The organism is Shewanella sp. HN-41, from assembly GCF_000217915.1.
Taxonomy (GTDB): Bacteria; Pseudomonadota; Gammaproteobacteria; order Enterobacterales; family Shewanellaceae; genus Shewanella.
In genome coordinates, this window is sequence record NZ_AFOZ01000044.1 from 1 (window position 1) to 57,671 (window position 57,671).

The window sequence follows — 57,671 nt, forward strand, 5'->3', positions numbered from 1 at the left end:
TACCCCAGCGGCCAACTACTTTGGCCCCGTGCCCGTCATTACCTACACCTTGACCGACGGCTCAGGTGCCAATGACACCTCGACCTTGACCCTCGATGTCACTCCGGTCAACGATGCGCCCGTGATTATTTCGGCCGATAATGCTGTTGTATCTGAAGAAGGACTAACTGGCGGAATTCAAGATACTGTTGGCGATAGTGATACCACCAATTTGAGTTCCATGACTGGCACAATCAATATCACTGACGTTGATAATGACTCGTTAACGGTTTCGCTTTCTGGCCCAACGGGTCTGACCTCGGGAGGAGAAGATATTGCTTGGTCTTGGAGTGGCAATACTCTCACTGGCTATGTTGTGGGTACAAACGTTCCGATCATAACAATAACCCTAACTGCGCCTATCGGTAATTCATCTGGTGCTTGGGGATATGAAGTAACACTATTAGGGCCTATTGATCATGCCGACACTGCAGGGGAAGATGATCTCCCCATTACAATTGGCATTTCTGTTGATGATGGAAGCCAAATAACGACTGGTAGTTTTGAGATAAACATTGAAGACGACTCTCCGGTCGATCAAGTCGATGAAGATCTCATTCAACACATACTTAACGGCAGCGGAACAATCAGTGGCGATTTACTCGCTCCTGGTGCAGACGGTCTAGGTGATATCGAATTTAACATAGTTACTACAGGCTTATTATTTGATGGAATTCCACTGCAGACATCAATGTCAGGTAATACATTAACTGCATGGGCTGATATTAATGACGATGGTGTTTTCAATGCTGGCGAGGAGGTATTTACCTTAACAGCAGTTACGGACATCAATGGTAACTATGATTATCAGCTTGAATTATTAAAGGAAATACAACTAGATAAGTCCACCACTGCATCCTTTGTTGGGATAACAGCTGGCGCCAGCGACTCCTATTACGTGTTAACAGATGGATCGCTTGATACTCATGGTAATGCTAGCGTAGAGGATACGCTCATCACCATAACTGGCATCGGTAGTGGTAATCACAAAGTAAACTCAAACAGTTTTGGTATTGGTGTAGGCGATCCATCAATATCTACTGGCGAATCAATTAATTTTGCTTATGGTGCCGCAGGTACAAGTGCTGCAACTATCAATTTAGGTACTGGCTCAAATGGCTCCCATGATAGTGTATCTACCGCTTATGTATTAATTACATATGCCGATGGCTCGACCAATGGTGGCCAACTGATCGAAATCAATGGAACTTTAGAATTCGAAGCCTTTGCTCAGAATGGCTCTAACATAACTTCGATCACTATTAGTTATCAAAGCGGTAGTGATTTCCAAGTCATAGATGTTTCAGCTAACACAATAGTGACTGAAGATCCTATCGATATTGAGTTTTCTTACAACGCTACCGATAACGATGGGGATCCTGTGCAATTTGGTGATTCTACTGGAAATGGTCACTTTACTGTCACCATTGACCCAGCAGCACAGCCTATTGCCACTACACCTAACGCCCAAGTGTATTTGTATGAAGACGTATTACCAACTGATGGTAACGATACAACAGTACAAACTCTGAGCTTTAAATCTGGTAGCAACTCAATTGACAGTTTCCAATTTGGTAACTTAACAAATATTTCAGTCGTAGGTATTAACGCCCAAATCCATTGGGCACTCAATAGTGTCGGTCAATTAATAGGTACCGTCTATGGTAGAGAGGCGCTTCGCTTAACCTTAGATTGGGATCGTATCAATGCGGGGGAACAAGGCGATGTCACAGTTACTGCTGAATTGCTGACCAATCTCCCCCATAGCGTAAATGCCAACAGCTTAACCGTTAATGGCATTCAAGTGGTGGCGGTTGATGCTGCAGGTCATACAGCACATTCGACAGTCACAGTCACAGTTGCCGATGATGTGGATATTGCCCAAAATGATACGGCGCAACTAGATGTTGTTACCGATTCGTTTAGCTTCTCAGGCATTGTTGCCAACTGGGGTGACACCACTGGTGGTTGGTATGTTCGCAAGTTCGATGGCCCAGACAACGATAGCGGTAACGACCAACTCCGTTGGGGCTCTACCGATGGTAGCCAATCAGGTTATGGTTTTGTCGATAATGATGCGGCGCTGAATGGCACATTAGCGTTAAACCAAGATATAGTGTTAGGAACTTTCACGCACTATAACTACCCTATTGATTCAGGCTCGTCTATCACAGCTGCAACAATGCAAATAACGTTTAATGTGACAGATGCTTATGGCGTAGTAACACCTGTAACCTTGACACTGAATTTTAGTCATAATGAAACGCCCAATGACGGTTCCGACCCGAGGGATATAGTGACAGTTGGTCAAACGAGTGTGACTTTCAACTATGAAGGTCAAATGTACACAATGCAAGTCATTGGTTTTAAAGATAGTAATGGCAATATTGTCAGCTCAATTTATACTGATGAGGATGCAGCAACCAGCTATCAACTAGTCGTTCGCATGGTTGCAGGGGATGGTTATACTCTGCCTCATTCCGATGGTAATGTGCTCACCAATGACACTATTGGCGCCGATAATGCACTTGAAATTATTGGGGTTGCTAGTGGTGATCACACGAGTTCTGGCGTCTCTGGCCACGTAGGTTCAACCATTAATGGTGTGTATGGCACGCTCGTGCTCAATGCTGATGGAACCTACCATTATCAATTGACTGCAAGCGCAAACCTGCTTCCTGCCTCAGGTGCGGTAGAGACCTTTACTTATACTATTCAGGATGGCGACGGAGATACTTCAAGCGCAACCTTAAAGATCAATGTCAACCCAGTAAATGCAGACGGTATCAATATTGCTGACGCCAATGCACTCACGACTCAAGGATCTAGCTTAAATGACACTATGGTGGTTAGCGATGGTGAACGAGCAACTAACCACAATATATTAAATGTGACTTTTGGCGGTGGTCAGAATGGCATCATCACAAATAGTAACGGTGATGAAATTATAACATCGGGATCTAATAAGAAGAGTTATAGCACTACTGATGCACAGGTTGTTAGTGGCGGCGACGGTAACGATCATATTGAAACCGGTAGAGGTAACGATGTGATCTATGCTGGCAAAACCGGCACAACCAATTATGGTTCTGATGATTACTTGGAATTGTCCGTCAATGACCTTTTAAATCACCACATCATGACCGGTACCCTAACTGGTTCAAATAAGATTGTTGATAATGACGGTCTATTGTTAGCCAATGATGTGTCATCTAAGCAGGCCGATATAGTCAACGGCGGTAGCGGTGATGACCGAATTTATGGTCAATCAGGCTCCGATATCCTCTATGGACACACTGGAAATGATTATATTGATGGCGGAAGCCACAATGATGCCCTCCGTGGTGGCACAGGCAATGACACTCTGATAGGCGGTCTCGGTGATGATGTATTGCGGGGCGATGACGGGGCCGATAAGTTCGTCTGGAGATATGCGGATGCTGATAACGGCACCGACCATATAATGGACTTTAATGCCAACCAAGATAAGTTAGATCTGAGTGATTTACTCCAAGGTGAAACTGCCAATACTTTGGAAAACTATCTCAACTTTAGCTTAGACAATGGGTCAACCGTGATTGATATCGACGCCAATAAAGATGGAGTCTTTGAGCAACACATCATTCTCGATGGGGTTGATCTCTACAGCCAATATGGTGCAATTGATAATGCTGGCATAATCAATGGCTTATTAGGCTCTAATGGCAATGGTCCTCTGATTATAGATACAGCACCAGTCATACCAGATGCACCACAGGGACTGACTCAACCTCTAGACCCCAATAATCATAATGGCACCATAATTCCTTAATAAATCAGTTCAAATGGCCTATAGAAATATAGGCCATCTTGGACCATACTTCTGATAATCAAATGGAAATCAAAGGATAGATAACTCGGTGCCTGCTACTGCGTCAGAAAGAGTTGAGCAGTGGACTATTTCCGCTTCTCAGCGAGTGATAGTCGATCCATTGCTAGATTGTTTAGTGCTCCTCACTGAGCACTTTGGAAACCCGTGCTCAAGCGATTCGCTTGCGGCAGGGCTGCCTTTGTCTGGTTCAGTATTAACGCCAGATCTGGTTCCACAAGCGGCGTCGCGTGCGGGTTTAGCGGCGAAATTATCTCGTAAGGGGCTGAATGAAATATCGCCTATACTGCTCCCCTGCATTTTATTATTAAAAGATAAGAAAGCCTGCATACTACGTGAATTTAGCCTTGAATCTGATCGAGCTGTAATTCAACTGCCTGAGACTGGCGGTGAAGAAATTCTGAATATTGAGTCCCTTGAAGCCCTATATGTTGGATATTTATTCTTGGTTAAACAAGAATACCGTGGCGATATGGGTTTCGATGTTTACTTACACGATAACAAAACTCACTGGCTCGTCCAAACACTAAGGGATTCAGCACCTATTTATCGCGATGCCTTAATTGCATCCATATTAGTCAATATATTCGCATTAGTTTCGCCGCTTTTTATCATGAATGTGTATGACAAAGTGGTCCCAAACCTCGCCTTTGAATCTCTCTGGGTTTTGGCTATAGGGGCATCTATTGCCTATTTATTTGATCTTGTAATGCGACAATTAAGAAGCTATCTCATTGATGTTGCAGGCAAAAAAGTAGACATCATAGTTTCATCTCGGCTATTTGCGAAAGCGATCGGCATTCCTTTGGAAAAGCGTTCCCCCAGTATTGGTGGTATGGCAAAGCAGCTTGGTGAATTTGACAATATTCGTGAAATCTTAACCTCGGCAACCATAACCACGTTAGTCGACCTGCCCTTCGCGCTTTTCTTTATCATTATTATTTATATCGTTGCGGGCGATCTGGCCGCGATTCCTGTGATTGGTGGTTTAATCATTATCGGTTTTACACTCTACACTCAGCCCAAATTGAAAGCTGCAATTGAAGAAGGTAATAAATTCTCGAGTCTTAAGCATGGGCATTTAATTGAAAGTCTTTCTGCACTTGAGTCCATTAAGGCAAATGGCGCTGAAGGTATAGTTCAAAGAAGCTGGCAACAGATGATAGGGCACAGTGCAAACTGGCAATTAAGGTCGAAAAAAACTCTCTAATTCAGTATCAAACCTTGCCAATTTTATCGTCCAATTTACTGTTGTCTGTGTCGTGATTTTGGGGGTCTATCGCGTTGCCGATAACGTGATTTCAATGGGCGGCATCATCGCAGCTGTGATGCTATCGAGTCGTGCTATTGCGCCTATGGCGCAATTAGCGGGCCTTATGACCCGAGCAAATCATACCGCCAGTGCATTACGTCAACTTAATGAGTTAATGGTGCAAGAGGATGAGTTTGAAAACAAAGGACATTTAGTTAGCAAATTAAGACTATTGGGTAAGATTAACGCTGATAATGTTGGCTTTAGTTATCCTGGCTCAGAAAAACCTGTACTGCATCCAATGTCGCTGACAATCAATCCAGGTGAACGCATCGCCATTATCGGCCGCAATGGTTCGGGAAAAAGCACTCTCGCCAAACTGTTAGTCGGGCTGTTCCAACCCACAATGGGAAGCCTACGTTATGACGGTGTCGATTCAGCTCAAATTCACCCAAGTGATTTACGCCGTAACTTTGGTTATTTACCCCAAGACGTCACACTATTCCATGGCACTATTAGGGACAATATCCTCTTTGGCACTCGCCAAGTCACAGAACATCAGTTGATACGAGCAGTGCAACTATCAGGGGTAAGTCAATTTACCCATCTCGAGGCCGAAGGACTAGATCAACAAGTTGGTGAAGGTGGAATGTCACTTAGCCGTGGACAAAGGCAAACTGTAGCGTTAGCTAGAGCGACACTCAATGACCCACCAGTCCTGTTAATGGATGAGCCAACAGCAAGCTTAGATGCTCGTGCAGAGCAACAGTTTATTCGTTCAATGCAAAATGTGAGTAAAGACAGAACCTTAATACTTATTACGCACAAAATGCACCTATTACAACTCGTGGATCGCATTATCGTGCTCGAACGCGGTCATGTTGTGGCCGATGGTCCCAAGTCAGAAGTATTAGAGAAGCTCAATTTTGGCCTCGTGAGTGGGGGCGTTAAAAAATGAGTAAACACCTAACGGCAAACGATCTTGATATGGTCGATGATGTCTATGGCGCCATGATGACCGATGCCCCCAGTGGGCATAGGTTAATCATTTGGGCTCTCGCTGCCATGGTCGTTTGTTTCTTGTTTTGGGCTGGTTTAGCCCAATTAGATAAAGTCACCACAGGTTCAGGCAAAGTAATTCCCTCTTCACAGGTGCAAGTCATTCAAAGTTTGGATGGCGGCATCATGCAAGAACTTTATGTGCAAGAGGGTGAAATAGTCACTAAAGGGCAGCCCTTAGTGCGCATTGATGATACTCGCTTCCGCTCTGATTTTGCCCAACAAGAACAAGAGGTTTTTGGTTTAAAAACCAATGCCATTCGCATGCGGGCAGAACTCGATAGCATACTGATTTCAGATATGACTTCAGATTGGCGAGAACAAGTCAAAATTACCAAAGAGGCGTTGATTTTCCCCGAGAATATAGTCACCGCCGAGCCCGCATTAGTCAAACGGCAGCAAGAAGAATACAACGGCCGCTTAGATAACCTAAGTAACCAACTCGAAATTCTTGTGCGTCAAATTCAGCAACGCCAACAAGAGATCGATGATCTTGCCTCTAAAACAACGACGCTAACAACGAGTATGCAACTGATTTCTCGCGAGTTGGAGCTCACCCGTCCATTAGCAAAAAAAGGCATTGTACCTGAAGTTGAGCTGCTAAAATTAGAACGGGCGGTTAACGACGCACAAGGGGAACTTAATTCATTACGATTGCTCAGGCCAAAACTGAAAGCCGCGTTAGATGAAGCGATCCTAAAACGTCGTGAAGCAGTATTTGTATATGCGGCAGACCTTAGAGCACAACTAAACGAAACTCAAACGCGACTATCACGCATGAATGAGGCCCAAGTTGGTGCACAGGACAAAGTCAGTAAAGCTATTATTACATCTCCTGTTAATGGCACTATTAAAACAACGCATATCAATACATTAGGTGGTGTTGTTCAACCTGGTGTAGATATTATTGAGATCGTTCCCTCCGAGGATCAGTTGCTTATAGAAACGAAGATCCTGCCGAAGGACATCGCATTTTTACATCCAGGTTTACCAGCAGTAGTTAAAGTAACCGCCTACGATTTTACTCGCTACGGCGGCCTTAAGGGAACGGTAGAACATATCAGCGCTGATACTTCACAGGATGAAGAAGGAAATAGTTTCTATCTTATTCGGGTTAGAACAGAAGAATCGAGTTTAATCAAAGACGATGGCACGGAGATGCCAATTATCCCAGGGATGTTAACCTCGGTTGATGTCATCACAGGGCAAAGATCCATTCTTGAGTACATTTTAAATCCAATTTTAAGGGCTAAGGACACTGCGCTCAGAGAGCGTTAAGCCTGTTATAAACCGGGAGGTTTGCAATGAATACTTCAGTAAGACGACAATTTCGATGTTCAAAGATAGCCATAGTGCTGTCATTTATTCTATTACCATTATCGGCGCAGAGCCAGACGCTAGAGCAAGCGGTCGCGCATACACTCGATACCAATCCGGATCTACGTGTTGCGTTCAATCGCTTCAAGGCTAGAGAAGAGCAAGTTAATCAAGCGATTGCAGGCTACATGCCTACAGTTGATATTACTGGCGGTTATGGTTATGAACAAACTGATAGTGTATCAACACGTAGACGAAAAAATGTAGGCGATGTCGATAGTAACGGTGTGGCAGAGCTAAACCGCGGAGAATTTGGCGTTAGTTTAAAGCAAATGCTATTCGATGGTTTTTACACAAGCAGTGAAGTTGATCGTTATAGCTTTGAAGCCAGTGCAGACCAGTGGGCCTTGCTCGCAGCTGCTGAAGATATGGCGCTCGATGTCAGTAAAGTTTACCTTAATTACTTGCGCACCGATGAAGTGTTAAAACTTGCGGAGAAGAACCTAAATAGCCATAAAGAAATTTACGATCAAATCAAGCAACGTACTGACTCTGGTCTAGGTTCGACCGCAGATTTATCCCAAATTACCGGTCGTCTTGCACGTGCTAATGCGAATGTCATTTCGGCACGCAATAATTTCCTCGACGCTAAGGCCCAATTCATCCGAGTGGTTGAAGCTGAACCTGTTGATTTAATTCAACCCGTTCCCGATGCCGATATGCTACCTAAGGATCTCAATTCTGGTTTAGCGGTCGCACAGGAAAATCACCCCATTCTTAAGTCCGCTGCGAATGATATTCGTGCGGCAGAAAATGAACGTTCATCGGTACAAGCTAACTATTACCCTCAGGTTTCATTAGAACTGAATGGTAACTGGAATAACGATATCGGCGGTGAAGATGGTGTCAGTGTTATACCTAGCCAGAATGTGGGCGGTTATAGCAACGACATAGTGGCCATGGTACGAGTAAGATACAACTTATTTGCTGGCGGTAAAGATCTTGCCCGTGAAAAAGAAACGGCATATAAACTCGGCGAAGCAAAAGAAATACGTCAACGCGCTCAGCGTGAAGTAGTCGAAGGCGTAAACCTAGCTTGGAACGCGTTTGAAATGCTTGTTCCACAAAAGCAATATATTCGTGACCATGTTATGGCAGCAAAAGACACTCAATCTGCTTATGCACAACAGTTTAACCTAGGCCAACGCAGCTTACTCGACTTACTTGATACTGAAAATGAACTCTTCGAAGCCCGTAAAGACTACCTACAGGCTGAATACGATGAAATTACGGCAAAGTATCGCGTACTCAACTCCACAGGACGTTTACTCGACTCACTCAGAGTCACTCGCCCTGAAGCATGGCGTGGAGAGCGTAACTATGAAGGAGGCGCCAACCAATGAAAACTACAATCCTATTCATCAGTATCGCTCTTTTAACTGGCTGTTCGGTACGAGATACAGTTAATATTGAGGAAATGACAACTACTCAAGCCAATGATCTATCTGATAAAGATGGAGATGGGGTCATCGAAGCCCGTGAACGTTGTAACGACACGGCAAAGGGTGCCAGTATCGATAACTATGGCTGCGGCAACATTAAGACGATTAATGAGCGAAAGGAAATAAATATTTTATTCCCTAATAACTCCGCCTATATTGCGCCTGATTATTATCCTCAGATCGAGGATATTGCGGTCTTCTTGCGCCAGTATCCAACGACTAAAGTCACTATCGAAGGTCACACAAGTCGCACTGGAACCGATGAACGTAATGCTGTGTTATCGCAGGAACGCGCCGATGCGGTTACCGCTGTACTTGCGGAACGTTTCAGTATTGATAGAAGTAGATTAACCGCTATTGGATATGGGCCTAGCCGTCCTATTATTATAGAACGTACGCCTGAAGCTGAGATCCGTAACCGCCGTGTTGTTGCGGAAGTCACGGGGGATGATACGACGGCCGATATGAAATGGACGATTTATTCCGTCGATGAACCTACAAAATAAGGGTTAGCAGAATAGGCTATGAATGGCAGACTTGGTTATAAAGCTTCATTTTTGCGAGTCTGCCGCTTAAGCCTCATAGCGTCGGCATTAGGCATTTGCTGCCTCTATGCCGCACCAACTCAAACCCTAGATGAAGCGAGGATTACCTCCACACTGGAAAAGCGTTACGGTGAACGCGCGGGTATGCGTGCTAGGGCTTGGTTCAAGGTATTGTCGGAATCGGTCTCTGTGAGCGAGCAAGACAAACTATTTAAAGTAAACAATTTTTTTAATTTGTTTCGTTTTGTTGATGACATTAAGTTATGGGGAGAGTCGAATTATTGGGCCACACCGATGGAATTTATTGGTGTGAATGGTGGGGATTGCGAAGATTTTTCGATAGCGAAGTACTTTACGTTACTCCAACTAGGGGTTCCAGAAGATAAGATGCGAATTACTATGGTTAAAGCAACCAGTGTTAATCAGTATCATATGGTATTAGCCTACTATGAGACCCCTTCATCAATTCCCCTCGTCCTCGATAATCTCGATCACGTTATAAAACCGGCGACTCAACGCACAGACTTATTACCTGTGTACAGCTTCAACGGTAAACAGTTATGGCTTAACAAAGAACAAGGACGAGGCGTTTTAGCTGGTTCGTCAACACGACTTGAAAAATGGAATGACCTTAATCATAGGTTAGGGGTAGACCGACTCAGGCAACCCAAATTGAAACTGGAGTAGCATCAAAGATGACACTGTTTAGACAGATTTATTCGCTGCTTTTTAGCCTTTTCTTGCTAGTGGTTGCAAGCCTTGGTTATGTGCAATTCACTGAAACTCAAAGCTTTTTAACCAAGCAAATGGAGTCAGATCTAAACAACGTCAGCACTTCGCTTGGCCTTATGCTCACCCCAGCGCTTCAGGCCGGGGATACAGTGGCTGCAGAAACCCTAGTTAATGTGATTTTTGAAGGCGGTTATTACCAAAATGTCAAATTGACATGGATGGTCGACGGCAAGCAACAAGAGTGGAATAATCCCCTTAAAATTGAAGATGTTCCTCAATGGTTTATCAATTTAAACCTCTTTAAAACGATCAAAAAACAAAGCACTATTACCTCTGGTTGGCTGCAACTGGCACAACTTGAGATTACTGCGCACCCTGGATTTGGCTACCATGAGTTATGGCGGATTATGTCAAATACCATTATCGCCTTCTCTCTATTATTTTTAGTCGCTATTTTTACCGCCAGACTAGGGCTGACTTGGATTCTAAAACCTTTACATGATTTATCGGATCACGCCAAAAGTATTGCCGACCGCCAATTTGGCCCTGATATGCCCCTACCCAAAACCACAGAGTTAAAGGACCTTGTCACCGCCTTTAACAGCATGTCTGCCCAACTTAAGCAGGTCTTCCAATCCTTGGATGAAGAAGTAGGCGCATTACGTAAGAAAAACCTAGTAGACCCTGCGTCAGGCTTACCGAATCGACAATATGTGGTGAGTAGACTCAACGGCTGGTTAAGTGAACCTAGTAGTGGAGCACTCTTTCTCGCTAAGCTCGATTGGCTTGAAGAAGTTCATAGCAAATATGGTTATCAGGTAAGGGATGAAACCATTCGCATTCTAGCCGAAAAATTCCAACAGCAATTAAATGAAATCACGCCTTCGGTCATCGCACGTATTGCCGCTTTTGAATTTGCTTTCCTCGTAACTGAGGTTGAGCATGAACAGATAAGTAAATATCTTCAAACCTTAATTCGCACCATCAATCAGGAAATATCGAAGGCAGGCTGCAAGCCAAATGAAAACTTTGCCATCGGCGTGGCCGAACGGATTGGACAAATGAAAGTCTCCGATATTCTGGCACAAGCGGATAATGCGCTGCAAAAAGCCCTCAAGGAGAACAAAACCTTCCATTGGTTTGAAACGACCGAGCAACAGCTATTTACTCGCGAACAATGGCGAGACAACCTAAGCCATGCAATCAGCAATAAGAAGTTTAAATTTAGATGGCAACCCATTCAATTTTGCGATGGCAATGGCATAGCTCAACGAGAGTTATATTGCCAGTTAGAACTTGGAGATAAACTGGCTCATGCAGGACAGTTTATGCCCTATATCGAACTATTATCGCTCGGTGCGTTGCTCGATAAATGCCTTATTGAAACCGTCTACGAGCAAAAACTACTCGAACGTAGTTACGAGCCTGTAGCGATAAACTTAACACACCAAAGTATTAGTGATCTCCAATTCCATGAATGGTTAAATCACTTCCTACGTAACGCCCCTAATGTTGAACGTATTTGTTTCGAAATTCCAGAAGCGGGTGTCTATAGCGATTTAGATTCCTGTTTACTGTTGTGCAAAATTATTCGCGACAATGGCGCTAAATTTGGTATCGACCACTTTGGTCGTCAGTTCGGTTCTATGACGTATCTTCAGGAACTGAGACCCAGTTATGTGAAGCTAGATCAGTCCTTCTCCTACTACGATGAAGCGCAACATAATGGTGAATTGTGCCGTGCAATCATCAATGTAGCTAAGGGCTTACATATTCAGGTCATAGTGACAGGTATTCAGGAAAAGGCGCAGCTTGAACGCTTTAATGAATTAAGAACGGATGCTTATCAAGGCTTTATTGCACCGCCAGAAAACCTAGACTAGGGAAGTCAATCGTGCAAATAGTAAAGCTCCTTCGAGAGCTTTACTATTTGGTTTTCAGCCAAAGCACACGTATTACGATCTCACCCTCAATATCGAGGGCCTGTTAGCTGGAAATATAAAAGACTGAATGCAAAAAAGCCCCAGCATTGAATGCTGAGGCTTTTTCACTATTTGGTCGGTGATAGAGGATTCGAACCTCTGACCCTCTGGTCCCAAACCAGATGCGCTACCGGACTGCGCTAATCACCGAATGTTAAACTGTTAACTATTTACTCGAAAAATCAAGCGCGCTAGTCAAGCGAATAATGTGGTCGGTGATAGAGGATTCGAACCTCTGACCCTCTGGTCCCAAACCAGATGCGCTACCGGACTGCGCTAATCACCGAATGTCAAACTGTTATCTAAGGGTCACACCCTCTGGTCCGCTCTTATCCAAAAATCCTGGATGCGCTATCGGACTGCGCTAATCACCGAATATTAAAATCTTTACATCACAGTAAATGAATGGGGTGACTGATGGGGCTCGAACCCACGACAACCGGAATCACAATCCGGGACTCTACCAACTGAGCTACAATCACCATTGATTTTCACTTACTTCACCAACCATAAAGCTCACAACGCTGTGCGGAAGTGGTGCGCCCAAAAGGATTCGAACCTTCGGCCTCACCCTCCGGAGGGGTGCGCTCTATCCAGCTGAGCTATGGGCGCTCGCCTTGGTTAGCGCCGCATATAGTATGGACAAATAGCCCTTGAGTCTATAGCTGTTTTGCACTTTTTTTACTGACTGCTCAAGTTTTGATGCATTAGTATACTTTTTCATCGGAAACACCACTTAAATATGACTTGGATGTTACGGTATTTCATGTTAATTATAATGTTTGGCAACAACATAGATAGATCTAACCAGTGAGTATCATGTTTAAGGATGAAGATGAACCCGCTCAACCTCGCATTAAAGAGATTGAACGCTTAGAAAAACGACTTATTCGCTTAAAATATCTAGCGCATAAGTATAAGCGTGCCGAAATCATTCAAAACACCTTACTAGAATTATCCAATATCGCGACACAAGTCTCCTCGTTAGAAGAATTCTATCTGGGTGTACATCAACATCTCAAACAACTGATCTCTGCCGATAACTTCTTTATTGCTACTCTCGATGCCACAACTGGCGGGTTAACGGTACCTTTCTTTGCCGATGAGAAAGATGCTCACCCATCCCAACTCTATCCAGAACAATCACTCTCAACTTTATTACAACAAGGGCTAACTGGTTACGTATTTAGAACAGGCAAAACACTCCTGTGTGATGACACTCTAGTTGATGAACTCGTCGCCGCAGGACAAATAGTGAACTTAGGCTCCCCTTGTCATTTATGGTTAGGCGTCCCTATTAGGCATGAAGATATTGTCACTGGTGTACTGGTGGTACAAACCTACGATACCAATGTCCATTATGGCGATATTGAAGTCGAGCTAATGACCTTTATTTGTCACCATATCTCCGGGGTTATGGAAAGGCTTAAACACCAAGAACAATTAGAACAAGCCATACAACAACGCACCAAAGAGCTCAGCCAAGCCTACGATAAACTTAAACAAGAAGTCTATGAGAGACGTAGGGCTGAGCGTCTGCAAAAGTCTCTGTTTGAGATAGCAGAACTTGCTAACTCAAGCACAGATAACCCCGATTTTTACGCTCAGTTACACAATGTTATCCGCCATTTAATTCCGGCGAACAACTGCTATATCGCCTTGCTTAATGAGGAAGAAACCCACTTAACCTTCCCTTTCTACGTATCCCAACAGGGTAACGGGCACCCAGGAACTCGCCCACTGCAAGATGGGCTCACCGAATACGTGCTTAAGCACAAACGTCCGCTGTTACTGGATCAGAGTGATATCAGTGCCCTGATTGCCTCTGGTGAACTCTATACGAAAGCGCCCTCGTTAAACCACACACAGACTATGCATCAATGGATAGGCATTCCACTCTTTATCCATGATCAAGTGCGTGGTGCCTTAACTATTTATAGCTTTAGCATGACGCAAAATTATCAGATTAAAGACTTAGAGCTATTGACCTTTGTGTCACAGCATATTGGTACCGCTATTGAGAAAAAACTGTCCGCCGAGTCGCTACAACGCAGCTATGAAGAACTCGAAGAGAAAGTGATCGCCCGTACAAGAGCCTTAGCCGAATTAAATAAAGATCTTGAAAAAGAGATCCGCCAACGTCGCAATATGGAGGCCAAATTAGTCCATGATGCAAAGCACGATGCACTCACAGGCCTCCCCAATCGCGCCATGTTTATGGAACGTTTAAGTCAAGCAATCAAACATGTCCGCCGCCACAGTTTGGACCAATTTGCCTTGCTCTTTATCGATCTAGACCGCTTTAAACAAATTAACGACACTCTAGGCCACATCGAAGGCGACAGGTTTTTAATTGAAACGGCTAGCCGCCTCAGATCTTGCATTCGAAGTAATGATACTTTAGCCAGACTCGGTGGCGATGAGTTTGTCATTCTACTCGATAGTGTCAACAGCATTAATGATGCAAAAGATGTCTCAGAGCGAGTGATCCAAAAAATTTCCCAACCCTACAAGTCAGGCACGAGCGAATTCAATTCAGGCGCCAGTATAGGCATAACCATTAGCGGCAATCATAGGCTAGACACGAGTGAGTCAATGCTGCGCAATGCCGATACAGCAATGTATCAGGCGAAAGCGAATGGTAAGGGTTGTTATGTAATTTTTGACGACAGTTCGTCCGAGCAAGCGATGCAAGATGCCGCATTTGAAAACGACTTTAGGCTGGCGCTGCAAGCTCATGAGTTACAACTGAGTTATTCACCTATAGTGGATCTACAGACCCAGCAAACCTATGCATTAGAGTGCCGTTTATTTTGGGAGCATCCCCACCGGGGCACTATACAGCAGGAGCAACTCTGTGTGTTGGCAGAGCAAGTCAACCTCATGGTTGAATTAGATAAGTACGCTATTACCGCCTTAGATAACGCCTATATTGAGTTACTCAGGTGTCATGGCGACCAGCTCGACCTGCATTTATTGCTATCGAGTCAACATCTTAAACATAAGCATGTATTGCGTAGTCTCAAAAACACTCTAAAACAAACTCGGCTTAACCTGAATCGCTTATGGTTATTCTTTAATGAAAAAGCCTTAGTTCAAGAAACTGAAAATCATATTAATGGCTTTGGTTTGTTACAAAAGCTCGGAGTTAACCTAGGGATAAGTCACTATGGTATTGGTCATAGTTCATTGAATAGTTTGTTATTTTTACCCATAAAGGCCCTAAAACTCGACACGAATATCGCCAGACAACTGCAGGACGAGCAGCATATTAAACTGATATCTGCTTATCAAAAAACCGCATCCACGTTAGATCTACTAATTTTTGCCAGCGGACTCACAAACCAAGAGCAAATACATATATTTAGCTCACTTGGTTACCAATTTGGCCAAGGAGGTGCCTTAACCGACACTTTTACGATACTGGAAAGTCCGCAGCTAGTCTGCGCTTGATTTTGCTCTTGGATAAATAAAAATTTAGCGAAGCCTTTATTTTTTAAACATATCTCTTAAGTTAGAAATATTGGCTCGCCCAGTCTGCATCCGCTCCTGCTCCGTTTGCTGGGGTTTACGGTTTTCCCAGACGACATCATCCTGTGGTAACTCCAGTAGGAAGCGACTTGGCTCACAGCGCATGGTTTCTCCAAACTGACGCCTTTCTCGGCATAGGGTAAACCAGAGTTCTCGTTGGGCACGGGTGATCCCCACATAGGCTAAACGGCGCTCTTCATCGACGTTTTCCTCATCTATGCTGGTTTGATGGGGTAAAATCCGCTCCTCAACACCGACCATAAACACATAGGGGAATTCCAGCCCCTTTGAGGCGTGCAAGGTCATTAGCTGCACCTGATCGCCGCCTTCGTCCTCACTATTACGCTCCATCATATCCCGCAGCGTGAGCCGATTGACGACTTCAGGCAAGGTCATAGGCTCATCCAACTCATCGCCAGCAAGCATCTCCGTCACCCAACGGTAAAGCTCTGAGATATTTTTCATCCGCATTTCGGCGGCCTTAGCACTGGTACTGGTTTCGTATAGATAGTCTTCGTAATTGATTTGGCGGATAAGCTGCTTTACCGCTTCAACGCCTTCGCCACGTTGCGCATGGTCTCCGGTTTCCACAATAAAGCGACCAAATTGATACAAGGACGACATAGCCGCCGGTGGCAAATGGTGATTTAGCTCGGGCTCAAAGATCGCGGCAAACATAGAGATGTGCTTTTCATTGGCAAAATTACCTAGGCGCTCAAGGGTCGATGGACCAATACCACGCTTAGGTAAGTTAACGATACGCAAAAACGCATTATCATCATCGGGGTTCACCACCAACCTCAAATACCCCATGATGTCTTTAATTTCTGCTCGGGCAAAAAATGATGTACCACCACTGAGCTTGTAGGGAATACGGTTTGTCATCAATGCGCGCTCGAGTAAACGGGACTGATGATTGCCCCGATACAGAATCGCATAATCACCAAATTGAGTACGCCCAACAAACTTATGACGCACTATCTCGGCAACCACGCGCTCGGCTTCCTGTTCCTCATTGGCGGCAAATAGCACCCGCAGCGGCTCACCATAGGCAAGCTCGCTGAAAAGCGCCTTATCGTAAACGTGAGGATTATTCGCAATGAGTATATTGGCGGCGCGCAAAATTCGCTGGCTGGAACGATAATTTTGCTCCAGCTTGATCAACTTAAGTTTAGGGAAATCTTTACCTAATAAAACGAGGTTTTGCGGTTTAGCGCCACGCCATGAATAGATGGATTGATCATCATCCCCCACCACGGTAAAACGAGCCCGTTCACCCACCAGCAATTTCACCATTTCATATTGACTGGTATTGGTATCTTGGTATTCGTCCACCAGCAAATATTGGATTTTGGTTTGCCAACGAGTTCTCACCTCTTCGTGGTGTCGGAGTAACAGCGTAGGCAAAAGGATCAGATCATCAAAGTCCAATGCGTTATAGGCTTTCATATGTTGGGCATAACGCTGATACAGCATAGCAAATAACTGCTGTTGTTCATCCTTAGCCAACTTACGCGCTTGATCGGGGATAACTAGCCCGCCTTTCCAATTCGAAATAGCACTTGCTAGCGCCTTGAGTAAATCTTTATCTTCATCTAACTCTTTTTGGGTGAGTTCCTTAAGGAGCGCCAAAGTATCTTGATCATCAAACAGCGAAAAACCAGGCTTTAACCCTAAGACCTTATGCTCGCGTTTAATGATCTCGAGCCCTAAAGTATGGAAAGTCGAAATCCACAGCCCTCTGGCTTCCTTACGTCCCATGGATTGCGCCACCCGCTCCTTCATCTCACGGGCAGCTTTGTTGGTGAAAGTCACCGCGGCAATATGACGGGCCTTATAGCCACATTTTTCAACTAAGTAGGCGATTTTATTGATAATAACGCGGGTTTTACCACTGCCCGCCCCCGCCAACACTAGGCAAGGGCCTGAAACGTAATGAACAGCATCGTTTTGGGCGGGATTGAGTTTCATCTTTGCGTTATATCCAAACAAGTAGCAGAAGGGGGCAGAGATCATAGCAGAATCGACGCTTTTAAGGCTAACAAATCCCCTTCCAATCGTCATCACTGCACCGTGATGGACAGCTCAATCGTACACCTGGGCACTGCCCAAGCCTCGGCTTTACTTTTGAAAGCTAACGTACTGAGTTACAATTCATCCATTCAGTAAAAAGGCGGACAAGATCATGATCAATCCAAAGAAAATCGAAGAGATGGCAAAACAACTCAGTGACAGTTTGCCCAGCGGGCTGAAGCAATTTGCCGGTGAATTTGAAGAGCGCAGCAAGCAAGTATTGCAAAATCAATTGCTCAAGTTAGATATGGTTTCCCGTGAAGAATTTGATGTGCAGCAACATGTATTGCTGAAAACCCGCGAAAAATTAGAAGCGCTGCAGGCGCAAGTTAACGAGCTTGAGAAAAAACTTAACGCCGCGGATTAATCCCTCCTCATGGATTAACACTCGCCACGAGTTAATTGTCGACATAGTTCAACAGCTAGTGGTGACGCGGAATACAAAAGCACAGCGACTCAAAGCTGTGCTTTTTGCTATCAATGACAGTCGTTTTAGACTCTATTGCCTTAAACCTAATACACCGAGTTTTGTATGCAGTCACTCGCCAGCTATATCCTCGCCATTCAAGGCTATCCTAGCCCGATTTCGGTGGTGAGCCACACCCAAGAGCAGCACAGTTATCGGGACGACAATGCACAGATTTGCGAATCACTGACCCTGTATCACTTCGACAACGGAGTAGTAGTTAGCCTCCTAAGCGAGCAAGATAAACAGGCCGATGAGTCAGACACGGTTTGTGGAGATTATTGGCTGAGTTACCGAGTCGTAACCGCCGATATCGCGATTTCGCCGCAGCAAAAATCCTTTAGCAATCTGTGCCAGCAAAGCTTTTGGCTTAAGATGCAGCAAGGGCTTAACGAGTGAGAATAGTTGTGGGCGCCTAGACCTAAGCACTCGAGTTCGAATCGTAGGGAATAAGACAATGGATACCGCAAGCACCTCATTTTATCAGGACAATCTCCTTTGGGGGTTGTTGCTCCTTGGCGGCCTGCCACTACTCAGTTATCCCTTTGTGGTCCTCGCCAGCTTGATGGGGCTTGCCAGCCCAAGCACGATTAAAGTGCACTGGTTTTATCGGCTGATGAATAAAAGCTTTCTATGGGGAACCATGGCTTATCCCTTGGTTTACATCCCTTGCTACTGGTTAGCGAGGGGCGACAATGGATCATTATCCTTGTGCTATGCCGCCCTGCCGCTGCTATATCTGGCAGTACTCTATCTTTGTTTTCGCTGGATGGATGCACCGATTAAGCACAAGAGCACGGATAAAGGTAAAGCTCCCGATTAAAGCTTTTGCTGGCGCGCATATTTTTGTTTAAATGCCTTGTGGTTAGCCTTCATTAATTTCCAACGGCTACAGCCATTAAAGCGCGCATACTCAGTCACTGCCACCTCAAATGCCGCACAAAAGTCCTCATCCATGCCATCAAATCCCTCTTCCAGCGTCAACTGTTGTAATAACAGTAAACCACTTTGCCGCTCGGCTTTGACATCCACTCGGCCAACGAAGCAGTCACGCCACAGAATAGCGAGGGAGTAATAGCCATATTGGCGTTTTTCGGCAGGCACATAGACTTCAATTTGATAGTCAAAATCAAACCATTGCTTTAAGCGTTGCCGCTGGATTAACAGATTATCGAAGGGGTTGAGTAACCAGACTCGATTAGGCATAACAGAAGTTAATTGCAACTCGGGGCGATAAAAATACCACTGCCCCTCAGCCTTAAAGCTTGCCAACTCGCCTTGGGACTGCATTACGGCTAATTGCTCGGACACGTGCGCTTTTATGCCCTTACGTAGATACGCCATTTGCGCCGCCGAACCAAAGGCATGGGCATCGAGGTAACGCTCAATTAAGTGGCGGGCAAATTCGGCCTCACTCGGCGCTTGGGTATCGATATAACTTGGGAGCACACGCTCGGTGAGATCATAGCATTTTTGGAATTTCTCCCGCCGAACTACCATTAACTCGCCACGCATAAAGAGTTGCTCTAGGGCCTTTTTCGCTGGTTTCCAGTCCCACCATGCGCCGTTTTTGCCTTCGGCATGTTCAAAGTCACTGGCCTTGAGAGGCCCTTCGGCGCGAATCCGAGCGCGCACCTCCAGCATCACCTTATCGTCTGGCTCAAACCAATGTTTGCCGCCATTTTGCAACTGCTGTTTACGTTGCAAACTGAAACGATAATCGGCCATAGGTAAATACGCCGCGGCATGGGACCAATATTCGAAGATGTCCCCCTGAGCCAAGGCGATATCTAGCATACCGCTCTGGTATTGCGGCATCCGGCTATGCAGTACATGGTGATGCGCCCTCTCGACCACATTAATGGAATCGATTTGTACATAGCCGAGGCGCGAGATCAGCGCGGGAACAGATTCCTGCGGTTGCAACAATCCTTGCTGTTGCATATTAAGCTGTAACCATTCACGGGGGGAAAAGGGACTAGACATCGACGCTCCAAACTCACCAGATACAAAGTTTCACACCGGACTAATACATTAAAAATCAGTACCATTTACGATTTATCAGACTTGCACTTACTAAAATATGCGCGTTAACCTACTCACTCAACGCCAGATTTGGATAACATAAGGCATTTACCCCCTAAGGGCTATGCTTTACTAGCCATAGAGTTTAATGCCTCGAAATTGAGTCAATTTAAGCTCTGACCGTCATTAAGGACTGATGAATGAATATCTATTACCGCGAAGCACAGCTCTGCGGCCGTAAAACTGGCAATGGCACTAAACTGCCATTTTTGATGAATATGTTGTACTCACTCGGTGAAAAGAACCGCGACCTGCAACCTTTCTCCATGGAGGATATTAAGTCTGTCCTTTTTAACAAGCATCAATCCATTGGCTGCTCCATCGAGGCGCCATTGCCCATAGTCTCTTGGCGCAGTGAAGCCATATGGTACGACTTATTCAAGGGCGAAGAGTCAGTGTATCTGCCCCAATGCATTACGTTTACCAATGGCGCCATCGATTATGTCATTGTGGTGATAGGCGATGAGTATGAACTACGTATTTGGCCCGACAGCAATAATCGTGAGCGTGAAAAACACCATTGGTTTTCGCATCATGCACCCGTCTATTCAGAACAGATCGACGTCTTTAAACAAAGTTTTGAGGCTCTACTCAAACATATTCGCAAGGAAGATGACTATGAGGCCAAACACCCCAAATTTGGTAAAAAGCGCACCAGTTCCAAATAGGTTTTAGTGCACATAAGGCAATTGCCATAATTTTGCCACTATTGATCAGTAACTTGCCCGCAACTCCCGCGAGCAAATCTGTTTTAATACCCGCCATGATATCGAGTTAACCCAGCAAATTGCTGTTGATGCTCGAGCGTATTTCATAGGGAATGAAATTCAATGTTCAACATTATTATTGGGGTACTCATCCTACTTAGTCTGGCGCTATTTGGTGGCGCAACCTATTTAGTGGTGCGTGCACTGCTGAAAAAATTCAATCGAGATCAAGGAATAGATATGGATTCAGCACAGAAACAACCTGCCACGGCAAAGGGCGTAGCATTGAAAAACACCACGCTATTAAAAGCCTTAACCATTGGCACACTGTCGATTATGGCCTTGATCCCACTCGGGATCATTATGGACATGACGTCCGATCGCGAGACGCTTTACCACAGTGTGGTCGATGAAATTGGCCGTTCATGGGGCGAGCAGCAGACCCTCTCTGGGCCAGTGCTAGTCATCCCCTATAGCTATTTTGTGATGCAGGAAGAAGTCAGTAACGATGGTAAAACTCGCCATGAGGTTAAGCGAACCTATCAGGATGAGTTAGTGATCCTGCCGAAAAAGCTCACCCTCGATTTAGACTTAAAACACGATTTCCGTACCCGTGGCATTTACCAATCTCTCGTGTATAACGCGGCGCTTAAGGGGCAGGCCGACTTTCGCTTAAACCGTTATGATATTCCAAACCTTATCGCCTTCGATAATAAAAACGCCCGTTTAGTCTTTGGGGTATCATCGAATCAAGCAATTGATAAAGTGGAAAAAATTGAAGTTAAAGGCGACTCAGTTTTACTCTCAGGCTCGCTCATGTCGGGCACAGGTTTAGGCACCACAGGCGGCCTAGAAAAAGGCTTTAACCAAGGCGTACAAGTCGGTGAGTCGAGTGACTTTAGTGTGGACTTTGCGATGACACTGCGCGGCTCACAGTCGATTAGCGCTCTGCCATTAGGCGAACAAACCTTAATCAATATCCAGGCGGATTGGCCTCACCCCAGTTTTAAGGGATTATTACCCGCCGAGCGGGAGATTACCCCAAATGGCTTTAATGCTAGCTGGAATATCAGCCACTTAACCCGTAATTACCCGCAGGAATTTATTAAGAGTAACCAATCAACCCTGACTGAAGTATCAGCCAATGCGATTCTGTTCGAACCCGTGACCCACTACGGCAAGATTGAGCGTTCGGTAAAATACGGTCTGCTGTTCATCGTACTGACTTTTATCATGTTATTTATCTTTGAACTGGGCCAAAAGACCAGCCTCAGCACAGTGCAATATATGCTGGTTGGTAGCGCCATGGCCCTGTTCTACCTCTTGCTACTGTCACTCTCGGAGCACCTTGCCTTCCTACAGGCCTATCTGATCGCCGCCTGTATTCCTGTGCTGTCGGTGTCCGCCTATGTGGGCAGTGCCACCGCAAGCCTTAAACGTGGCGCGATTGTCGGGACTATGTTGGTGAGCTTGTACGCGGTGCTGTACTCGATACTGCAATTAGAAGATTACGCCCTGCTGATGGGCACCGGATTACTGTTAGTGGTACTGCTGATTTTGATGTTTGTAACAAGGCATCAACCTAAGAACACGGCGCAATAACGCCCAACTGTTCCACCCTTGAAGACCCCCGACAGCGACCACTTTGGCTGTCGGGATTTTTTTATTGGCAAAGCCAATCCCATGTTATAGCCTGTGGTGTTTTATGAAGAGGCCCTATTTTGACTCTTAATACTCTACTTTTTAGACGCTTAGGCCTAGTTTGGTTATTACTTGCATCCATTCCTACTCTGCTCTTAGTAACACAGAATCAACTATTTCCATTGATCGATCTGCAATCGTCCTTAGCCAAGGCCCTCTATTGGATCACGTTCACCGGCACTGCACCCTACGGGGTTGCCACCGTTTTATGTGTGTTGGCTATTGCCTATCGCTATCTACCCAGAACATTTTTTATCAGTTTATTTATGGCGATAAGTCTCAGCCAAGTCATTAGCTTGAGCCTGAATCATTCGCTTAAATCCTATTTTAAGGAACCTAGGCCCAATCTAGTTTTTTTAGCTGAGCAACAGATGCCTAGGACCAGGGAAGATGTTTTCTCCCTCGACACTTTTTATCAACTAGATAAACAGGCTCGTTCACAGGCAATGTCCAATGCATTGGAACAATTGAAGATATCCGCCCCACAGATGCAATTGGACTCGCATATCCATCAGCATTGGGAAGATGAAATTGGCTACTCCTTCCCCTCTGGACACACTATTTTTGCTGTGACTCTGGTGCTTACCGCAAGCTACTACTTGCTGTTGGCTGGGTTACCCCTATTCACCACAGTGCTATTAGGTTGGGGGATATCGATGGGATTGAGTCGAATGTTATTGGGTATGCATTGGCCACAGGATGTGCTTTTTTCCACCTTTTTGGCGGCCATTATCAGCGGCTCTAGCGTACTCTTGGTCGGTAAGATCTATCCATTAAAACAAGCTGTGGCACAAGAATAAGAACCACTGCGTATACCCCTTAGCGTTGTTCCAACAATCCGTTAAGTAGGTGACAAAGAATGAAGATGAGTTAGGCACTCCCTAAGTATTGAGCCACTAATGCCTCGTAAATGCCATTGGCCTTAATTTTAGCGAGCCCTTGGTTGAAAATATCCCTCGCCACAGAGTTATGAAAGACCATTCGATAAGGTGTACGAGGAAAGACTAAGTGATAGCTCACAGCTTGCTGAGAGTCTAGATTCTTCTCAACGAAATTATTGAGATAATTGAACACATAACGATCGGCCACTACAGTATCAACACGCCCTAAATACAACATGTTATTTTGGCTCAGTTGATTATCCACTTCATTGTAGGTGGCCTTTTCTGCCACTGCCGCAAACTCGGGACCAAGCAATATATGGGCATTTTCAAAGGCGATTATGCTGTAGTTTTGCAACTCCGCGATTGAGTTAATCTTTAACTGCCGACTCGCTAAACTGATAGCCACATTTGTGTATTCAATATAACTATCAGACCAATAGCCTCTGACACCATTGAGTGTACTCATGGTCATTACAGCATCGACTCGTTCTTTATTGAAGTATAAAAGCTGGCGCTTACGGGAATAGAACTTAAAGTTCACAGGCAATCCCATTTCCCTAAATGCGGCCTTGATGATATCGATTTCGAGCCCAGATCCAGTATCTTCGAGAATATAGGGAGGACGATTTAAGGCACTACCAATAGTTAAAGATACCGATACCGCATAGGTCGGCAGGATCAGCAAACTGATTAACAATAATCTCAAGCGCATACAGTGCCCCATTCCGATGAGTATCATAACTATAGCGGTAAATGGCAGGAGTTCCAGAACGGTTAATTCAACCAACACTCTCCTGCCGCCACCCGTCGAATACCTTTCAACGGCTGATATATTAGGGATTTTTGCCAAAGCCGAAGAAGGCTGGCATATCTTTGTTATTTGCCAATAGAGCCAAATATTGACTGTGGAGCTAGGGGATACAGAGAGGGGAATGAAGAGAGCAGCCTCAAGGAGTTAAGGCTGCTTTTAAAACGGGCTGATTACTGCTGGATACCGACGATTAACCAAGGTGAATTGGCTTGCGTTAGGTTACGCTCTAAATGCCATACTTCCTTAATGTCCTCTTCTATGCCTTCAACGGTATCGCGATAGCGGCCGCTAAACTTAACACTCACTTCCGCAAGAGTAGCATTGTGCGTGGCGCGGACCAGTTCAGCATCTAAAAACATGACTTCTGTGTGCTGATCGCCCACTAATTCGCGGCGTTGGTTGCTGAGTTCATTGAATAGTTCAATGGAAACGTACTCTTGGATTTTGCTTAAGTCGTTTTCATTCCACGCCAGTTGCAGGGTTTTGTAATGGCTACGAGCACCTTCCAAAAAGCCAGGCAAATCAAAACCGGCTGGTAAATTGAAGGGAACATCACTGGTCGCTTGACCAAAACCATTGCTGCCACCTGTGGCAAAACCCGTTGCTTCAGTTGCTTGGCGCTGCAGATTCGGATTGGGTTGGCCAGCCCCAGCGTAAGCGGGTCTTGGCTGCGTCCCCGCTTTTGAGGCCATCAGAGTACGGGCAATTTTGAACAGTACAAATGCCACTAAACCTATAATCAAAATATCCATAAATTGAATATTTTCAAAACCTTCGCCCATAAACAATGCCGCCAATAGGCCACCCGCTAACAATCCGCCTAACATACCACCCATCATCCCTTTTTTGCCCGTCGCTCCCGCAGGTGTAGGGGCAGTGGTGGCAGTGTTGGTCGCCGTAGGTTGAGCCTGCGCGGTTTGCTGACTCTTGCCGATAGATTTGCTACCGCCGAATTTTTTCGCTTCAACGACTGGACTAGCAACCAAGCTAACCGCAAAAATCATCGCCAACATAATAAATAACTTTTTCATTTATAAGATCTTTGTTTGTATAACCAGAGGTGCTGGCATCATAGCCGTGTGACATTATATGTCAACTGGCAAAAGAGGAGGCCAAGCTTACAAACTTCGTTTGTTCTTCGAAATCAAAATCAAAGTCGTGGGGCTTCGTCCCTGATTGTTCAACATGACTCAACTAAGAATGTGTCAAAAGATATGACCATTAGACTCTGTGACATGAGAAGGGATTAAGCGCTATCATTCCAGTAACACGCCAACTTGGATTTAAAAATACGTCATCCCTGAGGACTCGACGGCGGCATCTGCTGCACACGGAAGTGCGAATGCCGCGATCACAGGACGTGAAAGAGCGGCCATGCCGCTAACGGCCACTTACACGCCAGTGCTTAATCCCGTTAACTTTCGTGCATCCTGCTCGATAGAACGACCCAAAGCACAATGTAAAGATCAAAGTAAACATCTAAACTGGTATATCTTTTGATGAGTTATTAACACAGTCTCCATAGTAAAAAGATATGTATGGTCTATCCTTTATGATTGGTAATCACTTGTTTTATCATTATTTAGGGCTCAACTTTGACTGATTAATGACTTTAATTGACAACATTCCGGCCCCACATTCAGGCTGACACTCGTACCACATCCCCTCTTCGGATTAAACCCATAAGACAGAAATCAGGCCATGTTTGACACTCCCAGTGAGTCAAGGCAATAGTTCTCTCACCGAAGGCTTTGGCTATATTTACAGTGATTACATTGAGCACGGCTTAACGCAGTTATCCTAGCCAAACAGCGATCTCAGCCACCGTCTATCTTGGCAGGTCAATTTAGCCAAGATGTAATTCATCTGATGCTTACAACAAACCATCGAAACCCTCATATCTTTGCCAGAGTATCCATAACAACTACAAAAGAGGATGCTACTCACGTTAACAGTAACAACACTTTGTGTTGATTTTAATTCACTTGATTGTTATAAAAACAACTGAAGGACTTGTGAAGTAGCTGTAGGACAGGGGCTTCTGACTTAAACACTTACTTTGAAAATCAAAAGGAATTAACAATATGACCAGCAATAAAAAACTTTTCGCTTTTAAACTGGCAGAGAAAAAAGCAACAGACTCATGTTTCCTCACAAAAGCATGCTCAATTTAAAGCGCGTGAAGGCGTTTCAATCGCTGGGTGCACAGATCCTACAGGTAGAGGATTGGTCCGATTCAGCGACACAGGCATGTACTGCTAATAAACAGTAAGAAAAGACCTCTCCTTTCAGCTGAGGTCTTTTCCTCGCGGCTCTTTTTCTACTGCCACTTAAAAATTAAAAGGAATTAACTGCATGAACAGCAATAAAAAACTTTTCGCTTTCAAACTTGCTGAAAAAAAAGCAACAGGCTCACGTTTCTCAACAACAGAATGTGCAATTTAAAGCGCGTGACGGCGTGGCAATCGCCGGATGTACTTTGGCGCCTGCGGGTAATGGACATGCTCCACGTTACAGCGACACCGGCATGTATTGCTAATTAAGCCGTAAGAAAGTCCCCGGTTTCAGGCCGGGGTAATTTTTTCCCACACTTCGATTTTTCTACTCCCTCATTTAAGTGGTCTATGAATAGCAAACGGATTTTAATCGTCAGTAACAGCGATGATCTTCATGTCGAGGTGCTCACTCCCATATTGACAGCCAAAGGCCATCAGCCTTTTCGCCTCGACCTGAATACATTTCCACGTGATTATCAGTTTCATCAACACATCAGCCAGGATGGGTGCGAGGGTTTTATTGAACATCTGCCCACGGGGGACAGGCTCGCGATCGAAGATATAGGATCCGTGTGGCTGCGTAAGAAAGGGGAATTTGCGTTTCTCAGTCCGGATTTGGGGCCGCAGGAAAATGCCTACGCGATTGAAGAAACCGACCACACACTGTTTGGCTTACTGTACGGCCTCGACTGCTATTGGATGAGCCACCCCTTGGCGATGCGCGGGGCAAGCTTCAAGGGGGAGCAGATGAAAAGGGCCGTCAGACTGGGCTTCGCCATCCCGCCGTCGATCATCAGCAACACGCCGCAAGCCGTCAAGTCGTTCAAGCAGGCGCTGGAGGGAGACATGGTGTTCAAGGCGATGTCGTCATCCTTCTTAGCCGCAGATAAAGTATCGCAAGCAGAGCGGGAGTCCGATGGCATTCCGACCACTGTGATTAGCGATCTGGACATGGACGAGCTGGATGCGATCGCCCATGTGCCCTGTCATTTTCAGGGACACATAGAAAAAGCCTATGAGCTGAGAGTGACTGTGATAGGTGAGCGGGTGTTTGCGGCGAAAATAGATTCACAGCTGGACGAGCGCACGAAAACAGATTTCAGAGATTTCAGTGTGGAGATCCCCTACAGCGCCATCCTGCTTCCACTGGATGTTGAGCGGCGTTGCCGCGAGTTTGTCAAAAGTTACGGCCTCAATTATGGCGCTCTGGACTTAATAGTGACGCCGAAGGATGAATATATCTTCTTGGAAAACAATCCAGGTGGGCAGTTTTGGTTTGTTGAGCAACTGGTGCCCGAATTGACCATGATGAACACATTAGCCGATTGCTTGATAGAGGGGGCTCAATGTTGAATTCGGATGACATTAAGAGGTTGGAAAGTCAGCGAGACAGCAAAGTATTGGTGCTCGCTGCCAGTCAACTCGATATTGAGTTATTGCCGGCGCTCTATAACAGCTTGCAGCAACTCGGGCATGTTAGGCGACTGGATGTCGTGCTCTACGGCCGCGGTGGCATAGTGAATGCTGTCAGACGTATTGCGCTTTTATTGAGAGAATTTTGCGATACCCTTTGCTTTATTGTACCGCATCATTGCGAATCTGCCGCAACCTTGTTGTGTCTGTCCGGGCATGAAATTATTGCCGGGCCTTTGGCTATCTTTTCGCCGATAGATCCCGCCTTGCAGGCGGGCGCCTCAAACCATGAGGAGGTTCCGTCGAGCCTGTCATCTCAGGATGTGCGCTTGTTTTCACAAATGATGCGGGACTGGTTTAAGCTCGACGACGATGAAGTGAAGGCTCAGTCGGCATCCCATCTGTGTAACAGCATTTTCCCGACGACCTTGACGTCCTTTTACCGCTCTACGCTGGAGTTGCAACAGATAGGTGAGCAGTTGCTGGCATTTCAGCTGCCGGAACAGGAACAAGGCATACGCAGCAAGCTAGTTGAACAGCTCCAGTACGGTTACCACTCGCACACTTATGCCATTACCCGGGAAGAACTGGCCCAGTTGGGGCTGAAGATGAAGCAGGCTCCTCTGGTCGATGCGACGGCTTGGAAAATAGCTGAACAGATCCGCGCCAAGTTGGGCCCGGGCGCATGTGAGTCATTGGACGCAGGTTGGTGTGATGCCATCATAGCCACTGCCAATGAAACCCGCGGGCGCTGGTGCCACCCGGAAAGGCCTTCTCCTTGCTGGAAAATAGTGAGGTAAGTCTTGATTTATTTAGCCGAATTTTGTCGTTTGTTTATCTTTATCGTACTTGTGCTTGCCGCCTGGGGGAAGACAAACTCATTCGCCAGGTTTAGAGACAGTCTGGCGGATACCTTAAATGTGCCTGTGCAATGGCGTTTGCTCTCGGCACTTGGCCTGGTGGCTACAGAATGGATGTTGGCGGCCATGTTGCTCATTGATGGGTCCTGGCGAGCTTTGGCCATGCAGGCTGCACTGCTTTTATTTGTCTCCTTCGCCCTCTACATAGCGTCAATTTTGATCAAGCACCGCTTGGTCAGCTGTCATTGTTTTGGCTGGGAAAACCGCCATGTCAACGCGTATGACTTTTATCGCGCTTTGATCTTGATAGCGGCTTGTTTCATCATGCTCACGTTTACATCGAGTGCCTTGACTCTGGTCCCTGCCTCCCAATGGCTGCTATTTGGCTGTGCATTCATGCTTGCTCAGATAACGATACATTTGCCAGATGTCGCCGCGTTATTGCGCCATGACGCCTAAGGATTTTATATGACGGACATAGGGTTAATACATTGGGTCCTGGCTTGCCTTATCTTTGCGGTTTCAATTAACTTGGTGCTCACCTTCCGGCTGTTCGACATGATGCGGACTATGCATGTCCTAGGTGTCAATGCCGTCCCCTTAACCTTGCCCGTTGGGGAGCCGGTTCCTGATTTTTCAGGTACAACCTTAGTGGGTAAGACGCCTGTAGGCTCGGTAAATAAACCGACGGTTCTGGTGTTCTTATCCTCCAAATGTAAGGAGTGCCATGGCAAGCTTGCGGAACTTAGCCGCATACAAGCAGCCTTGAATAGTGCGGAGCTGGTGATGTGGTTGGTTGCATCTGAGCACCCGAATAAGCTGCAAGCGTTTTTGGCCGACACCGACCTGTTAAGCCTTGCGGTGGCTATGGACAGCGAAGTACGCAAAAGTTTGAACCCCCGCAGCGCTTCCCCGTTTTATTTGTTTTTGGATGAAAACCGGGTGTTACAGGCCAGTGGAATTATCGGTGACGATGACTGGCTCAGCTTTATTTCGCAGATGGATGACATCTTATCGGAAGCGGAGCCTGCATTATGAACCTGGAAACCAGGAAATTGCACCGCCTCAGGCTGCAGCTGATCAAGCCTTATATTTATCGGCTCTTGCTGGGCTTCATTGTCATGTTGGTCACGGTGGTCATCCAGCTCAGTTTTCCCAAGGCAGTCGCCTACTTTATCGATAACTCGGTGAAGGCACAGCAAAGTGACTGGCTCACCTGGGTTGGACTGGTCATGATACTGGTATTTTTGATCCACGCAGCTGCGACCTCACTGCGCTACTACCTCTTTGAGTCGGCGGGGACCTTAATAGTGACTCGACTCAAACAGCAGCTCTATGGCGCCATCATTGGCCAAGGAATAGGTTTTTTTGATCGCAATAATGTCGGCAACTTGAGTAATAGGCTTTCTGCCGATGTCGAAGTGCTGAAAGACACCCTGACCATGGCATTGGCGATCGCGCTGCGCTCCTTGTTGACCTGCATCGGCGGTGCCGTCTTGCTGCTTATGCTTTCTCCCAAACTTAGTTTATTGATGTTGGTGGTCGTGCCTTTATCCATATTGGCTGCGCGTCGAGCGGGCAAAATGGTGAGCAGCAGATCTAAGCTGGTTCAGGACAATCTGGCCGACTGTAACCATATAGCCCAGGAAAGCTTTGCCAATATTCGCCTGATGCATGCCTTTGGTCAGCAAAATGGGGCGAAGCGACGCTACCGAGCGGCAACGGATAAAACCCAGGATTTATCTCTAGGCAACACCCGTATTTTCGCCGGATTTCAGGGCGTCACCAGCTTTATCCAGTACATGGCCTTGTTGGTTACTCTGTGGTTCGGCGGTCAGATGGTGCTTGAAGGCCAGCTGAGTATCGGAGAGTTAACCAGTTTCATTCTGTATGCCGCCATGGTGGCAATGTCGGCATCCGGGGTGAGTTGGTTTTGGGGGGAGTGGATGAAAGCCGTAGGGGCAACGGAAAGAGTCTTCGAATTGCTTTCCCTTCAGCCACAGATCCCGGAAGGGCCAAGCGAAGCGGAATTACCCCAATTCAGGGGCGAGATAGCCTTTGAAAATGTTGAATTTTCCTATCCCACTCGCCCCGAAAACAAGGCATTGAGAAGGTTTAATTTATCCGTAGCTGCGGGAGAAAAAATAGCCTTGGTCGGTTCATCCGGTGCAGGAAAATCGACCATTGCCAGTCTGATACTGGGTTTTTACACACCCGACTCGGGTAAACTCAGGTTCGATGGTGTAGATGCCGACACATTGAGCCTGCATGCCATAAGGCGGAATATTGCCATTGTGGAACAGGAGCCCAGTCTCTTTTCCGGCAGCATACTGGAAAATATTCAATACGCACTTTCAGATCGCCTGGCGACGGAGGAAGAAGTGATCCAAGCGGCCAAGCACGCCAATGCCCATGAGTTTATCTGTAAGCTTCCCTGTGGTTATGACACCCAATTGGGCGATCGCGGGGTGCAGCTTTCCGGTGGGCAAAAACAGCGGATCGCCATTGCCCGGGCTATCTTAAGGGATGCCAATATTCTGATCCTCGATGAAGCGACCAGCGCTCTGGACGCGCACAATGAATATCTGGTGCAGCAGGGCCTTGAGCACCTGATGAAGGGGAGGACAACGATAATGATCACCCATCGCTTCTCAACAATTAGCCGAGCCCAACGAATCGTCGTGATGGACAAGGGGGAGATCAGTCAAATAGGCTCCCATGATTCACTCATACTGAACAAAAATGGGATATATTGCGGACTAATCCAAAAACAAATCAATTACTTAGAAAGTGCTGCATCCATTCCAGCCTAATTAATATCAGCGAATACAGCTGCCTTCATAAATAACAGAAGTTAATCGAGCCGCCCGTTGTTAATTCTCGAAATGCATAATTGCAAATAACAGACTATCAGGCATACCACTGGTTGAACGGAATTAAGCACTGTCGTGGAAGTGACCGTTGGCGGCATGGTCGCTCATTCACATCAATGTGATCGCGACATTCTATTCTTGTTATAAATCTAGCCATATACAGCAGATACCGCCGTCGAGCCCTCAGGGACAACTTATTTTTAAACCAAAGTTGGCGTGTCACTGGAATGACAGTGCTTAATCAATATCACCTGCTGCCAAAAGTGACTTTATTAACAAAATTAAAAAATCCCCGCATTGCGGGGATTTGTTAACACTCAAAGATAACCCACAGCGTTACACGCACTTTCCATCCGATGACTTATCGGAAGAAAGTGCTCGGCTGATACCGCCGAAGATGACATTCAAGAAGCCGATACCGACATCTTTTTGTCGTTCATCGGCGCTGCCCGTATCTTGGCCGCTCGCCTCACGCATACTTTGGTTATTGTTGGTTCCGCGCACAAAATCGCAGGACGCATTGCTGGTATTGTTCACCGAGCAGGCACTGAGCAAAGCGATCATTAGGCCACAAAGGACAAGGCGTAATCTTGGCATATTAGCTTAAGACCTCTTCTAATGCCTTGAGGCATAAGGCGACATTCTCGCGGCGGGCACCGAAGCCCATTAGACCTATGCGCCATGCTTTACCCGCAAGGGCACCTAAGCCTGCACCGATTTCGAGGTTGTAATCCTTCAGCAAACGAGTGCGCACAGCGGCATCCTCGACACCTGCGGGGATATAAACTGCGTTAAGCTGTGGCAGACGTGAATCTTCGGCCACCACAAAGTTAAGCCCTAACTTTTCCAGCCCAGCACGTAGCACTAAGTGCATTTCGTGATGGCGTTGCCACGCATTTTCCAAACCTTCGGCCGCTAGGACACGCAGGGACTCATGCAGTGCATACAGCGCATTCACTGGTGCAGTGTGATGGTAACTGCGCTTACCGCCCGCGCTGGTCCAATAGGCCATCACTAGGCTTTGATCGAGGAACCAACTTTGCACTGGGGTCTTGCGATTCTTGAGTTTCTCTACTGCCGCAGGCGAGAAAGACACGGGCGATAAACCCGGTACACAGGAGAGGCACTTTTGACTGCCAGAATAGATAGCATCAATGCCCCATTCATCGACCCTTAACTCGACACCACCAAGGGAAGTCACGGCATCGACTATCGATAAGCAACCGTGTTGTTTGGCTAATGCGCACAGGGTTTTGGCATCGGACAGCGCGCCAGTAGAGGTTTCGGCGTGCACAAAGGCTAAAAACTTGGCATCGGGATTGGCTTTCAGCGCCGCTTCCACCGCAGCAGGGTCGACAGGTGTGCCCCATTCGTTATCCACCAGCACGGCAATGGCGCCCATGCGCTCGACGTTTTGGCGCATACGCTCACCAAACACCCCATTACGGCACACAATCACCTTCTCACCCGGCTCGACCAAGTTAACGAAACAGGTTTCCATACCCGCACTGCCCGGCGCCGATACCGCCATGGTCATTTCGTTTTTAGTTTGGAAAGCGTATTGGATCAGGCTCTTAAGCTCATCCATCATGCCGACAAACAATGGATCAAGATGGCCTACTGTCGGCCTTGCCTGTGCGGCTAAGACTTCGGGATAGACATCCGACGGGCCCGGCCCCATCAAAATACGGCGAGGAGGATTAAAAGCGGTAAAATGCGGTGCTGGTAACATCATGTCTCCTTAATGCGTGCAGGTCGAGGTCTCGTTGTTTTTTCGCCTTTACGTCCTAATCGTCACGGGTGAATTGTCAGTGACTTAACTATGACGTATTAATCGGCGGCTAGAGTATTAAGTCTACAAAACTACCACAAAAAGGAGCGCATGTGCGCCCCTCCTTTAGCCTAACTTTGATCTAACTTGTGCCTAACTTTGCCTAAGATGCCATAGTGCCGAGCAGCAATGCTGCATCACAGCTAACGCTATAAGGCTTTGTTGCCGTTACCCGCATTTAAAAACAGCTGATAGGCAGGGCTTTGGGTTTCCTCTTGATAGACAAAACCCAGTTCAGTTAAAAACTGTTGGAACGGCAAGGCATCACTCGCGGGTACTTCAAATCCCGCCAGCACTCGGCCAAAGGCAGCGCCGTGGTTCCGATAATGGAACAGACTAATGTTCCATTTGCTCTGCAAAGTGGTTAAAAACTTCAGCAGCGCGCCTGGATGTTCGGGGAACTCGAAGCTAAACAAACGCTCCTCTAAGGGCTCAGGTGGATGACCGCCGACCATATAGCGCACATGCAATTTCGCGGTTTCATCGCCGGATAAATCCTGCACCTCAAAACCATTGGCCTCTAAGGTGGCGATGATTTGCTCCAGCTCGCCTTGGCCTCGGCTTAAGCGAATGCCAGCAAACACCACGGCCAGATCGCGACTACTGAAACGATAGTTAAACTCCGTCATCACCCGCTTATCGAGTAACTCACAGAATTTTAAGAAACTTCCCGGACGTTCAGGGACTTTCACCGCCAGCACCGCTTCTTTTTGCTCGCCAAGTTCGCAGCGTTCCGACACATAACGCAGACTGTGGAAATTCACATTCGCACCACTTAAAATCGCGGCGACTTTCTCACCTCTACCGCTGTCGCCGCTAGCATTGGCACTGACATATTTTTTAAGCCCAGCTAAGGACAAAGCCCCAGCGGGCTCGGCAATCGCACGGGTGTCTTCGAAGATATCTTTCACCGCAGCGCAGATTTCATCCGAAGTCACAGTCACCACTTCATCCACATACAGTTTAGCGACTCTAAATGGCTCAGTGCCGATACGCTTCACCGCCACGCCATCGGCAAATAAACCGACTTGTGCCAGCGTCACTGGCTCGCCCGCTTCCATCGCCGCCTTTAAACAGGCCGCGTCTTCTGGCTCGACACCGACAATTTTCACCTGCGGCATCACCGCCTTGTAATAGGCTGCGATACCCGCGATTAGCCCGCCGCCGCCCACGGGCACAAACACCACTTCGAGATCGCGCTGCTGCTGCAACATCTCTTGGGCGATAGTGCCTTGGCCCGCGATCACGGCTTCATCGTCGAAGGGTGCAATATAGACTCGGCCCTCCTCTTTGGCCATCGCCATCGCAAAACCATTGGCTTGATCGAAAGCTTGGCCGTGCAATACCACATTGCCACCTAAACGGCGCACCGCATCGATTTTGATATCGGGCGTCGTCTCCGGCATCACAATCACCGCATCCACACCGCGACTCGCCGCCGACATGGCTACACCCTGAGCATGATTGCCTGCCGAAGCACACACCACACCGCGCTGGCATTCTTCTTTCGTCAGTTGGGCGATACGGTTATAGGCACCGCGTAACTTGAAGGAATGCACTGGCTGCATATCTTCGCGCTTCAAAAATACCTGACAACCTAAACGCGCCGATAACTTGTTCATGCTTGAAAGCGGCGTCACTTTCGCTATGTCATACACGGATGACAACAGGATTTTTTGCAGATAGCTTTGTGCCAACTGAAAATGGGCTAAATCCGCCTGAGTTTGCGATGCGAGTGGCAACATAGATGCAGTAAACATAATTAGTCCTCCAGTTTACTGCGATCGCGCACCGCGCCCTTGTCGGCACTGGTAGCAAGCATGGCGTAGGCCTTAAGCGCGAGTGACACGAAACGCTCTCGACCTATAGGTTTCCACGCCATTGGGCCACGCGCTAACATGGCCTCGCGGCGAGCATTGAGTTCAGCATCAGTTAACGCCAGCTTAATACTGCGCTTGGGGATATCAATCTCGATGCGATCACCATTTTCAATCAAGGCGATTGTGCCGCCCGCCGCAGCTTCGGGAGAGATGTGACCGATGGATAATCCTGAAGTGCCACCGGAGAAACGACCATCGGTGATCAGCGCACAGGCCTTACCTAGCCCGCGTGATTTTAAGTAACTGGTTGGGTACAACATTTCTTGCATACCCGGGCCGCCTTTCGGGCCTTCGTAACGGATAACCACCACATCACCCGCCACCACTTCGCCGCCTAAAATGCCCGCCACTGCGTCATCTTGGCTTTCATAGACGCGCGCCGAGCCAACGAAGGTCAGGTTCGATTCATCCACACCCGCCGTTTTAACGATACAGCCATTCTCGGCCACATTACCCGACAATACGGCAAGCCCGCCCTCTTGGCTGAAGGCAAACTCACGGCTACGGATACAACCTTCTTGTCTGTCGTTATCCAGTGACGGCCAGCGACAATCTTGGCTAAAGGCTTTAGTGGTCGGAATGCCCGCAGGCCCCGCCATAAAGAAGTGTTTTACTTTTTCATCTTGCGTCTGCATCACATCGTATTTCGCCAACACAGACTTCAAATTGCCACCTTCATCGGCAGCCACATGGAACACATCGGTATGCAGTAATCCGACTCTGTCGAGCTCGCCTAAAATCCCCATCACGCCGCCAGCGCGGTGCACGTCTTCCATATGGTATTTAGGCGTCGATGGCGCGACCTTACAAAGGTGCGGCACCAAGCGCGACATACGGTCGATATCCGCCATAGTAAAATCAACATCGGCTTCCTGCGCGGCGGCCAATAAATGCAATACGGTATTAGATGAACCGCCCATGGCGATATCTAAGGTCATGGCATTTTCGAAGGCGTTAAAGTTTGCGATATTGCGTGGCAATGCCGATTCATCATCTTGATGATAATAACGTTTTGCCAGCACCATCACCCGGCGACCCGCCTCTAAAAACAGCTCGCGGCGATCGGCATGGGTTGCCAGCATAGAGCCGTTACCCGGCAGTGACAGGCCTAAGGCTTCGGTCAAACAGTTCATCGAGTTGGCGGTAAACATGCCCGAGCAAGAGCCGCAGGTTGGGCAAGCACTACGCTCGATTTTGGCACTGTCTTCATCGCTCACGTTCGAGTCGGCGCCCGCCACCATAGCATCGACTAAATCGAGCTTGATGAGTTTATCCGACAGCTTAGTCTTGCCCGCTTCCATCGGCCCGCCCGAGACAAATACGACGGGAATATTCAGGCGCAGCGCAGCCATCAACATGCCGGGGGTGATCTTGTCGCAGTTGGAGATACAGACTAAGGCATCGGCGCAGTGGGCGTTGACCATGTATTCCACACTGTCGGCGATAAGCTCGCGCGATGGCAGGCTATAAAGCATGCCGCCGTGGCCCATGGCGATACCGTCATCGACGGCAATCGTATTGAATTCCTTGGCGATACCGCCCGCCTCTTCGATGGCGCTCGCCACCAGTGAGCCCATGTCTTTTAAGTGCACATGGCCCGGTACAAACTGAGTAAAGGAGTTAGCAATCGCAATAATCGGCTTACCAAAATCATTGTCTTTCACCCCTGTGGCGCGCCATAGCGCACGGGCACCCGCCATATTGCGGCCTTCGGTACTGGTAGCTGAACGTAACTTTGGCATTGACTGTATCCTTTATCTTAAATCGAAAATCGTATTCTTAATTCACATGGCGCATGCTTAAGCATTCGCCGTTTGCTGCAAGCTCAGCGGTAACAATACCTTACATTGAGTCACATCAATCAGTTTATTCAGCTGATTACTTAACAGTTCGATGGCGCGTTCGCTATCGACCTCCATATCCAGTGACAGGCTAGCGTCGTCATTCATGCGCATCTGCATTTGGGTGATCCTAAAGCCACGGTGGCGAGTCACGCGCAGGACACGCTCAAGCACTTCGGGGCGTTGTTGAACCGTTAATTCCAGAGAGTGGATCATGTTTGTTTCTCCATTTCGTCCATCATATCGCTGTTTGATGCGCCGGGGGGCACCAGTGGCCAAACGTTAAAAGCATCGTCGATTGCAACGTGTAACAAATACGGGCCCTTAGCCGCTAACATTTCGGTTAAGGCTTCTTCCACTTCGTCGGAAGAAAAAATCGTCCGACCGGGAATATCGAAGGCGGAGGCCAATTGCACAAAATCTGGGTTATCGGATAAATCCGTTTCGCTGTAGCGTTCTTCAAAAAATAGCTGCTGCCACTGCTTCACCATGCCAAGCTTTTGATTGTCGATAAGCACTATCTTCACTGGCAGCTTGCGGCGTTTGATGGTGGTCAGTTCCTGCACATTCATCATAAAAGATCCATCGCCAGACACAGTCACCACAGTCGCATCGGGACGGGCCACTTGCGCGCCAATGGCGGCGGGCAAACCAAAGCCCATAGTGCCTAAACCCGCGCTGGACAGATGATCTTCAGGGCGGCGGAACCACATATGCTGGGCCACCCACATTTGGTGCTGGCCCACATCACAACAAACAACATTGTCTTCGGGTAATTTATTGGCTAAACGGCGCAGCAGTGCGGGGGCGTAGATCAAACTGCCGGGGTGTTGATAATCCCATTGATGCTTACGGGATAAGTGCTCAACCTCGGCCAGCCAAGGCGTGATGTTCATCGGCATGGCTAAGGCGGGGAGGATTTGGCGTAAATCACCAGCGATCGCCACCTCAGGCATACGTAACTTGCCCAGTTCGGCGGCGTCGATATCGAGATGGATCACTTTGGCCTTGTCGGCAAAACTCGCTAAACGGCCGGTGACTCGGTCGTCGAAACGGGCGCCAACCACGATCAGTAAATCGCAATCCTGTACCGCTAAGTTAGCCGCTTTGCCGCCATGCATGCCTAACATGCCTAAGTAACTAGGCGTGCCATGGGCGATACTGCCAAGCCCCTTTAAGGTCGCGACCGAAGGTATGCCCGTCACTTTGATAAACTCACGCAGTTGATCGACCGCGCCCGCCATGCCGACACCACCGCCGACATACAGCATAGGTTGTTTGGCCTCAGCCAACAGCGCACGGGCGGCGTCGATATCACTCATCTCGGCTTGGGGTTCATTCATCACTGCCAGCAGGGGTGTGCGGTATTCGAGGTGAGCGATTTGGATATCCTTCGGGATATCGACCAGCACAGGGCCAGGGCGACCGGATGCGGCAATTTCGAAGGCTTGGTACAAGGTTGGGATCAGATCGTTGACGTCTGTCACCATAAAACTGTGCTTAGTGCAGCTCAGTGACATGCCCAGCACGTCGATTTCTTGAAAGGCGTCGGTGCCGATAACGGCGGTAGAGACTTGGCCCGTGATGGCCACGATAGGCACTGAATCAAGCAGTGCATCGGCAAGCGAGGTGATAAGGTTAGTCGCGCCAGGGCCTGAAGTCGCAAAGCACACGCCAGTTTTACCGCTGGCTCTGGCGTATCCTACGGCGGCAAAGGCGGCGCCTTGTTCGTGACGGCTGAGCAGATGTTCGACAGGGCTACCATAGAGGGCATCATATATTGGCATGATGGCGCCGCCTGGATAACCAAATACTGTGGTAACACCATGTGCCGCTAACACTTTGATTACCGCGTCTGCGCCTCTGATCATTTGCCCTGGTTCCATATCTTCTCTCGCTACCTGAATCCTACATTGCCGAAAATCGACTCGATTTTTTACTCTTTCGAAACTTAAAGCCTAACTCTAGGCCCAGAAACGAAGAACCCCCCGGTCCTTTCGGAGCGGGGGGTTCTTTCGAAACTTTTAACCTTTTAGGTCTATCAGTTCGCCATGCGCCGCCCCCGCTGTGATTTAATAATCACGACGGTAATAATCACGAGAATGAGCTTGGCAGCTTGGTTAAACATCAATATGAATTCCTAATCGGTGTTTTCTAAATATGAGTATTGCTTAAATAATAATGTCGCTGGGCCCTGCCCGTTGCGAGCTATTAGCTTTACCATAAAGTGATAGCCAAACACAATAAAAAAGATCTTTTGTCAAAAAAAATTCAGCTTCCCTGCCGAGACAATGCAAAACAACAAGGTAAAACCCCCATCAAACGCGCGTTAGTTAGCAGCACTGCCGACTAACTCATGTCGTTGTTGCCCGCTCGACAGCCCACGAAGCAGGTAAAATTTTCAACAATGCCAAGCACCTATCCTTAGTGTCTTGGCATCTATTTGGTCAATTTAACTCAAACAATACTTTTCATTTCAGTCATATAACCACGAAGCTCGGCACCGATATATTCCACATCTGTGTGGCGAATCGCGTCATTGACGGCAATGAGTTTCAGGTTATCTACACTGTTGGAACTATCCTTAAGACCCGCACCTAGATACTCAGGTGACATGGCATTCACGTAGTCGCGCAGCATAGGTACGGCGGCGTGATTAAACAGGTAGCAACCGTATTCGGCGGTGTCTGAAATCACTACGTTCATTTCGTACAAACGCTTACGGGCAATCGTGTTGGCGATAAGTGGGGTTTCGTGCAGTGACTCGTAATAGGCCGATTCTTCCACGATACCCGCAGACACCATAGTGTCGAACGCCAATTCCACACCCGCTTTGATCATAGCGACAAGGAAAATACCTTTGTCGAAATAGGTTTGTTCGTCGATATGCTCGCTCGATACGGGCGCATTTTCGAAACCTGTTTCGCCGGTTTCCGCTCTCCAACGCAGTAAGTTCGCATCATCGTTCGCCCAGTCTTGCATCATAGTGCGAGAGAATTCGCCGCTGATAATGTCATCCATGTGCTTTTCAAATAATGGTTGGAGAATTTCCTTTAAATCTTCTGCTATTTCAAAGGCTTTTATCTTGGCTGGATTAGACAGACGGTCCATCATGTTAGTGATACCACCGTGCTTAAGCGCCTCGGTAACGGTTTCCCAACCTTGCTGGATAAGTTTGGCCGCATAGCCAGGCTCAACACCATCGGCGACCATTTTGTCGTAACCTAAGACGGCGCCCGTCTGCAACATACCGCAGAGGATAGTCTGCTCGCCCATTAGATCCGATTTCACTTCGGCGATAAAGGATGACAGTAGAACACCCGCTCTGTCGCCACCCGTTGCACTAGCGTAAGCTTTAGCAATCTCTAAGCCGTCACCCTTTGGATCGTTCTCTGGGTGAACCGCAATAAGGGTCGGCACGCCAAAACCACGTTTGTATTCTTCACGAACCTCAGTACCTGGGCACTTAGGAGCAACCATCACCACAGTAATATCGGGACGAACTTGCATGCCCTCTTCAACGATGTTGAAGCCGTGGGAGTAAGACAAGGTAGAACCTTGCTTCATCAGTGGCATCACAGTATTAACGACGTTTGAGTGCTGTTTATCCGGTGTTAAGTTCAAGACTAAATCCGCATCTGGGATCAGCTCTTCAAAGGTGCCGACTCTAAAACCGTTATCGGTCGCTTTTTGCCATGAGGCACGCTTCTGGGCAATGGCTTCAGGACGCAGGGCGTAGGCGATATTCAGACCCGAATCACGCATGTTCAGACCTTGGTTAAGCCCTTGAGCACCACAACCTAAAATAACAATATTCCAATCTTTGATGTAATTGCAGCCGTCGGTAAATTCAGAACGATCCATAAAACGACATTGGCCAAGCTGTGCTAATTGTTGACGTAAATTCAGAGAGTTAAAATAGTTAGCCATCTGAGATACCACCTTTAAGTCAGGAATGGGGGACCCAACCAAACTAAACGCTATGTTAAGGAATGGTTGTGATTGAAATCACTATACCCCATGCTTATCGTTGCTTAAAATGATATATTCGAAACCTAATATTGCATTTATTGCAACGTGCTGTTAGTGGCAAATCGGATACATCTCCCCTCAGCCACTTAACTAGCCGAGCCTAAACAGGATAAGCACATGGATATTCGTACCCTCAAATTGTACCTGCACTTATGTGACAGTTTGCACTTCGCCAAGACGGCGGAGCAGATGCATGTGAGCCCATCGACCTTAAGCCGAGCACTGCAAAGATTAGAGGAGGAAGTGAATGCTAAATTGCTCGAGCGGGACAATCGCAGTGTGACCTTAACCCATGCAGGACGCGAGTTTAAGTTATTTGCCGAACAGACATTAAACCATTGGAGTACGCTTAAACACAGCATCGATCTCAAGCAGGATGTGCTGCGCGGTAAGCTCAACTTGTACTGCTCGGTGACAGCAGCCTATAGCCATTTGCCGCATTTACTGGATCTCTTTCGTCAGGAGCATCCCTTTGTGGAAATCGCCCTGACAACGGGAGATGCAGCCAACGCCTTGAGTGAAATACAGCAGAATCGCGCCGATATCGCCATCGCCGCCCTGCCGGATCCCTTTCCCAGCAGTTTACACTTTGCCAAAATTGATGATGTGCCGTTGTCGATCATCGCTCCAACCATACGCTGCGCTGTGCAGCAACAGATTTCCCAAACGCCCATCGATTGGTCGAGCGTGCCCTTTATTATCCCCGACCATGGTCCCGGACGACGCCGCGCCGATAACTGGTTTAAACAAATGGGCATCAGCCCCAATATTTACGCCCAAGTCTCGGGACAAGAAGCCATTGCCTCTATGGTGGCGCTAGGTTGTGGCCTGAGTATCAGCCCAGAAGTGGTGATCAATAACAGCCCAGTACGGGATCGAATCCAGTTGCTCGCCTCGCCGGTTGCGATACCGCCCTTTGAACTCGGTTGCTGCTGCAAGCTAAAACGGCTGGAAGACCCGATACTGAGCGCTTTCTTAGACGTGATTTAGGCGGGGCAACAGCCTTAAAAAAGCTGACTCAGCCCCGCTAGACAATCATAAAATGAGCCAATTTAGGTATCTGGCGACATCAACTTATCGCTAGCATCGATACGAGTGACCAAAAGCTGATCGACCTTATAGGCATCGATATCGACCACCTCAAACTTGTAACCAGCATAGTTGACGAAATCCGTACGCTTAGGGATTTTACGCAGCATATACATCATAAAACCTGCGATGGTTTCGTAGTTCTGATTATGCGGGAACTCTTCTATGCCGAAGGCGCGCATCACGTCGGTAATAGGTGTTACCCCATCGACTAACCAAGAGTTGCTATCGCGGGCGATGATTTGCTCTTCACTCTCATGCAGCGACCAAGCGCCCATCACGGCACGTTGTAAATCGTTGGTGGTCACAATCCCCACCACTAGGGCGTATTCATTCATCACCACCGCAAAGTCGGCACGGCTATTTTTAAAGTATTCCATCGCCTCTGACAGGCTCAAGGTATCGGGAATGATCAGGGAGGTATGTACTAAGCTGCTGTCCTTGAGCGTGATTTTCTCACCATTGATCACTCGGATCAGCAGCTCTTTCGCATCCACAAAACCTTTGATCATATCCAACTGACCATCACAGACTAAGAACTTAGTATGGGGGTCTTCGGCAATTTTACGTTTGATATCTTCTTCATTGTCCTGCAGTAAAAAGTACACGAGACTCTCGCGGGCCGTCATGGCAGATGTGACTGAAACGGTTTGCATTTCAAACACATTCTCCATCATTTGCTGCTCACCCTTATCCAGCACCCCGGCTTCGGCACCCGCATTCATCACGGCATAAATATCATCGGAGGTGATTTCGTCATTACGAGCCGTCGGAATTTGCAACAGTTTAAAAATGCCACTCGCCATACCATTAAAAAACCACACTAAGGGTCGAAGAACCGTAATGCAGATACTCATGGGGCCAACAACGGCTAAGGCAACGGGTTCAGGCATCGCCATGGCAATGCGCTTTGGCATAAGATCGGCCACCAGAATAAAAGCGCTGGTAACCAAGACAAATGACAGTAAAAAGCTGACTTGACTTAGCCAAGGATCACTTATCCAAGGCGTTAGAAATTGATAGAAATAGGGACGAAAAGCCGACTCGCCCACAATACCACCCATAATGGCGACGGCGTTCAACCCAATTTGGACCACAGTAAAAAAGCTCCCCGGATGAGCCTGTAAATGCAGCACTTTCTCGGCTCGGGCGTCGCCCTCATCGGCCAACTGACGTAGACGAATTTTTCGCGAAGCGGCTAAGGCAATTTCTGACATAGAGAAGAAGCAACTCGCGCCGATTAAACACAATATAATCATCACGTTATCAAAGAGACTCATGTAACACCTTTTGTTTAACACTGGACTAACTAGGACCGACCCGCGCTTTAAGGCCCGCGTGTCAGTTGAATTTTGGACGATAGGGAAGCTGTGCGATTCCAGCAATTAACTCGATAAACCCGGCTTACTCCCTCTGCTACTCTGGCAGGATCCGTCATCGGCACCCACAGTATCTGTGTCTAGGTGTTGCATCCATTCAAAAGGTGGCCGACATTCTGTCATTGATGCGCCTTGAATTGAAGCACCCTAGACGCTCTGAAACTCGTATCTTCAGGCAGCTTGGGTATAGTATATCTGCTAATCACTCAGTTATGCGTGACTCTGCTCTCGCCACCCGCCTGTAATGCGACGAGCTTCCATCATTTAAGTGACATATTTGTGTCAAAGAGGCTGAAAACTCACCCGTTAATTATTTTATCAGAATCTATAAATAGATAATTATAAAAGAATTACTACATCAGCTTCTTACATAAAGCTCAACGACTGGGTAAACCTGAACACTCAACAGATCACGCCCGCGGGCGATAGGGACAAAAATTTGGCTTAGGGCCAATTTGAGGATGATTACGGCAAGTCTCGGGGCGTTGATGATAAATAGTGCAACGGCGGGTTTTGCTATCCAAATACAAGCAATCATCATTCGCCATGCGTGCTAGGGTAAAAATGGCGGTTTTATGATTAAAATTATCAATTAAGCGGGCTTTTTGTAGGCGCTTAGCAATGGCTTTTAGATCGCCTTCGGCTTCAAATTCATCCACTAATGCCATACGGACTAAATCACTGACCGTGACTTCGACGGGCAGAGTACAGCAAGTGGCATGGCAAGTGTCACACAAACCTTTACGGTACTTTTGCCAAGTAGACAAATCATCGATATTAAAAACCGACACCGCATTTGCCGTATTTTTACCACGTTTTGACACGCTCAGACCTAAAGGTTGGGAATAAAGGGCGGCAATTATAGCAGGCAAAAAACAGAAATAAACCCGTAGAAACTCGCTCAATAAAAGCGATTTAGCCCCATGGATTTATCTCGACCACCACAGTATTACGACCTCGGTCCTTCGCCTGATAAAGACACATATCCGCTCGGCGAAGCACATCCGCCATTTTCAGCCCAGATAGGGTATCGAGCGCCAGGTAAACACCGCCGATGCTAGTCGTCACTTTAGCTATTGGCGAGCCACTATGGGGAATATTTAACTCTGCAACTTGGTAGCATAATTGGGTGGCAATCGCCCTCAATTGGCTCGGCGTGACTCGCTCGAGCACGATGGCAAACTCTTCGCCACCAATCCTTGCGAGTAAGGCCCCCTGCGGCAATATGTCGCTGCGCATTAACTCCTCAGCCACCCGCCTTAGCACTGTATCCCCTTCTAGATGACCATAGGTATCGTTGTAACTCTTGAAGTAATCGATATCCAACATTAACAGCCCAGCGGATATTTTGCCTTGCAATACTGCTTCTAGGGTGTGGGTAAAGGGGCGTCTATTAGTTAATCCCGTCAATTCATCGGTTTCAGCCATGACTTGCAACTGTGCATTCACTGAGACGAGGGCTTGCTGCAAACCCAACATCTGTCGTTCTTTCTCTGCCCGTAACAGCAATTCGTTTAATGCGGCGGCAAATTGCGTCAACATGATGTGCTTTTGCATGTTCCAATTTAATGGGCGAGTCGCAGTTGACAGTGACAATAATCCCAGCAAGTTACCCGCATTTTTAATCGCAAAAGCGGCGATAGCGCATATACCAACCGAACGCATCGCTTCATATTCCTTCGGCGATTGAGCTTTTAAAGATTCAATATCCTCAATCACTAGGATCGATTCTACTTCCAATTTTTGCACCAGTAGGACGATATTTTCAACGGAAAGACCTTGGATCTGCTCCCCAGTAGACTCACTCGTCCACAGACTGCGATACTGTGCCTCTCCCTGAGTAAATTCGACAATACTCACCCTCTGAACATCAAATAACACCCCGATTTTATGGCTGATCTCTACCAAGCCTTCATCCAGCCTGAGCGTATCCATATTGAGAAATTGCAGTGAAATTTCAGCCAATAATTGGTTCGCCTGCGACTGCCAATTGAGCTCTTGAGTGCGATCCTCGACCAGACGTTCCAACAAGTGTTGCTGTTGCTGTAACGCCCGCTGCTGCCGCTTATTCAAGGCTAAATCGTTGCGAATTCTCTGATACATGGCCTGCAGCGACAGGGCAACATGGCCAATCTCATCGGGGTTTGCCACAATCGCCTCGGGAACCGACAGCTTTTTAAGGGAATGAAGATTGATTTGGTTGGTAAAACGTTCCAATGCAGACAAACGGCTCGTGACCAATAAACGTACGAGAGTGAGGATTAGGTAAATCATCAGTAGGGTTTTAAGCCCATTGCCAAAGACGATAATGATCAACTGCTGCCATAACTCGTAGTACAGCTTATTCGTATCTAACCCAACGGTAAGAGTCCCAATCTGGTGCTCTTGATATTCAATCGCATAATGAAAAAGCGTTTGGCTCTCATCAGTGTCACGGACAGGTTTCCCTAGTTGCATAGCGACCCCGTCAATACTCTCCAAATTCACACTCGATACCATGGGTATCATACCTAAGCCCGATAGCAAATCGGATAGCAAGCTACGGTCGACATCCCAGAGTGATTTGGCAATGCTAGGGAGAATAGACTCAGAATACTCCCGAATATCTGCCGTCGCATCGTCGATACTGTCCTGATAATTCCATATCAGTTGCACCAGCATAGTTAACACCGCAAAAAATGAACTCACACCGATAATGGTGAGTGTCATTCGGTGACTAAGGGAATGATTTCTATGTTTCATGGAGACCTATTGGCTATTATTGTCGCGACAATTTATCCAAAATTTCAGACTGAAAAATGGTGGGCCAATCCCTCGCAACTAGCATTTGATAGAAAGCCGAATCGGGGCTGAGCACATCAAATAACGCGACCCTTTCATAGGGGATATATTTTTGAGTCTGATGATAATGCTGCAACTGAACTAAGCCTAAGGCTCCCACCAAAAAATGCCCACCACCGAGTACGCTTATCGCATGTTCACGGCGCAGATTTAAAATCTCCGGTGAGGTGTTAATCGTGCTGACGAATACCTTTTCACCCGACTTCAGTCCCTTTTCTTTCAATGCCTTAAGTACACCTATTGCCATACGATCACTGGCGGTCCAAATCACATTGAGATCGGGATAACGGGTAAGCAAGGTCAACGCCTGACCATAGGCAATATCCTCACTCCACTGGCCATAAACCGTTTGCATCACAGTTGCACTATCTTGCATAAAGAAATAATCATGGGCGCCTTGGGTACGAAGCACAGATGCTGGCGTAGACTTATCGCCCGAAATTAATAAAACCTTAGCTTCTTTGCCTTTTAAATCGGCCATCAAAGATTTAGCAGTTGCCGAACCAATCACATAATTATCGGGAATAATGGCCGGTAATAGGTATTTCTGCCAATGGGGATCCTTCAGCAAGCTATCACGTTCACCAATGGAGATATCATTTAAAATTAACTGAACATAAATAGGATACGGATAAAGCAGCTGTAGCATTTTAAGTGCGGACTGTTTTTCATTGACCAATATGACGTAATGCGGAAGAGAGGGAGAATTATCTAATAATTCAGCGAACTGGGTGATCATTTTGAAGTGATTACGATCGGAGTGAATAATATTGAGATTAATATCCAGCTTGGTCGATGCGAATAACATTAATTTATCGACATCCCCCCAAAAACTGTCCTCTGCAGCACCGGGATTAAAGAACACAACATCGAGTTTGGCCGCCGATACGCTAAAAGAAAGCCCACACACAAAGAGGCAACATAATTTCCATAAACGCATAGGCGAGATCTCCTAGATCGTGTTCCCCCAAACGTTATCCTTTCATCCGAGATCACTTTTTAATTATCGATTCACAATCCTGTTACCGCATCGTCGCCTAAAAATCCCCAATAGCAACAGATAGTTCGATTAAACCACAAAACGATACAAAGTATACTTTATGTGCAGAATATTTATAGACTGGCCAGCAATAGCCAAGCCCCCAAGATTGCCTTACGCATATACTCTGTTAGTATATGTATAAATTCACAGTGATTGAGTGCTAACGACTTGCAGCAATTGGATCTTGTTCCGATCACCGACCTCAAAGGCGTCGCTAAAAGGGTCGCCGAGAAACTGGCCAAGCTTGGCATCACGACAGTACAAGATCTGCTGTTTCACCTTCCCCTGCGCTACGAAGACAGAACTCAAATTTATCCCATTGCCGCCCTGAGCCCAGGAAGTTACGGCACCATAGAAGCCGAAATTCAATCGACACAAATCATTCAAGGTCGTAAACGCATGTTGGTCTGTAATGTGCGCGACGAAACCGGCAGTCTAAGCCTACGCTTCTTTAATTTTTCCGTCGCCCAGCGTAATGCCATGCAAAATGGTTTGATGATCCGTGCCTACGGAGAAGTCCGCCGTGGCAGCCATCAGGCTGAAATTGTGCACCCAGAATATAAAGTGGTGTATTCCGGTGAAGATATTCACCTAAGCGATACGTTAACGCCTATTTACCCCACCACAGAGGGCTTAAAACAGGCGAGCTGGATAAAACTGACCGAACAAGCCTTAACACTACTGGAAGAGGGGGGCTTAACCGAGCTGTTACCACCGCAGTTGCAACCGAACAACATCAGCCTTAAACAAGCACTACAGATGCTGCATCGCCCTCCCGCGGGGATCTCTCAGTTCGATTTAGAGTTAGGCCAACATCCCGCCCAGCAGCGCCTCGTACAGGAAGAATTACTCGCCCACAATCTCAGCATGTTACGCCTAAGGCAGCGCAGTAATTTAGATGCCGCTGTCACCATGCAGGCCACTGGGCAGTTGCTCAATCCCTTCCTCGCCGCTTTGCCCTTTAAGCCCACAGGTGCCCAGCAAAGAGTCGTGGCCGATATAGGTAAAGACTTAGAAAAACCGCATCCCATGATGCGCTTAGTGCAAGGGGATGTAGGTTCAGGTAAAACCTTAGTCGCGGCGATGGCCGCACTGCAGGCAATTGAAAATGGTTACCAAGTTGCCATGATGGCGCCGACTGAGTTATTGGCCGAGCAACATGCGGCCAACTTTGCCGCCTGGTTTAAGCCCCTCGGGCTAAAGGTGGGCTGGCTTGCGGGTAAACTCAAGGGCAAGGCGAGAGCCCAATCCCTCGAGGATATTGAATCCGGCGCAGCCCATATGGTGATTGGCACCCATGCCATCTTTCAGCAGCATGTCGTGTTTAATAAACTCGCGTTAATCATTATCGATGAACAACATAGATTCGGTGTACACCAACGCTTAGGGTTGCGGGAAAAGGGGGTGACTCAAGGGTTCCACCCCCATCAGTTGATCATGACGGCAACGCCGATCCCGCGCACGTTAGCGATGACGGCCTATGCCGATCTCGACACTTCCATTATCGATGAACTGCCGCCGGGGCGAACCCCAGTGACCACAGTCGCCATCCCCGATCTACGTAGAAATGAAGTGTTAGACCGAGTCCGCAGCAGCGTAATGACAGACAAACGTCAGGCCTATTGGGTCTGCACTCTGATTGAAGAATCCGAAGTACTCGAATGCCAAGCCGCCGAAGACACGGCCGAAGAGCTGCGCCTCGCCCTACCCGAGCTGAATATCGGCCTAGTACATGGCAGATTAAAAAGTGCCGAAAAACAGCAAATCATGGCCGACTTTAAGGCGGGGGTGATTCATCTGCTGGTGGCGACGACAGTGATTGAGGTAGGTGTAGATGTGCCCAATGCCAGCCTAATGATCATCGAAAACCCCGAACGGTTGGGGCTAGCGCAGCTGCATCAGTTGCGTGGACGGGTCGGTCGCGGCGCCATCGCCAGCCATTGTGTGTTACTCTACAAGGCGCCCTTGAGTCACACTGCCAGCCAAAGACTCAATGTGCTCAGACAAAGCAATGATGGCTTTGTCATTGCCCAAAAAGACTTAGAAATTCGCGGCCCAGGTGAAGTGCTCGGCACAAACAAACAGGGCTGGCCGAGCTAAAGATTGCCGACCTAGTACGGGATCAAGCCCTAATTCCCCACATTCAAAAACTGGCGAATCATGTGATGCAGCAAGCTCCTGAGCGAGTAGATGCCATCATTCATCGCTGGCTAGGGCACAGGCAGCAGTATGTGCAAGCTTAGGCAGTAAATGTAATAAATCTAAGAGCGGTATCCGCCTCAATACACAAAATAAATGCTATATGTTCAGCTAGGTGCTATAGACAAGCGCATGGAAACTTGCAAAATGAACCAACGGCTTTCGAATAAGTCCGTCCTTGCACTCTAATGTTAGCTGCATGTATTCACCACGTTACCTTGACGCTCAAGCGAAGGATGTAAAATGCAAGTTAATCAAGATGATAGAATTACACCTCAAGAGACCTCCTCTAGCAGCAATCGCTTCGCGCTTTTTGCGATAGTGCTTGTCGTGCTACTTTCCGCCGGAGGATATTATTACTATAGCGGTGGTTCAGACGCGCCTAAATTGATCCCGAATGCACCTATTGTATTGCCCGAAGCGCCCTCATCCGAGCCCATGACGCTCGAAAGCACACCCGAGCTAGAAACCACACCAACCCTACCCGATACGACTGTAGCGGAGACGACCGATAACCCAGCCACCGAGGCCGAACCTGCTGTCGTGGTTGAACCTATACCCTCGTTGGCGGAGAGTGATGAATTTATTCACCAAAAAGCACTCGCCATCATCAATAACAATGTCGTGGGATCATCGTTAATTACCCAGGATCTCGCCCGTCAATTTGTGGTGTTTGTGGATAACTTGGCCCAGGGCGAATTAACCCGTAAGGTGAGCCCAATTAAAGGGCCTGAAAAACTCTTCACTGTGTCGGAAATCACCAACAAGGTCTATTTAAACCCCGACAGTTACCACAGATATGACGCCTACGTGACAGTGATAGCCAGCATGGATGAGCAGAGCTTAATGAATACCTATAAGCAACTGACGCCTTTACTCGACGAAGCCTTTGCGGAACTTGGCTACAGTAACGCTAAATTCAATGACCGAATGCTGCAGGCGATTAAAGTGTTACTCGCGGCGCCGATTATTGAAGATCCCATCGAACTTAACTCTATTAGTGTTAACTATCAATTTGTTGACCCTAATTTAGAAGCCCTACCCAGCGCGCAAAAACTGCTGATCCGCATGGGGCCAGAAAATACCCGCAAAGTAAAAATTGCACTGCGTAAACTCGAAAATCAATTAACGCAGTAATTGCCCTAACGACTACTTTTAAAAGGCGCCTAGTGCGCCTTTTTGATTAATTTGCTCCAGCCGAACTCAATACAACACTGAAAAGAATGTTATGCAACTGTGACTCACGCGAGCTTGATTGCATTTTATTAACCCACATTAAGCAAATGGCTTCATAAAAAGGGGGGGCTTAGTGTAGAATGGCGCCCACTAAAAGGCGGATTGAACGCGATATATCCAAAGCGTAAATAGCCAACGACCGCTCCATTCACCATAGTGTTAACTTAGTTAGGGATAACTAAGACAGCTGCAAACTAGTGTCGAGGCAAAGTAGTGCAACTAACATTCAGCATTCTCTCCTGGGGCGCATGGACGCCTCAATATCCGCATAGTGATAGCTGGCAAAGTTGGCACGAAGATTCGGCTGCCCCCAGTCTCGATACAACACCTTCAGATACCACACTTTCAGAGAGTTCGGCCCCGGCACTCAAACAAGTGCCAGCCATGCAGCGTCGCCGCTTTAGTCGCTTGACTAAGATGATGTTAGAGGTGGGGTTTCAGTGCAATATGGCACCAAACTGTCGATCGATTTTTGCCTCGCGCCACGGCGAGCTGCCACGCACTATTGGACTACTCGAAGACATTATCGCCAAACAAGCCTTATCTCCCTTAGGTTTCAGCCAGTCGGTGCACAACACCGCCAGTGGCATTTTCGGCATAGTAGCGGCCAATACCGCACCGTCGACCTCAGTTGCGGCAGGTACAGAAACCCTATCACAAGCTATGGTTGAAGCCTTCGCCCAGTTATACCAGTCGCCAGAACCCTTGCTGTTAGTCTTCGGTGATGACCCTGTGCCGCCTGTATACGATGAGTTTACCCAAGAATTTGAATTACCTTTGGCCCTAGGTCTACAACTCGCGCCATTCGATGCCCCCGCCTCGGCCAAGCTCACCCTGAGCCGCATATCTGAAGCAGCAACGCCCCTAAGTTATGGCGCATTTATCCACGCCCTTGCGACAGCGCAAAATATTTCAGGCTGCCTGTCCCATTGGCATTGGAGTCTAGAGCATGTCTAATCCCGCCCAGCGCCAGCAAGAGTATTTTGGATTCAATGTAGCTTATACGACACCAGAGCCACGCCGCACAGGGCTACATTATCTACCTAGGTGGCTCGGTGGTGTGAGTTGTTATATTGCCTTTGGTTTAGGCGGCTTATTAAGCTCCTTGACCATTTTGCCGCTGCTGCGCTTTTGGCCGGGCAAACCCGAGGTGCGGATGCTTAGGGTACAAAGGGCAGTGCATTTGATGTTCAAAGGCTTTGTTTCCATGCTCACTTGGGCGGGCGTGATTAAGGTCAGCCGCCACGATACACAACGATTACATGATGCTAAAGGCGTTATCGTTATCGCCAACCATCCCAGCTTAGTGGATGTCGTGGTGCTGATAAGCCTCATGCCCAATGCGGGTTGCATAGTCAAACAGGGGTTGTGGCGCAATCCGTTTTTACGGGGTGTAGTGTCCTGCGCGGGTTATATCCCCAATCGCGGCGCCGAACTCATGTTAGAGGATTGCCGCGAGGTGCTCGCAAGAGGCACCAATTTAATTATCTTCCCCGAGGGCACACGCACGGTTTTTGGCGCAACCATTAACCACTTTGCCCGCGGCGCCGCCAATATTGCCCTAAGGGCTGAAGCGGATATTTTACCAGTGGTTTTACGTACCAATGTACGTGGTTTGACAAAGGAGCAGCCTTGGTATGAAATCCCAAGGCAAACCATGGGGATGGCCGTTGAAATCGGCGCAACAGTTCCTTACCAGAAGTACCAAGCGGCTTTAGGTGAGCATGCAAAAATGGCCCGGCAGCTGACGCGGGATCTTGAACACTACTATAAACAACAACTCGAAAACAATTATGAACTTAAACAATGAAATAAAGCAGTTAATCATCGACTGTCTCGATCTTGAAGACGTCAGTATTGATGATATTGAAACCGACGCGCCACTCTTTGGCGAAGGTCTTGGCCTAGATTCTATTGACGCCCTCGAACTCGGCTTAGCCATCAAGAAAAAATTTGATGTCAAAATCGAAGCGAACTCGGATGCCACTAAGGCCCATTTCCACAGTGTTGCCAGCTTAGCTAGCTTTATCGAATCCCAACGTCCATAGGAGAGGAATATGCAAAATCGTGAACAAATCCTCGCTATGTTGACCACTATTTTAGTGGACGAATTTGAAATCGATGCCGAGGCGATTACGCCTGAGGCCAGCCTGTATGAAGAACTCGATCTCGACAGTATCGATGCCGTCGACTTAGTAATTAAGCTACAGCAACTGACGGGGAAAAAGATCCAACCCGATGAATTTAAGTCAGTTCGTACAGTCAACGATGTCGTTAATGCCATCGAAGGGTTAGTTAAAGACTAATGCGAGCCTTGCTACAGGTCTTAACCGCCCTCACATTGCTGGCTTATCCGGTTGCCGTGTATTTAGGGCTGAATTATTTGCCTGCCGGCAGCATAGCGCTAGTGCTGTGTTTATTGCTGATAGTGCGGTTAATGCTACAAAAGCAAAGGGTTAAGGCATTAGTATTGCCACTGTTGGTGGGAATTGCGCTCACGGCAGGCAGTTATCTTGCCAAGCGCAGCGACTGGCTTTTGTATTACCCTGTGGTGATAAATCTCACTATGCTGGCGCTGTTCAGTTATTCACTGCACACTGGCCCATGCATGATCGAGCGTTTAGCCCGCTTGAAAGAACCCGATTTACCGGATGAAGCCATTGGGTACCTTAAAAAAGTCACCCTACTTTGGTGCGGCTTATTTATCTTCAATGGCACTATGGCGGCTTATACCGCAGGCTTTACTAGCTTAGCAACCTGGACCTTGTATAACGGTTTGATTGCATACGTACTCATGGGACTGCTCCTCGGCGGGGAATGGTTATATCGCAGCTTTTGGTTGAAGAAAACATGACACAGCTACTCAAAAACTGGTTAACCCAAGGGCCCTTTGCCCAACAACTGATCAGCTTTAATCACCACGACATAGTCACAGGTGCATTATTTACTAATCAGGTGGCATATTTTTACGAACAACTGCTCACCACGCCCGAGAAAAAATGGCTGCTCGCCAGTGATACCAGCGATCTGTTTGCCGTCGGTTTATGTGCGGCGTTGTTAGCGGGCAAGGAAATTATCCTACCAGCCAACACCCAAACCGGCACGCTGAGCGAGTTGACCCATCAGTTTGAAGGTATCTTATCGGACAAGCCATTGTGCGAAAGCCACGCCTTTATCCTACTGAAGAAAGAGCTGAGCCTACCCGGTAAAGCATGGCCCGTGAGTGAAAACCTAGGTGAGTTAGTGCTCTTTACCTCAGGCAGCAGCGGCGAACCTAAGGCAATACGTAAAACGCTAAGACAGCTGGATTCAGAAGTGTCGGTACTAGAGCAAACTTTTGCCGAACATTTACCCCATTGCAGTGTGGTTTCAACTGTGTCCCACCAGCATATTTACGGCCTATTATTTAAGATTCTGTGGCCGCTCGCCGCCAGTCGACCGTTTTTAAGCGAGCAGATTGAATACCCAGAAACCCTAAGCTATTACACCGCCTTACTGCCAAACCTGTGCTTGATCAGTAGCCCGGCGCAATTATCGCGTCTGCCTAAGGCGCTAGAACACGAACGGCAACTACGTTCACCTAGCTTAGTGTTTAGCTCTGGCGGACCATTGAGCTTTGCAGCCGCCCGAGGCGTCGCCCAATGCTACGGGCATTTGCCCATCGAAATCTTTGGTAGCACAGAAACTGGCGGCATCGCCTATCGCCGTCAGCATGAGGCCGATGAACCTTGGCAAGTATTTGATAAGATAACGATAGATCAAGATCCGACCGACGGCGCCCTGCTGCTAAAGTCGCCCTACTTGGCCGACGATGAATGGCTGCGCTGTGAAGATAAAATCGAACCGACCGAAAATGGTCAGTTTAGACTCAAAGGCAGACTCGATCGCATCGTTAAGATCGAAGAGAAACGCCTGTCGCTGGCGCAGATGGAAACACTCCTGTGCAGCCACAGCTATGTCGAGCAAGCCGCGCTGGTAGTATTGCCGCAGTTTAAATCCCAACTGGGCGCAGTGGTGACTTTGTCGGCACTAGGGCGCAGCGTGCTGCAAGAACAGGGCAAACTCAGCATTAACAATGCCCTAAAAGCACATTTGCTGACCCAATTTGAGCGCGTCACCCTGCCACGCCGTTGGCGTTATCCCGATATTTTACCGCTTAACACTCAGGGTAAGCGTGTCACTGCCCAGTTAGTCGAGTTATTTGACCATGATTAAATCGAGTTTACCGCCGATCCTGCATTCCGATATCGGCATTGATAACATTGAATTACGTCTGTTAGTGGCGGCCGACCTTGAGTATTTTAACGGCCATTTCCCCGAACAAGCCGTGCTGCCAGGCGTGACCCAATTAGATTGGGCGGTGCGTTTAGGCTGCCAACATTTCGGTTATTCAGAGGCGGTTGCTAACTTAGAAGTGCTTAAATTTCAGCAACTCATACTGCCGGGTCAAGAAGTCACCTTAAGCATTAGCAATAATGCCGCTAAGGGAAAACTCACCTTCGCCTATTGCGACGGTGAAAACCGTTACGCGTCGGGCCGTATCGCCTTTGATTCCACACCATTGAGCCAGCCTTCCGATGCCAACAATAGTGGAGCGAGCCAGTGCTAACGCTTCCCAGCGACCTCGTTGAGTCGGCGCCTATCAAGCTCGCCTTAGTGATCCCCAATTACAATCACAGCGCTGCGATTGCCCAGACCTTGGCCAAACTCGCCCAGTTGAATCTGCCCTGTTATTTGATTGACGATGGCAGCAATGATGAAACCCGTTATCTGCTGCAATCCTTAGCCCAAACCTATCCTTGGGTGACGCTGCTGCAACATCCCTACAATCGTGGTAAGGGTGCCGCAGTGATGACAGGGCTGCGCCGTGCCTACCGCGATGGCTTTAGCCATGTGTTGCAGGTCGATGCCGATGGTCAACATAATTTAGCCGATATTCCGGCAATGATTGCAAGGGCGCAGGCTAAACCCGATGCGCTGATTTCGGGCAAACCTGAATACGATGAATCCGTGCCAAAGGGCAGGCTCTATGGCCGTTACTTAACCCATTTTTGGGTGTGGGTCGAAACCCTAAGCTTTGATATTCAAGATTCTATGTGTGGCTTTCGTGTTTATCCCTTAGCCGCCACCGAGCAATTATTGAGCCAGCAAGCCTTAACCGAGCGGATGGATTTTGATATCGAAATCCTAGTCAAACTCTACTGGCAAGGGGTGGAGATTTTATTTCAGCCGACTAAGGTGATTTATCCCGAAGGCGGCGTCAGTCATTTTCAAGGTGTGGCCGATAATGTGCGTATCACTAAGCTGCACACACGACTGTTTTTCGGCATGTTAAAGCGTCTGCCACTGCTGCTGCGCCGCAAACAATCTGCCAAAACGATGGCATCAGATAATACCGCGACCCATTGGTCGAGCATGAAGGAACGCGGCAGTTACTGGGGCATCAAACTATTAGCCGAGAGCTATCGCTTCGGTGGCCATTGGTTGTGCCGCGCCATTATGTATCCGGTGATTTGCTATTTCTTCCTCACGGGTAAAGTCACCCGTGAAGCCTCATTAGATTTTCTGCGCCGCGTGCAAACGCTTGAACCGCAACATCCTAAGCTCAATCAAAGCCTAGGCTGGCGCGATAGCCTGAATCACTTTTTAGCCTTTGGCAATGCGGCACTCGATAGAATCGATGCGTGGTGCGATCGTATCCAATTGAGCCAAGTGGACTTTCCCGACCGCCAAGTGCTGGCCGACCAGCTCGAAAGCGGCAAAGGCGCCGTATTATTGGTGTCGCACCTCGGTAATTTAGAACTCTGCCGCGCCATTTCGATCCACCAGCGTAAAGTCAAAGTCAACGTCATGGTGCTAACTAGCCATGCGGAAAACTTCAATAAGGTGCTCAAGCAATTAAACCCAGATAGCACGCTCAATCTTATTCAAGTGACCGAGCTTAACCCTGTGACGTCTATGCTATTGCAACAAAAGATAGAGGACGGTGAACTGGTGGTGATTGCGGGGGATAGAACCTCATCCAATACCCAGGGCCGCGTCATGTATGCACCCTTTATGGGCCAAGATGCCGCGTTTCCGCAGGGGCCGTTTATTTTGGCGGGCTTACTCGATTGCCCTGTATTTTTAATGTTTTGTCTGCGGGAACAAGGGCGTTATCGGGTGCATTTAGAGCGCTTCGCCGAAACGCTTAAGGGCCCTAGGGCAGGTAGAATGGACAGATTACAGCAGGCAGTGAATCGCTACAGTGAACGCTTAGAATACTATGCTCGGCGCGAGCCTTTGCAATGGTTTAACTTCTTCGATTTTTGGCGCAAAGACAGCG

At 47.6% G+C, this 57,671-nt stretch carries 43 protein-coding genes, 4 tRNA genes and 2 pseudogenes (1 of these 49 running past the window's edge); 30 read left to right on the forward strand and 19 right to left on the reverse strand.

The annotated features are described in order from the left end of the window. The 7 genes and pseudogenes from SOHN41_RS17345 to SOHN41_RS17375 form a co-directional block, all read left to right on the forward strand. Positions 1-3,850 (forward strand): choice-of-anchor K domain-containing protein (locus tag SOHN41_RS17345; protein WP_139058402.1); only part of this gene is annotated, 3,850 nt, incomplete at its 5' end. An 88-nt stretch (positions 3,851-3,938) separates the two neighbouring features. Beyond that, positions 3,939-6,117 (forward strand): annotated as a pseudogene (locus SOHN41_RS17350) (type I secretion system permease/ATPase). Then, complete coding sequence (locus SOHN41_RS17355; protein WP_007651571.1) at positions 6,114-7,496, forward strand: HlyD family type I secretion periplasmic adaptor subunit; 1,383 nt, start codon at positions 6,114-6,116, stop codon at positions 7,494-7,496. Before SOHN41_RS17350 ends, SOHN41_RS17355 begins: the two are co-directional and overlap by 4 nt. Before the next feature lie 26 nt (positions 7,497-7,522). Continuing rightward, the gene (locus SOHN41_RS17360; protein ID WP_037459568.1) at positions 7,523-8,938 is read left to right on the forward strand and encodes a TolC family outer membrane protein; all 1,416 of its coding nucleotides are present in this window, start codon (positions 7,523-7,525) and stop codon (positions 8,936-8,938) included. Beyond that, positions 8,935-9,543, forward strand: coding sequence for an OmpA family protein (locus SOHN41_RS17365; protein WP_007651575.1), 609 nt, complete (start codon positions 8,935-8,937; stop codon positions 9,541-9,543). Before SOHN41_RS17360 ends, SOHN41_RS17365 begins: the two co-directional genes overlap by 4 nt. A gap of 18 nt (positions 9,544-9,561) precedes the next feature. Then, a complete protein-coding gene (locus tag SOHN41_RS17370) occupies positions 9,562-10,269 on the forward strand; it encodes a transglutaminase-like cysteine peptidase (RefSeq protein WP_007651576.1) in 708 nt (235 codons plus the stop codon). Between the two features lie 8 nt (positions 10,270-10,277). After that, on the forward strand, positions 10,278-12,197 hold the full coding sequence (locus tag SOHN41_RS17375) for a bifunctional diguanylate cyclase/phosphodiesterase (protein ID WP_007651577.1): 1,920 nt from the start codon (positions 10,278-10,280) through the stop codon (positions 12,195-12,197). Positions 12,198-12,369: 172 nt separating this feature from the next. Here the strand turns inward: SOHN41_RS17375 and SOHN41_RS17380 are convergent. The 4 genes from SOHN41_RS17380 to SOHN41_RS17395 all read right to left on the reverse strand — a co-directional run bounded on the left by SOHN41_RS17380 (position 12,370) and on the right by SOHN41_RS17395 (position 12,908). Beyond that, a tRNA-Pro gene (locus tag SOHN41_RS17380) sits at positions 12,370-12,446 on the reverse strand. Positions 12,447-12,505: 59 nt separating this feature from the next. Further along, positions 12,506-12,582, reverse strand: a tRNA-Pro gene (locus SOHN41_RS17385). A 120-nt stretch (positions 12,583-12,702) separates the two neighbouring features. After that, a tRNA-His gene (locus SOHN41_RS17390) sits at positions 12,703-12,778 on the reverse strand. Positions 12,779-12,831: 53 nt separating this feature from the next. Further along, positions 12,832-12,908 (reverse strand) — tRNA-Arg (locus SOHN41_RS17395). Between the two features lie 207 nt (positions 12,909-13,115). Here SOHN41_RS17395 and SOHN41_RS17400 point away from each other — a divergent pair. Further along, complete coding sequence (locus tag SOHN41_RS17400; protein ID WP_007651580.1) at positions 13,116-15,749, forward strand: sensor domain-containing phosphodiesterase; 2,634 nt, start codon at positions 13,116-13,118, stop codon at positions 15,747-15,749. A gap of 36 nt (positions 15,750-15,785) precedes the next feature. On the opposite strand, the gene rep is transcribed toward SOHN41_RS17400, so the two are convergent. Then, positions 15,786-17,798, reverse strand: a complete 2,013-nt coding sequence (gene rep, locus SOHN41_RS17405; RefSeq protein WP_037459570.1) for a DNA helicase Rep — start codon at positions 17,796-17,798, stop codon at positions 15,786-15,788. Between the two features lie 214 nt (positions 17,799-18,012). Between rep and ubiK the strand changes: the two genes are divergently transcribed. From ubiK to SOHN41_RS17420, 3 genes are all read left to right on the forward strand, one after another. Further along, positions 18,013-18,267 (forward strand): ubiquinone biosynthesis accessory factor UbiK, encoded by a 255-nt coding sequence (gene ubiK / locus SOHN41_RS17410; protein ID WP_007651586.1) that lies wholly within the window; start codon positions 18,013-18,015, stop codon positions 18,265-18,267. 165 nt (positions 18,268-18,432) lie between these two features. Continuing rightward, positions 18,433-18,765 (forward strand): hypothetical protein, encoded by a 333-nt coding sequence (locus tag SOHN41_RS17415; RefSeq protein ID WP_007651593.1) that lies wholly within the window; start codon positions 18,433-18,435, stop codon positions 18,763-18,765. A gap of 58 nt (positions 18,766-18,823) precedes the next feature. Further along, on the forward strand, positions 18,824-19,189 hold the full coding sequence (locus SOHN41_RS17420) for a hypothetical protein (protein WP_007651594.1): 366 nt from the start codon (positions 18,824-18,826) through the stop codon (positions 19,187-19,189). On the opposite strand, the gene SOHN41_RS17425 is transcribed toward SOHN41_RS17420, so the two are convergent. Further along, positions 19,186-20,352: a winged helix-turn-helix domain-containing protein gene (locus tag SOHN41_RS17425; protein ID WP_007651596.1), complete on the reverse strand. Its 1,167-nt coding sequence runs from the start codon at positions 20,350-20,352 to the stop codon at positions 19,186-19,188. The two genes, SOHN41_RS17420 and SOHN41_RS17425, sit on opposite strands and share 4 nt — an antisense overlap. 239 nt (positions 20,353-20,591) lie before the next feature. On the opposite strand from SOHN41_RS17425, the gene SOHN41_RS17430 reads away from it, so the two are divergent. The 3 genes from SOHN41_RS17430 (at position 20,592) to SOHN41_RS17440 (ending at position 23,659) form a co-directional block, all read left to right on the forward strand. Then, positions 20,592-21,119: a hypothetical protein gene (locus tag SOHN41_RS17430; RefSeq protein WP_007651598.1), complete on the forward strand. Its 528-nt coding sequence runs from the start codon at positions 20,592-20,594 to the stop codon at positions 21,117-21,119. 162 nt (positions 21,120-21,281) lie between these two features. Further along, a complete protein-coding gene (creD, locus tag SOHN41_RS17435; protein ID WP_007651599.1) occupies positions 21,282-22,760 on the forward strand; it encodes a cell envelope integrity protein CreD in 1,479 nt (492 codons plus the stop codon). 119 nt (positions 22,761-22,879) lie between these two features. Next, complete coding sequence (locus SOHN41_RS17440; RefSeq protein WP_007651601.1) at positions 22,880-23,659, forward strand: phosphatase PAP2 family protein; 780 nt, start codon at positions 22,880-22,882, stop codon at positions 23,657-23,659. Between the two features lie 70 nt (positions 23,660-23,729). Here SOHN41_RS17440 and SOHN41_RS17445 read toward each other — a convergent pair whose 3' ends face one another. Next, positions 23,730-24,455 (reverse strand): substrate-binding periplasmic protein, encoded by a 726-nt coding sequence (locus tag SOHN41_RS17445; RefSeq protein WP_007651603.1) that lies wholly within the window; start codon positions 24,453-24,455, stop codon positions 23,730-23,732. Positions 24,456-24,724: 269 nt separating this feature from the next. Further along, entirely contained in the window at positions 24,725-25,585 is an 861-nt protein-coding gene (locus tag SOHN41_RS17450; RefSeq protein ID WP_007651604.1) for a Tim44 domain-containing protein, read from the reverse strand. 1,593 nt (positions 25,586-27,178) lie between these two features. Here SOHN41_RS17450 and SOHN41_RS17455 point away from each other — a divergent pair. From SOHN41_RS17455 to SOHN41_RS17475, 5 genes are all read left to right on the forward strand, one after another. Then, positions 27,179-28,183, forward strand: coding sequence for an MvdC/MvdD family ATP grasp protein (locus SOHN41_RS17455; RefSeq protein WP_007651610.1), 1,005 nt, complete (start codon positions 27,179-27,181; stop codon positions 28,181-28,183). Continuing rightward, entirely contained in the window at positions 28,177-29,043 is an 867-nt protein-coding gene (locus SOHN41_RS17460) for an SDH family Clp fold serine proteinase (protein WP_037459573.1), read from the forward strand. Before SOHN41_RS17455 ends, SOHN41_RS17460 begins: the two co-directional genes overlap by 7 nt. 3 nt (positions 29,044-29,046) lie before the next feature. Further along, positions 29,047-29,562 (forward strand): MauE/DoxX family redox-associated membrane protein, encoded by a 516-nt coding sequence (locus tag SOHN41_RS17465; RefSeq protein WP_007651612.1) that lies wholly within the window; start codon positions 29,047-29,049, stop codon positions 29,560-29,562. Between the two features lie 111 nt (positions 29,563-29,673). Continuing rightward, positions 29,674-30,141 (forward strand): peroxiredoxin family protein, encoded by a 468-nt coding sequence (locus tag SOHN41_RS17470; protein ID WP_007651613.1) that lies wholly within the window; start codon positions 29,674-29,676, stop codon positions 30,139-30,141. Continuing rightward, positions 30,138-31,916, forward strand: a complete 1,779-nt coding sequence (locus tag SOHN41_RS17475) for an ABC transporter ATP-binding protein (protein ID WP_037459577.1) — start codon at positions 30,138-30,140, stop codon at positions 31,914-31,916. Before SOHN41_RS17470 ends, SOHN41_RS17475 begins: the two co-directional genes overlap by 4 nt. A 396-nt stretch (positions 31,917-32,312) precedes the next feature. On the opposite strand, the gene SOHN41_RS17480 is transcribed toward SOHN41_RS17475, so the two are convergent. The 7 genes from SOHN41_RS17480 to ilvC all read right to left on the reverse strand — a co-directional run bounded on the left by SOHN41_RS17480 (position 32,313) and on the right by ilvC (position 41,458). Beyond that, positions 32,313-32,573, reverse strand: a complete 261-nt coding sequence (locus SOHN41_RS17480; RefSeq protein ID WP_037459579.1) for a hypothetical protein — start codon at positions 32,571-32,573, stop codon at positions 32,313-32,315. 1 nt (position 32,574) lies between these two features. Then, complete coding sequence (locus SOHN41_RS17485) at positions 32,575-33,708, reverse strand: pyridoxal-phosphate-dependent aminotransferase family protein (protein ID WP_007651619.1); 1,134 nt, start codon at positions 33,706-33,708, stop codon at positions 32,575-32,577. A 248-nt stretch (positions 33,709-33,956) separates the two neighbouring features. Further along, positions 33,957-35,552, reverse strand: coding sequence for a threonine ammonia-lyase, biosynthetic (gene ilvA / locus SOHN41_RS17490; RefSeq protein ID WP_037459612.1), 1,596 nt, complete (start codon positions 35,550-35,552; stop codon positions 33,957-33,959). A 17-nt stretch (positions 35,553-35,569) separates the two neighbouring features. Next, entirely contained in the window at positions 35,570-37,429 is a 1,860-nt protein-coding gene (ilvD, locus tag SOHN41_RS17495) for a dihydroxy-acid dehydratase (protein WP_007651624.1), read from the reverse strand. 57 nt (positions 37,430-37,486) lie between these two features. Further along, positions 37,487-37,744, reverse strand: coding sequence for an acetolactate synthase 2 small subunit (ilvM, locus tag SOHN41_RS17500; RefSeq protein WP_007651625.1), 258 nt, complete (start codon positions 37,742-37,744; stop codon positions 37,487-37,489). Beyond that, a complete protein-coding gene (gene ilvG / locus SOHN41_RS17505; RefSeq protein WP_037459580.1) occupies positions 37,741-39,414 on the reverse strand; it encodes an acetolactate synthase 2 catalytic subunit in 1,674 nt (557 codons plus the stop codon). Before ilvG ends, ilvM begins: the two co-directional genes overlap by 4 nt. Positions 39,415-39,985: 571 nt before the next feature. After that, entirely contained in the window at positions 39,986-41,458 is a 1,473-nt protein-coding gene (gene ilvC / locus SOHN41_RS17515; protein WP_007651631.1) for a ketol-acid reductoisomerase, read from the reverse strand. Positions 41,459-41,677: 219 nt separating this feature from the next. On the opposite strand from ilvC, the gene ilvY reads away from it, so the two are divergent. Continuing rightward, positions 41,678-42,550 carry an HTH-type transcriptional activator IlvY gene (gene ilvY / locus SOHN41_RS17520; RefSeq protein ID WP_007651635.1) on the forward strand — a complete coding sequence of 291 codons (873 nt, stop codon included), beginning with the start codon at positions 41,678-41,680 and terminating at the stop codon, positions 42,548-42,550. 62 nt (positions 42,551-42,612) lie between these two features. Here ilvY and SOHN41_RS17525 read toward each other — a convergent pair whose 3' ends face one another. The 4 genes from SOHN41_RS17525 to SOHN41_RS17540 form a co-directional block, all read right to left on the reverse strand. Further along, positions 42,613-43,929, reverse strand: coding sequence for a hemolysin family protein (locus tag SOHN41_RS17525; protein WP_007651637.1), 1,317 nt, complete (start codon positions 43,927-43,929; stop codon positions 42,613-42,615). Between the two features lie 509 nt (positions 43,930-44,438). After that, positions 44,439-44,852, reverse strand: a complete 414-nt coding sequence (locus tag SOHN41_RS17530) for a YkgJ family cysteine cluster protein (RefSeq protein ID WP_007651639.1) — start codon at positions 44,850-44,852, stop codon at positions 44,439-44,441. Between the two features lie 91 nt (positions 44,853-44,943). Continuing rightward, entirely contained in the window at positions 44,944-46,770 is a 1,827-nt protein-coding gene (locus SOHN41_RS17535; protein ID WP_237703929.1) for a GGDEF domain-containing protein, read from the reverse strand. Between the two features lie 16 nt (positions 46,771-46,786). Continuing rightward, positions 46,787-47,809, reverse strand: a complete 1,023-nt coding sequence (locus tag SOHN41_RS17540; protein ID WP_007651643.1) for an ABC transporter substrate-binding protein — start codon at positions 47,807-47,809, stop codon at positions 46,787-46,789. A gap of 270 nt (positions 47,810-48,079) precedes the next feature. On the opposite strand from SOHN41_RS17540, the pseudogene recG reads away from it, so the two are divergent. The 10 genes and pseudogenes from recG to SOHN41_RS17590 all read left to right on the forward strand — a co-directional run. After that, a pseudogene (gene recG, locus SOHN41_RS17545) lies at positions 48,080-50,154 on the forward strand (ATP-dependent DNA helicase RecG). A 199-nt stretch (positions 50,155-50,353) separates the two neighbouring features. Then, positions 50,354-51,247: a DUF3014 domain-containing protein gene (locus tag SOHN41_RS17550; RefSeq protein WP_007651648.1), complete on the forward strand. Its 894-nt coding sequence runs from the start codon at positions 50,354-50,356 to the stop codon at positions 51,245-51,247. A 312-nt stretch (positions 51,248-51,559) separates the two neighbouring features. Further along, complete coding sequence (locus SOHN41_RS17555; RefSeq protein ID WP_007651650.1) at positions 51,560-52,303, forward strand: beta-ketoacyl synthase chain length factor; 744 nt, start codon at positions 51,560-51,562, stop codon at positions 52,301-52,303. Next, a complete protein-coding gene (locus tag SOHN41_RS17560; RefSeq protein WP_007651652.1) occupies positions 52,296-53,156 on the forward strand; it encodes a lysophospholipid acyltransferase family protein in 861 nt (286 codons plus the stop codon). The genes SOHN41_RS17555 and SOHN41_RS17560 overlap by 8 nt, the downstream gene beginning before the upstream one ends. Continuing rightward, positions 53,140-53,394, forward strand: coding sequence for a phosphopantetheine-binding protein (locus SOHN41_RS17565; protein WP_006079824.1), 255 nt, complete (start codon positions 53,140-53,142; stop codon positions 53,392-53,394). Before SOHN41_RS17560 ends, SOHN41_RS17565 begins: the two co-directional genes overlap by 17 nt. Positions 53,395-53,403: 9 nt before the next feature. Next, positions 53,404-53,652, forward strand: a complete 249-nt coding sequence (locus tag SOHN41_RS17570; RefSeq protein WP_007651653.1) for an acyl carrier protein — start codon at positions 53,404-53,406, stop codon at positions 53,650-53,652. Next, on the forward strand, positions 53,652-54,200 hold the full coding sequence (locus tag SOHN41_RS17575; protein ID WP_007651655.1) for a hypothetical protein: 549 nt from the start codon (positions 53,652-53,654) through the stop codon (positions 54,198-54,200). Before SOHN41_RS17570 ends, SOHN41_RS17575 begins: the two co-directional genes overlap by 1 nt. Next, complete coding sequence (locus SOHN41_RS17580; RefSeq protein WP_007651657.1) at positions 54,197-55,561, forward strand: AMP-binding protein; 1,365 nt, start codon at positions 54,197-54,199, stop codon at positions 55,559-55,561. The genes SOHN41_RS17575 and SOHN41_RS17580 overlap by 4 nt, the downstream gene beginning before the upstream one ends. Then, positions 55,554-55,955: a thioester dehydrase gene (locus SOHN41_RS17585; RefSeq protein ID WP_007651659.1), complete on the forward strand. Its 402-nt coding sequence runs from the start codon at positions 55,554-55,556 to the stop codon at positions 55,953-55,955. The genes SOHN41_RS17580 and SOHN41_RS17585 overlap by 8 nt, the downstream gene beginning before the upstream one ends. Further along, positions 55,949-57,671 carry the 5' portion of a glycosyltransferase family 2 protein gene (locus SOHN41_RS17590; RefSeq protein WP_007651660.1) on the forward strand. 113 nt of this gene lie beyond the right edge of the window, so the window shows 1,723 of its 1,836 coding nt (coding positions 1-1,723); the start codon lies at positions 55,949-55,951; its stop codon lies off the right edge, out of view. The genes SOHN41_RS17585 and SOHN41_RS17590 overlap by 7 nt, the downstream gene beginning before the upstream one ends.

Excerpts from the sequence above, each read along its gene's own strand:
- ubiK (WP_007651586.1), top strand. The coding sequence starts at position 18,013 with ATGATCAATCCAAAGAAAATCGAAGAGATGGCAAAACAACTCAGTGAC.
- SOHN41_RS17370 (WP_007651576.1), top strand. The coding sequence starts at position 9,562 with ATGAATGGCAGACTTGGTTATAAAGCTTCATTTTTGCGAGTCTGCCGC.
- ilvM (WP_007651625.1), bottom strand. The coding sequence starts at position 37,744 with ATGATCCACTCTCTGGAATTAACGGTTCAACAACGCCCCGAAGTGCTT.
- SOHN41_RS17580 (WP_007651657.1), top strand. The coding sequence starts at position 54,197 with ATGACACAGCTACTCAAAAACTGGTTAACCCAAGGGCCCTTTGCCCAA.
- ilvD (WP_007651624.1), bottom strand. The coding sequence starts at position 37,429 with ATGCCAAAGTTACGTTCAGCTACCAGTACCGAAGGCCGCAATATGGCG.
- SOHN41_RS17400 (WP_007651580.1), top strand. The coding sequence starts at position 13,116 with ATGTTTAAGGATGAAGATGAACCCGCTCAACCTCGCATTAAAGAGATT.
- SOHN41_RS17570 (WP_007651653.1), top strand. The coding sequence starts at position 53,404 with ATGCAAAATCGTGAACAAATCCTCGCTATGTTGACCACTATTTTAGTG.
- SOHN41_RS17470 (WP_007651613.1), top strand. The coding sequence starts at position 29,674 with ATGCATGTCCTAGGTGTCAATGCCGTCCCCTTAACCTTGCCCGTTGGG.
- SOHN41_RS17485 (WP_007651619.1), bottom strand. The coding sequence starts at position 33,708 with ATGTTACCAGCACCGCATTTTACCGCTTTTAATCCTCCTCGCCGTATT.
- SOHN41_RS17475 (WP_037459577.1), top strand. The coding sequence starts at position 30,138 with ATGAACCTGGAAACCAGGAAATTGCACCGCCTCAGGCTGCAGCTGATC.
- SOHN41_RS17420 (WP_007651594.1), top strand. The coding sequence starts at position 18,824 with ATGGATACCGCAAGCACCTCATTTTATCAGGACAATCTCCTTTGGGGG.
- ilvC (WP_007651631.1), bottom strand. The coding sequence starts at position 41,458 with ATGGCTAACTATTTTAACTCTCTGAATTTACGTCAACAATTAGCACAG.
- ilvA (WP_037459612.1), bottom strand. The coding sequence starts at position 35,552 with ATGTTGCCACTCGCATCGCAAACTCAGGCGGATTTAGCCCATTTTCAG.
- rep (WP_037459570.1), bottom strand. The coding sequence starts at position 17,798 with ATGAAACTCAATCCCGCCCAAAACGATGCTGTTCATTACGTTTCAGGC.
- SOHN41_RS17375 (WP_007651577.1), top strand. The coding sequence starts at position 10,278 with ATGACACTGTTTAGACAGATTTATTCGCTGCTTTTTAGCCTTTTCTTG.
- SOHN41_RS17550 (WP_007651648.1), top strand. The coding sequence starts at position 50,354 with ATGCAAGTTAATCAAGATGATAGAATTACACCTCAAGAGACCTCCTCT.
- SOHN41_RS17535 (WP_237703929.1), bottom strand. The coding sequence starts at position 46,770 with ATGAAACATAGAAATCATTCCCTTAGTCACCGAATGACACTCACCATT.
- SOHN41_RS17430 (WP_007651598.1), top strand. The coding sequence starts at position 20,592 with ATGAATATCTATTACCGCGAAGCACAGCTCTGCGGCCGTAAAACTGGC.
- creD (WP_007651599.1), top strand. The coding sequence starts at position 21,282 with ATGTTCAACATTATTATTGGGGTACTCATCCTACTTAGTCTGGCGCTA.
- SOHN41_RS17480 (WP_037459579.1), bottom strand. The coding sequence starts at position 32,573 with ATGCCAAGATTACGCCTTGTCCTTTGTGGCCTAATGATCGCTTTGCTC.
- SOHN41_RS17540 (WP_007651643.1), bottom strand. The coding sequence starts at position 47,809 with ATGCGTTTATGGAAATTATGTTGCCTCTTTGTGTGTGGGCTTTCTTTT.
- SOHN41_RS17575 (WP_007651655.1), top strand. The coding sequence starts at position 53,652 with ATGCGAGCCTTGCTACAGGTCTTAACCGCCCTCACATTGCTGGCTTAT.
- SOHN41_RS17355 (WP_007651571.1), top strand. The coding sequence starts at position 6,114 with ATGAGTAAACACCTAACGGCAAACGATCTTGATATGGTCGATGATGTC.
- SOHN41_RS17585 (WP_007651659.1), top strand. The coding sequence starts at position 55,554 with ATGATTAAATCGAGTTTACCGCCGATCCTGCATTCCGATATCGGCATT.
- SOHN41_RS17445 (WP_007651603.1), bottom strand. The coding sequence starts at position 24,455 with ATGCGCTTGAGATTATTGTTAATCAGTTTGCTGATCCTGCCGACCTAT.
- SOHN41_RS17525 (WP_007651637.1), bottom strand. The coding sequence starts at position 43,929 with ATGAGTCTCTTTGATAACGTGATGATTATATTGTGTTTAATCGGCGCG.
- SOHN41_RS17460 (WP_037459573.1), top strand. The coding sequence starts at position 28,177 with ATGTTGAATTCGGATGACATTAAGAGGTTGGAAAGTCAGCGAGACAGC.
- SOHN41_RS17455 (WP_007651610.1), top strand. The coding sequence starts at position 27,179 with ATGAATAGCAAACGGATTTTAATCGTCAGTAACAGCGATGATCTTCAT.
- SOHN41_RS17415 (WP_007651593.1), top strand. The coding sequence starts at position 18,433 with ATGCAGTCACTCGCCAGCTATATCCTCGCCATTCAAGGCTATCCTAGC.
- ilvG (WP_037459580.1), bottom strand. The coding sequence starts at position 39,414 with ATGGAACCAGGGCAAATGATCAGAGGCGCAGACGCGGTAATCAAAGTG.
- ilvY (WP_007651635.1), top strand. The coding sequence starts at position 41,678 with ATGGATATTCGTACCCTCAAATTGTACCTGCACTTATGTGACAGTTTG.
- SOHN41_RS17565 (WP_006079824.1), top strand. The coding sequence starts at position 53,140 with ATGAACTTAAACAATGAAATAAAGCAGTTAATCATCGACTGTCTCGAT.
- SOHN41_RS17450 (WP_007651604.1), bottom strand. The coding sequence starts at position 25,585 with ATGAAAAAGTTATTTATTATGTTGGCGATGATTTTTGCGGTTAGCTTG.
- SOHN41_RS17560 (WP_007651652.1), top strand. The coding sequence starts at position 52,296 with ATGTCTAATCCCGCCCAGCGCCAGCAAGAGTATTTTGGATTCAATGTA.
- SOHN41_RS17425 (WP_007651596.1), bottom strand. The coding sequence starts at position 20,352 with ATGTCTAGTCCCTTTTCCCCCCGTGAATGGTTACAGCTTAATATGCAA.
- SOHN41_RS17360 (WP_037459568.1), top strand. The coding sequence starts at position 7,523 with ATGAATACTTCAGTAAGACGACAATTTCGATGTTCAAAGATAGCCATA.
- SOHN41_RS17365 (WP_007651575.1), top strand. The coding sequence starts at position 8,935 with ATGAAAACTACAATCCTATTCATCAGTATCGCTCTTTTAACTGGCTGT.